Genomic DNA, 57,671 nt, shown 5'->3' with positions numbered 1-57,671 from the left:
CCTGAAACTGTTATCTCACGAATGATTTTTGCAAACAGACGTGCCCTCTTTGCATCTTGAGCTCCTTTGCGGTACATTATATTTTTAAATTGCGAATGTCCTGCCATTATCGGTGGGGAATATTTTTATAATTAATACGCCAAATGCCGTTTTTGTGCAATGGTATGCCGTGAATATTTAACCAAAACAACACTAAGGAAAAAAATTCTATGCCCGCAAAGCACCTTCATAAACAGTTTTCAAAAGCATTTCCTGGTCTTGTCCCTTGGGTCATTTGGGTTTTTGCTATTTTATTTTATATGTACCAAGTTATCTTGCGTATTAGCGCGAGTGTTTTTGCTGATGACTGGGTTACAACCTATGGAATAGGCATGAATGAGCTTGGAATGCTGAGCGGTGTTTTCTACTATGCCTATGGAGGAATGCAGATTTCATCAGGGCGCCTCATGGATAAATGGGGGGTGCGCAAGATGTTAACATTTGCCGCCCTCATGTGTGCATTTGGCAGCTATATTATGGCACTTGCGCCTACGTATACGATTGCCATGATTGGGCGATTTTGTGTTGGTGTAGGATCGTCATGTGGTTACCTGGGGTGCCTTAAGATTGCGACCCTTTGGTTTTCCCCGCGTCAAACAGGTCTAATTGTTGGGCTTTCATTCAGTTTTGGTATGATCGGAGGTGTTCTTGGAAACACTCCCTTAGCGTTGCTCAATCAACACATGCATTGGCAAGATATTCAGATGTATTTTGTGTGGGTCGGCATCGGTATTGCAGGACTTGTATGGGTTGGTATTCGTTCACCCAACAAACATGATCTTATTACGAAACTGCGTACTCGCACAGCACCTGCGCGAGCAACACCAACTAAAAAGAAGAACACGTCTCTGGTACACAGTTTGATGATCATTGCAAAGACACCGCAAGCATGGGTAATGGCTATTTGTGGGATGCTTATGTATGTACCCATTGCAGCCTTCACAGACTTATGGGGTATATCCTATTTTCAAACAACCCTCGGCATCAGTGAAACAGAGGCATCTGCTATTAATTCGCTCACCTTTTTGGGTATCGTGTGTTCAGGACCTATCTATGCCATGTTATCCAACCACTTGCGATCGCATAAAAAAACAATGCGTATCAGTGCTGTATGCCTCTGCTTTGCTTTTGGTGGTATTTTAATTGCACCTATTCTTCCCTCGACACTTGTCGGGTTTTTAAGTTTTCTTTTTGGGTTCTTTTTTGGTGGAGAAATCTTGTGTTACGTTGCTGTCGTCAGTCTTTTTTCCAGAAGCATCAGTGGACTAGCAAGTGGGTTCACGAATACCGTCGTAAATTTGAGTGGTATTATTTTCCAACCGCTTGTCGGGTATATTTTAGCCGCATTAATAGAGGGGAGTACCCCAACAAGTAGTACCTACCAAATCGCCCTTTTGCCTGTTTTTGGATGTATTGTTCTTTCAGTAGTGCTAACATTTTTTATGATTGAAACATTTCCCCCGAAAAAGAAAATTGCCGAATCCAGACATCATACGATTGCCGAAACACAAAATCCTGATAAGAGTAAATTATAGCGTTTAGTTTCAGACGAAAGTTCCTATATGCCCATTGCACAGGTACGCAAGCACATCACACAAAAATACCCACAGGTTATTCCTTGGGTTATTTGGATGTTTGCTGTTGTTTTCTATTTGTATCAGATGATCTTGCGGATCAGCTCAAGCGTTTTGGCTGATGATTGGATCACAAGTTTTCACATTTCAACAACAGAGCTTGGTCTTTTGAGTGGGGCCTATTATTATTCATATGGAGCTCTGCAAATTCCAGCAGGGATTGCCATGGATCGTTGGGGGCCACGCTCCACATTAACGATGGCATCTCTGATTTGCGCCCTCGGATGTGTGATTATGGCTACGGCATCCTCTTACGGTATGGCTTTTGGGGGACGCTTTATCGTTGGCGTCGGAGCTTCGTGCGGATTTTTAGGATGCCTAAAAATTGCATCTTTGTGGTTCCCTCATTCACAGATCGGTCTCGTCGCAGGTCTTACCACAAGCTTGGGCATGATTGGTGGGATTATTGGAAACGTCCCTTTTGCCGCCTTAAATGCCCTGCACACGTGGCGTGCCATCCAATGGGCCCTTGGCCTTATGGGTGTATTTATTGCACTTACAATCTGGATGGGAATCCGCAATCATCACCCTGGTAAAAGCACACATGTTCGTGAAAGCGCCGAGGGTGCGCCCTTGATTCCTGCGAATGAAACTATCAGAGACAGTCTTGGAAAAATTATACAACAGCCACAGTCATGGATCATGGCGTTGTTCGGGTTTTGTATGTACACACCCCTGGCGGCATTCACGGACCTCTGGGGAATTTCATTTTTCAAAGCAACATTGGGAATTTCTGAAAAAGACGCATCCTCGTTGAATTCCCTGACGTTTTTAGGGTTAATGATTGGAGGGCCTTTGTTTGCTATTTACGCCGATTATGTCCAGTCACACCGCCATGCGATGCGCACCAGTGCACTTTTATTCAGTCTTATGTTTGGTCTTTTGATTTTTTCTCCCTGGTTTCCCACACTTGTGGTTGCTAGCTTATGCCTTCTTTTTGGTGTGAGCTTTGGTGGAGAAGTCATCGCTTTTGTTGGGATTGCAAATACCATGCCACGAAAAATAAGTGGCTTATGCAGTGGATTTACCAATACCATTGTTGTGTTAAGTGGTGTTCTCTTCCAGCCTTTTGTTGGATGGTTATTGGGGGTTTTTAGCAGTGGCCAAAGTCCTGATAGGACCGCCTATATCTTGGCTTTTTTGCCTGCGTGGGTTTGTACGTGTTGTGCAATTGTGCTTACGTTTTTTATGATTGAAACACACCCAAACAAACGAAAACCACACACATCTCCCTAAGTAACCACTCGTTAATCTCGTAGCTTCACCCGGGCAGAAGATGTTTCCTCTATAAACCAGGCGTGTTTTTTATCATGCCTTACCACGGGTGTGGTCAGAGTAATGCGTGTCACATTTTTTCCCGCATCGATAATAACCCAGCCCTTCATCGCAAACGGCGCTTGAGTAAAAATCAACAAAACCATCCCCTTGTTTGGATCTTCTTTTTCCACAACACGCAAAACAACCTCGTTTCCTTCGCATGATGTTCCTGTGACCCTTACATTTGCCGAAAGACTGATGTGTTTGCTAAGAAAGAAAGCCGCAGGCGTCGCATCAATCGGAATGTTTGAGAGCTCCTGAAAGCGGGGGTTGACGTGTGTTACCCACTTATTATTGATATAAAGGTGCTCAATTTCAGGCGATTGGTAATCAATACGCAGCAACCCTGGACGTGTTACCCATATTATGCCTGTTTTCGGAAGTTCTCCGGTTTTTTCTTGGCGAAACGATGCTTGCCACTGCTTGTGTGTGTTTAAATACTGTTCGGCTTTTTCTACCCATTTCTGTGCGGAAACATCTTTGGCTGCCTTTGTTTTGGAGGGCGAAAAAACAAGAGTGAAGATAAGAAAAAGAACACTCTTCATCATGACCAAACTCCGAATTTTTCTTGATTTGCTTGTATTATATTTTCATCCAACCCAGCAATCAGGGTTTCAAATTCCTGATGCCAATTAAGAGAGGCTCTCAGTGTCATAAAAACACCACCCATTCCAACAGTTGCACGATCGAGAAAAACAAATTCATGCGGGGGAGAAACACCTCCTTGTGCCCGCAATTCCTGAAAAACAGCTGCTGCCAATGTCCGTCCTTTCGTACTTGTGTATTCTTCGTCAATAGGACGCACACGATCATCAAGAAGCGGTGCATACACATATCGCGACCACAAATTAAGTGTTTCAATCACTGCGGGTGATAGGCCCTTAAATCCCCATTGCTCATATGCCTCAGCACACGCGGCCTTGTCGTCATTCAGCAACGCACGGTACAGACGAATCACACCCATCACAAAGCGCGGCGTAAATCGCCTCACACAGCCAAAATCATAGATATTGAGCGTGTCTGTAGAAAGATCAACACTGTAGTTGCCTGTATGGGGATCGCCATGAATGACACCACAGGTATAAAAAGGAATATACCACGCCCGAAACAATGTTTGTGCACAGACGTTACGCCACTCCTGAGATTGGTCCATAACTGCGTACACAGGCGTTCCGGAACAGCGCATCATCGTCAAAAGTTTTTTGGTTGAATATTCAGCATACACCCGGGGCACACGCACATGCATACCACCACCCAACATAGCTGCAAAAATACGCGCGAAAAGATTCGTATTTTTTGCTTCAAGATCATAATCAAGTTCTTCGTAAAGGCGCTGTTCAAGCTCACTGACCACGTTTTGTACATCAAGAGCCGGCGTTTGTCCTTGATATACGCTGAGAAAGCGGTGGACGTGGGCGATATCTGCGCAAACCGTATTGTGCATGTCAGGATATTGGATTTTACACACAAGGTCTGTGCCATCACAATGTTTGGCATGGTGCACTTGACCGAGGGAGGCAGCCGCAAAAGGCTCAGAAGAAAATGACTGAAACATATCATGCGGCGAGCGCCCAAGTTCTGCCGTCATGCGGCGCAAGGCAAAATAGGCACTCATCGCCGGAGCATTGGTTTGTAACTCCCTAAAACTATCTCTGTATTCATCAGGAACAGCTCCTGGAATAGAAGCTAGCATTTGTGCAATTTTCATAATCGGACCCTTGAGAGACCCTAGAGCTTTTTTAATGGCTTCTGCATGGTGTATGTGGTTTGCGGGGATTCCTAGGTAGTTTTCTAAGAAGGCGCGCATGGCCAAATTTCCCAAAGAAGGCCCCAACGTTCCAAGACGATTCCATTTCCCTGTTATCGTCTTATCAGACATTTTTATCCTCTTGTTGCTAAAGCGAAAAAGAGTTTCCACACCCACATGATACTTCAGCGTTGGGGTTAATCACAACATATGCGGCCCCCATGAGATCTTCTTTATAATCAACAGTTGAACCCTGGAGAAGTGTAAAAGAAGAGGGATCTACATGAAGAGCAACCCCAAAAGAATCATTCGCAAAACACCTATCGTCCCCTTGTACGAGGGTATCAAAACGAAAACGGTACTGAAATCCAGAACAACCCCCACCCAACACCTCCAAGCGTAGAAATGATCCAGTAGGCTCATGGGTCAAGGATTTTTGAATTTCAGCAGCAGCACGGTCTGTGAGTGTTAGTGTGGGCATTGCTCCCCTTCTGATGCAACCATGTGTTTATCCAAATACCCAAGGAGCTGATCCAAGGCCCACTTTTGCGCCTGTGGGTCCGGTTGTAGACTGGCGCCATGACTGACGTGAGCTTGAAAATAGGTCATAAATTCATCCCATGGTTTGAAGTCATGAGAGATCTCTGCCTCCATATCATTTTTATGCACAGCATCAAGGGGTGCGAATCCACGCAGAGGGTTTTGTGTATCGATCAAAATTTGACCATGCTTGAATGTTTGTAGCTTATAGTAAGCATAATCACCAAACACCTTATCAGCAATAAAGCGACCCAGCGGATTAATAAGTCCTCGTCCCAATCCCTGGTATGCGGACCAGTTGTATAAGACCTGGGACCAATAACTCCAAAATGGGGTGAAATTAATGCGGTCAAAACTATGATGGGCACCCTTTGCCTCGACCACACGAACGTGGTGATGCTTTTGGCCAGGAAGTTTTTTCATACGCGCCACATAGTTATAAATATTGTGCGCCGGCGTATAGTCATCAGCGCCAGCAAGAATGAAAAAGAGCTTGCTTTTATGGATGGGAAGCATTTCTTGGACAACAATTTGTGGATAAAAACAGATTGCCGCATTGTATGACACGTGAGGCGCAACAGCATTAACGAAAGAGGCACGTGCGCTCATTTCAACAGCCATTCCCCCTAAAGACCACCCTATAACAAAAACATTCTTCTCATCAATATAGGGTTGTTTTTTCATGTAATCAACAACCCGCACGATATCCATGGCATTTGATTCAATGTGAAACGTTTTAATGTCCATGGGGTTGCATTGACGCCCCTTAGCGGCAAAGTGATCAATCACAGCAACAACATACCCACGCTGTGCCAAGATCTGCGCATACCATAGTTGCAGGTGTAGACTTCCACCACTGCCATGACTCAATACAGCCAGAGGATAGTGCGTAGAACCTGAGGTGTCGTACTTTGTTGGTGTTACCATAATCACAGGAACATGCGTGGGAGCCTTAAAAAACTCCTGCGTCTTAAGACTAAGCCACACCTTGGGAACCATCGCGCTTGGTGGCAGATGGTAGCTCGTCAAATGTAGCGTGTGCATCTCAAAAAAGTCCAGTCCGTCCACCTTCATCGATCGAGAGACTCCTGGATTAAAAGCATTTTTCTGTCCCGTATAGGGATCGGGAAGCGATTGTTGCGGAGCACTGTTTAGTTCTTTTGCTACAGCATACATAGCCTTAGCAACATCAGTGCGGTTCGTTTGATCGATAGGGGTTGCATTAAGGAGGTTGCTGGCGAAGAACCCAAGAATCACCATTCTTGCAAGAGTGTAGAATCGTTTCATCATCAATCTTTCTTTGTATAAGACAATAGCTTTACATACACGAGATCTTCTATTCTCGCAACATGCGTTCAAGACCTTCTCAGGCTATTTATAAGGTCATCCCTAGTGCCACATGGATTTTTTGACGCAATGAAAGGGGAACAAGCATAATAACTCTGTCTCCGGAACGCAGTATCGTAGCATCTGATGGATAAACGAACCCCTCAGCACGCAAAAGACACCCTATTCTTACCCCATACCCACGATGAATATCACCCACAGATTGGCCTATAAGTGCTGTTGATTCAGCAATACGCACCTCCAAAACTTCCCCTAAGTTTTCATTCAAGGAATAGACTTGGTTGATGGCCTCTCCTTTCAAGGCCTCCATAACCCGCGAAAGCGTTACAGCCCGAGGATTGATGACACCATCAATGCCAAGACGGGGCACAAGGGGAGCATAGGCTTCGTTATTGATGAGCGACAACACTTTGTGTGCGCCGTGGTTTTTTGCCAACAGCCCCGCCAGCGCATTGACACGATCATCTTGGGTAAGCGCAACAACAAGATCAGCCTGGGATGTTCCAGCCTCTTCTATTATCTCTGCATCCAGAGCATCGCCACAAATAACCGTAGCATCGGAAAGCTCTTCAGAAACATACTGTGCGCGAACCATATCTCTCTCGATGATTCGCACATCAACAAAGTTGGAATCTTTTTCCACAATACGGGCTAAATTATAACCAATCTGCCCCCCACCCAAAATAATAAGGCGCTGAGAGTCTTGGTTCTCAAGACCAAATGCACGCATCAAAAGGCTTGTTTGGCTGGCGGGAATGCAAACATATATATCGTCATCCTCAAGAATAACATCGTCACTCTTAGGAATGTGTGCCTGACCTTTACGTAAAATACCAAGAACAGTGGCGTCAAGTTGCGGAAACAAATGAATAATATGTGAAAGAGGCGTGTTCACAATGGGAGAATTTGCCCGACACCGGGCACCAATAATGTAGACTTGTCCTGAAGCCATTTTTTGTGCAGAAAATGAGCCCGGGATACGTAAACTTTCGTTAATGGACTCTGCGACCTCTAATTCAGGGGAAATAACATGATCAATCGAGAGGTTTCCTGCATCAAAAAGATGCGACCATCGAGGCATTAAATAGGCATGATTACGAATCCGTGCAACTTTCTTTTTGGGGGGGAACAAAGCATGAACAACCTCACAAATAGCCATGTTCATTTCATCAATCTGTGTTAGGGCCAAAATAACATCAGCAGATTCTGCACCAGCACGCACCAATACACTGGGGTGTGATGCACGCCCACATACCGCCTGAACATCCAATTCCTCAGAAATATCACGGATTATATCTGGATCACTGTCAATAACCGTTACAGCATAACCAGCCTTGGAGAGATAGCGCGTCAAGTAATATCCTACGCGGCCAGCACCGCAAATGATAAGAGACATAGACTATTCCCCTCCTGCGGCGAGACGAATCATATTTTCGCCACGCTGGATACGAAGATCAGTTACTTTTTGTGCAAGGCTTTTTTTTAACTGGCTAATCCCCGTAACTGATTTACCGTTGATCGTTAGAAGGACATCATGCACGCGAAAGCCTACACGGTGAGCGTGGCTGTGAGGCGCAATAGCAATAATAGCAACACCTTGAACCATGATATCACGATCTTGGGAAAAGTTAAGAGCTGGGGATAGTTCTTCAACTGTGGCCCCCTCAAGAAGAGGGTCATCAGTTATTGTATAAGGCTTCTGAGATGACTCGGGAGCTGATGTAAGTGTTACTTTTGTGGTATATGTTTTGTTATCGCGGATATATCCGTAAGCAAGTGTTGCGCGCGCATGATTGCGGAAAAGACAAAACTGATGGGACGCAGGCGTTTTCAGCGCGTGACCATCAATGTGCATAAGGATATCCCCACGGCGAATTCCCGCCTTTTCTGCGGGAGATCCTTTGTAGACTGCTTTTACTAACGCCCCCATCCGTGTGGGAAGCCCCATGGCTTTTTGCATTTCTGTGGTCACTGGTTGACCTGAAATACCATCAAACGGGTATGTAATTTTCCCATCATGATCCACAGCGCGCAAGATGTGCACGATGAGTTCCGCCGGTATCGCAAAACCAGCAGGGGCCGCAATACCATCGGCAAGGATAGCTGTATTAATACCGGCAAGCTTTCCCTCAAGCGTAATAAGGGCTCCGCCAGAGCTTCCTTGTGCCAAGGATAAGTCCGCTTGAATAAGATTGCGAAAGTCATTGGGGCGCACTTCCGTACGACCAAGGGCAGAAACAATGCCTGCTGTCACTGTGTGATTGAGACCGCGGGGATTCCCCACAGCCAAAACACCATCTCCCACACGCAAAGTATCAACGGGGGCAATTTCAAGATACGGATAAAGTTTCTTTGTTGATAGTTTCAGCTTGAGTGCCGCAAGATCAAAGCGCTCATCGGACACAACCAAATCAGCCTCTTGTTCTGTACCATCTTCAAAAACAACCATGATAGAGCCCGCATTTTTGACCACATGGGCATTCGTGATAATCGTGCCATTCGAGCGCACAATCACACCAGACCCTAATGAGCGCTGAATACCACGTACCCGTTGTTGCGGACCAAAAACTTCCCCAAAAAATCCAGAAAAAAGACCGGTGGTTTTTTCAACCACGCGCGTTGTATAGATGTTGACAACTGCTGGTGCTACTTTTTCAACTATCGGCGCATAACTAACAACCGTTAAGTTAGCCGCTAGCTGTGTAGTGAAAAATACACATGAAAAAAACCAACTACGCATGGATACAAACAAATGATATTCTTCTTGTATAGCAAAATATTTCACGCACCACCAGCCATAGCACCCTTGACCCCTCAGAGAGGAGCGCTTATATCTAACAATAGTGTGGGTGTCGGGCAACGGCGTATTGTGCAATACGAGGAAAGTCCGGGCTCCATGGAAAACGGTGCCGGGTAACACCCGGCGGGGGAAACTTCAGGGAAAGTGCCACAGAAAATATACCGCCACGCATGTGGTAAGGGTGAAATGGTGCGGTAAGAGCGCACCGCTGTCGTGGTAACATGACAGGCAGGGTAAACCCCACCGGGAGCAAGACCAAATAGGCTTTTTATGCCACGAAAGTGGCCAGTATTTCCGACTGATGAAAAGCGGGTAGGTTGCTAGAGGGGCATGGCAACATGTCTCGTAGATGAATCGTTGCCTCGCGTGCGTACGCACGTATGACAGAACCCGGCTTACAGACACCCGCATTATTTTGCTTTGGATTTGGCTTTTTTGCTTAGTATATTCTGGCATCGCACAACGGCGTCACAGTCCAGCATAGTTGCATAGAGATAGGGAGGGGGCTGCAAGCACCTGTGATAAGAGTCTTTCTCACGAAAATATTTCACAAACTTTCGATAGTAGTAGAGTCGATCGAGACACAAACAGACAAGTCTTAAAGCAGCAATCTCTTGAGAAACACCAACACATTCATAAAGATCCATTAACTCTCCCCGTAATGTGAGCCAACTTGCCTGCCCCACAAGCATAGCTCTCAGACCAACCTGGCAATCCTCACAGAGCGCAAGTGCATCAAACAACGCTCTATTAATCAGCAAATCCAACACTCGAATCTGTTTAATGAACGCACGTGAAAACATGTATTTTTTGCGCTGAGGCTTCAAAGAAAAGAGGGCTTTTGTTCGTGCAAGTGTATAGCCAGGAGATAAAGCATAGGAATCAGAATCAACCATATGTAAATCTGTATCTTGGATATTTTCCCAGTTACAGATTTTTTCTTCTATTTTTTTCAGGATTTCTCCAGGTGTTTTCAATGTTTGAATATGCGGCCAAAGCGCCTCTTTCCCATCACCAAGCCAATTCTGTACTAGGTCATTTGTAAATCGCAAAGCCTGCAGAAACGTTAGTTCCTCTATGATCGAATCTCCAACTAATGCATGTGTATTCCCCATGATCTGAGCATGTCCCGAACCAAGGGAACCAAGCTCGATCGCGTAAATTTCATCCACCCGCTTGGGTATGTAAGCTATCAATTTTTTCGACTGCTTTTGAAGCCTATCGTTAACATAGTGGTTTTGATTTTTAACAGCCTGGGGGTTTACATCTAGCTTGTCAGTAAGTTGTAAACATAGATCATGAATTTTTGTATGTTGTTTATCAACAGAATGTACCCCTGCACTTATCTCGCTCAGAAAGAGGAAGATAAGCGCAGGAATATAGTAAGTCAGCCGTAAGTTCATTATTATTCCGCCGTGCATTCCTTATAAATTTCAACAGCTTCTTCCCGAAGAGCGGAAGAAAGCCTACCCCAATTTTCATCGGTGATGGGCATGGGATCAATTCCCCACTGCTCACTGGGAATAAGATCAGAACTGGGGTCAAGATCTTCTCCAGCAAAGACAAACAGCTCGGCAAATCTACGTTTAATAAGCCCCGTAGATATGACCTTAGAACCACCTACTGTAACGCGTCGCCAGTGTCCAAAATACTCTCGTGCGGCATCACACCCCTTAGTGTTCACAGTTGTTAACACATCAGCCTTCCTAAAGTTTCCCAGTCCTATATTGAAACATAACGAAGTAAGCGCATCCTCGTGCCATGGATCAATTTTTACTTTAACTAATGGTTTTATATTAGCTCTGTCATGTATATCAGACACGAGAAGTCTCAATGCCTGAGGCTCTGATAACGTTTTACCTTCATAGGACTCTCCGCGTGTCACAAGGTGTCCATAGCCTATAGTAGGATTGCCGCCACTGTCTTTATATACACCAGGAGAAAAAGACTCAAAGCGTTGGATAAGTCTTACAGCTCCTCCAGGAACAGACCAATCTTCTGACAGTGCTGAGCTAGCAATGCATGGTGAAACAAAGAAAAGGATAGATAAATAAATAATTTTGATGTACTTGTATGATTTAAACATAATTACACTCCAATTTATTTGGTTACACAAAAAAAACGGCTGCGCATTAGAACTGTTACAGGTTTTTGACAAAATAGCAATATTTAATTGTCCATATTTTCTTATTATTCACTCTGCCCAATAAGCCTCATAGATAGCAACAGCATGCACGCGCAAATCTTTCCCCATCAGGGTCCAATTTTCGTCGGTGATCGGAATAGGAGGGCGTCCCCATTGCACACTCGGAGGGAAAGAAGACGCCGGATCGACCAATCGATGGGAAAAAATACACGCCTCAGCCAATCGCCGCATCATCAGACCCGGTAACGCAACCCCTCCAGAACGGCGCCAATGGCCAAAGAATGCACAAGCGCTCTCATAGTCCTGTGTATTTGTATGCTTGAGAACCATAGACTGGCTAAAGCGTTTCATCCCAATATTGAAGCACAACGAAGTGAGCGCATCTGATTGGTGGGAAGCCAAAGACCTTAATACATAGGGTTTGATATCTGCGCGCGTTGTTATGTCCGCGCGCAAAAGGGTGTGCGACTCTCGTTCTGTGAGCGTTGTTTTTTTCAAGCAAGACTCTGCTTGGGAAATGAGGTGACCGTAACCAATGGTTGGCAATCCAGCAGCGTCATTGTAGGCATTACACCGGAAACCTTCGCATGTTTTAATAAGATCAAGCAAGCGATCAGAAATGGTTGCACGTTCTGATGGATAAATCATGGTGGAATCCTTTTCCCAAACAATACGCACACCATACAAAAGGTATCTCTCTATCATTGAAAAAAACTTCGTTGATGTCAGAACAACAAAGGAGGGGGAACCTAACAACCGTCTGGATGCTTAAGAGAGAGTGCGCGCCTTTCACAAAGGCGGTGCGAGGATTATTTTTGTATTATTGCTCGTAAGGAAGGGATTGGAATTATCAACAGGTTTTTTTCCTATTATATATATTTAATAGAATAGTTATTGTAGTTGGCGCGTGTATAACTGTAATACACACTTGTGGATAATTAATTTTTGTCCCCAGGCGCCTACCAAACCATATTGTGTGTAATACGCATAACTTTTTATTCATGCCTATAACTATGATGCGATACACCGTCTGACTTGGGGATAATTATGGGGATGATTTCTGCATTTTTTTTATGCATTTTGTTATGAGCCTGTTATGAACCTGTGCAAAAAGCCTGTGTGATTGTATGCTGGCAGGGATAAGTTTTCTCTCTGCGGGTTATGCATCATGTTATCCCCACTATTCACAGGGAGGAAGGGAACAAAAAACACGTGGTCTGTGCTGGTGCTTGTTCGATACGTGTTATTTATTTGGAGTTTTGCTCCATAAGGAATTAGCGATTGTGCGCATGAATGCGTCATGATTGGCCGTGTCTGCTGGGCAGGGAGGAAACGTACGGGGTTCACGATAGGGGCGTGTGACCGTAAGGTTGGAGTCTGTGTCTGTCTTGTGTGAGCGTTGTAACTGCAGGTTAGGTTGTCGCCCTCCAATAAGCTCCAGATATACATCAGCAAGCAGGTATGAGTCCAAGAGGGCGCCATGTTTATCCCGCATGGCGTTATCTATGCCAAAGCGCTTGCACAAGGCATCAAGGCTTGCGGGGGATCCAGGAAATTTTTGGCGTGCGATGCGCAAGGTGTCAATAGCTCGTACCATCGGTATTTCAGGGAGGTTAAGCCACACAAGTTCTGCGTTCAGAAACTTCATATCAAATGCAGCATTATGGATCACAAGAGGGCTGTCCCCAATAAAAGTCAGAAAATCGTGAATTACTGACTCCATAAGAGGTTTGTCCTCTAAAAAAATATCCGTAATGCCATGGATGCGCGAGGCCTCTGAGGGCATAAAGCGCTGGGGATTGATATATTGGTGGTAGGTATTACCTGTTGGCAAGTGATTGAAAAGTTCAACGCACCCAATTTCAACAATGCGATGGCCGCTTTTCGGATCAAGCCCTGTAGTTTCGGTGTCGAGAATAATTTCGCGCATAGTCTGACAGTGTATTTCCAGAATTTTTTATATTTTTATGTGCCCTGGATAAAAATTTCAATCCTCTACTTGAATGATTGCTCAGGTTTTTCTATGATCTATTTTTTATTTCACGTGTAAGGATTAATTCGCATGGAACGTGTTCCCATGACACCTCAAGGTAAGATTGCCCTCGAAGATGAGTTGCGCGTACTCAAGACCATTGAGCGACCCGAGATTATTCAAGCCATCGCTGAGGCCCGGGCTCATGGAGATCTGTCAGAAAATGCTGAGTACCATGCGGCCAAAGAAAAACAAGGCTTTATTGAGGCTCGTATTCGCGACATCGAAGGCAAGATATCATGTGCAGAGGTCATCGATCCTGCCAAAATTCGCTCAACACGCGTGTGTTTTGGAGCCACCGTGACGGTCGTAGATGAGGAAACTGATGAAGAGGTAACCTATCAAATTGTTGGATTTGATGAGGCAGACCTAAAGACACAAAGGATTTCCAATACCTCACCTCTTGCGCGCGCCCTCATAGGAAAGTCCCAAGGAGAGAGTGTTGAGGTGCGCTCACCACGTGGTGTTAAGGGATACGAAATTCTCAAAATAGCTTACACATAGAAACTTATCTGTTTGATAGCGGGGGTTGCCCTGCGCCTTGGCCTATTTTCTCTACAAAAAACACAGGCCGATTGCGCTCAGTCCTTGTGAACTTCTCCCTTCTATTATGTTTGGGGCGTTAGAGTTGTAAGAAAAAATCCCAGAAAATGGCACAGGATTAGTCAGTACAATTGGGGCTCTAACCTCTTAATGAGAAAGACTATGCTCATGCAAACAAACCCTCAAGAGGATTATAATTCCTCTATGGTTTTGAGGTATGTTTGCGTGCAACCCCCGGGCTGAGGATATAAATCGTACATGCCACCATCAACCGCTTCTCAAGTGGATACTGCGCAATCTTTCCGAGTCCTTCGACGATGATATATCCGGGAGAAAACTCAGACATACCCGGAACAGAACTAGCTATATCCAAAAGCATCAATAAAGTGATGCAAACCAGTAGCCTCAAGAAAGTTGTGATAACCAGCAGCCATCGCACCTAACATGAGAAACATCCCGCCGAAGACAGTTTTTCCAAGCCACATAAAGGCCAAATTGCAGTTTAGGCACATTCCGATATAGATATAGGATTTATTTCTCCAGGGAGAGTAAATACGTGAGTCCATTATTTTTTCCAAGGTATGGGCATATTTTGCCGGATTTCTCACGACACTATTGCTTTGAACGAGGCTATACCGGTGATAGGAATAAACGCCAACAAAGAAAAAGTACACAAGCCACCCTGCTGTTGACCACGCAGTGTCCCCGGGATGGGGGCGCAGAATGACGAGTATCAAGGCGAGAGCAGGATGATTAAGTGTATAAAATAAATCCCACAGTAAAAGAGTATTTTTATATTTTTAGATTTCCTTTATTATCATGGGTATTATAAAAAATAATAAATACACAAATATAACATATAAAATTTCGGATTTATTTTTTTAAAAGCCGAAATTGTGTTGACGAAAGCAGAGGGCCTCAAGTATGTGGGATCGTGTCACATCCTCTGAATCGGCAAGATCTGCGATGGTACGACTTACCCGCATGACGCGGTGGTAACCTCGGGTTGAAAGGGCGTGAACATCGTTTGCTTTTTGAAGGGTTTCCATGGATTCAGCGGTAAATTTTCCGTGCGCCGATAAAAATTCATGAGGTAACCGGCTGTTCGCGATCGCCGTATCAGGGTTACGCCTGCGTTGTCTCTCCCAAGCAATATCTACGTTGGTGCGCGCATCACTACTGGATTCTGTGGGAGGCATATTATACGAAACGGGACTCACAGGCCTTACATTTACAAAGAGATCAAACCGATCCAAGAGTGGCCCCGATAGTTTATCAAGATATTTTCGCACACACACAGGCGCCTTCCCACAGGCTTGTGGCAATCCCGCATACCCACATTTACAGGGATTAAGAGCAGCAACAAGTTGAAAGTCAGCATGGAAAGTAGCCGTGTAGTTCGCACGAGATATATGGGCGCGTTGACTTTCAAGCGGCTCACGTAGGGCTTCGAGTGTTTTTCCTGAAAACTCAGCAAGCTCATCCAGGAACAAAATTCCATTGTGGGCAAGGGAAACTTCTCCGGGTTTTACATGAAGCCCTCCTCCCACAAGAGAGACTGCAGAAGACGTATGATGTGGGCTGCGAAAGGGACGTTCCCGCGGTGCGTATGATGCTGGCTCTTTGTGTATTGAAAAACTGTAATTAATGTGTGTTTCGATCACCTCATCAGGTGAAAGAGGGGGAAGAATGCCATGCAAGGCCTTTGCGAGAAGTGTTTTTCCTGACCCTGGCGATCCAATCATCACTAAATTATGACGTCCTGCTGCTGCGATAAGAAGGGCCCGCTTTGCCTGTTTTTGGCCATAAATACCAGCAAGATCCTGTTTGTGCGTCTGTGTCTTGTTTGTCGACGATGGTGGTTTTACCGAAAGGCAAGACTTGTTGTGTAGAAAATCAATAACATCTTGTACGTGCGTGGCTCCTTTTACATGGGGGACAGCCCAGGAAACTTCATGCGCATTTTCTTTTCCACAAATAAGAGTCGTTGCCCTGTTTTGTGCATGCAAGGCAGCTGGTAGGGTTCCCCATACAGGGTTAATGCTGCCATCAAGTGATAGCTCACCCATGAATATATACAGCGCCAGCCGTTCCGGATCCACAACACCCATGCCCCCTAAAATACCCAAACATATAGGAAGATCATAGTGTGTGCCCTCTTTTACCATATCAGCAGGTGATAAATTCACGGTTATACGTTTGGGGGGAAGTGTGTAACCTAGATAATCAAGAGAGGCATAAATGCGCTCCTTGGATTCATTAATTGCCTTATCACCAAGGCCAACAATCGTAAATATCGGGCGGCCTTGGGAAAGAGACACCTCTGCGTTGACGGGAACAACCTGTGGTCCCAGGAACGATACAGTCGGTACTTTCACAAACATGATGCAGATAACATAATAGGTCGACCAGTTATGCCACTATAATTGCGCGAGGTAAAAACAGGGACATAAAGTTGCCAACACTACAGGATTCATAAGGAAATTATGGCATATCTTTTTTATCAAATTTGGTATTTATACACCAGTAAAAGAGCCCTAGAGAGAATCCACAGAGGCCCTAAAAGTATTCATTGTTTGAAGCATTGTTGCGCCAATGTTTGCGGGTGAGGGTGTGACGATAACACCTGCGCCAGTAAGTGCATCCATTTTATTTTGTGCGGTTCCTCTTTCTCCGATAATGATTGCTCCCGCGTGTCCCATGCGTTGTCCTATAGGTGCTGACTGACCAGCAATAAAAGCTACCATAGGTTTGTGGATGCGTTCGTGTGTGGGGATACTATTAAGATATGTTGCTAACTCCTCTTCGGCATTACCGCCGATTTCTCCAATGATGATGATACCTTGTGTATGAGCGTCATGCAGCAAAACAGCGACAGCATCCACAAAGCTTGTTCCGATAATAGGATCACCCCCAATACCAATGCAAATGCGTTGACCGAGCCCCAGTTGGCTCAGTTGCCAAACAACCTCGTATGTTAGTGTTCCAGAGCGCGAAACTACAGCAATCGACCCAGCTGTGTGAATATTTCCCGGCATAATACCAATTTTGCATTTTTGTGGGACAATAATGCCAGGAGAGTTCGGACCTACGAGAATAGTCTTTCTTCCGCGAAGGGCGCTCTTTACACGCAACATGTCGTGTACAGGAATTCCTTCTGTAATGCAAACGACAAGACCGACATCAGCATCAGCCGCTTCCATAATCGCGTCAGCCGCTAGTGCTGCCGGAACATAGATAACGCTGGCATCAAAATCAAGATTTTTACGCGCCTCCGCAACTGTGTTAAAGACGGGAAGATCAATGTGTTTTGTGCATCCTTTTCCGGGCGTAACGCCTCCGACCATTTTTGTTCCATAATGGAGGGCGCTTTGCGTGTGAAATGTCCCGTGCTGTCCCGTAATGCCCTGACAGATAATCCGTGTGTTTTCATCAATCAGTAGGCTCATGTTCATGTTTTCCCCACAATTGCCTTCACGTGGTTTACGGCTTCTTCGAGTGTGTTAGCTGTTATAATATCAATGTTTGATTCTTGAAAAATGCGTCGGCCCTCTTCCACGTTTGTTCCCTGAATGCGCACAACGAGGGGAACAGAAATTCGTATATCATTGATAACATGTACGATGCCTTTTGCCAAAATATCGCAGCGGGTTATCCCGCCAAATATGTTGATGAGCACACAATCAATCTGTGGATCAGAAAGAATTAAGCGAAAGGCAGATGTAATGCGTTCTTGGGTTGCCCCCCCACCGATATCCAAAAAATTGGCTGCATTAATGCTATTTTGCTTTAGCAAATCCATCGTAGACAACGCAAGGCCAGCACCATTGACCATACACCCCACATTACCATCAAGCTTACAGTAACTGAAGCCAAGTTGTTCGGACTCGCTTTCAATTTCTGAGATATCCTCAACATCTTTGAGTTTCAAAAGATCAGGACGGCGATAAAGGGCGTTGTCATCAATGGATATTTTTGCATCCAGGGGAAATAACTTTGCATCAGTTGTGAGTACAAGCGGATTGATTTCTATCAACTCTGCGTCACATGCAACAAATGAACTGTAAATCTGGATGAGTGCCTGTTGCAATGGTTGGATCATATTGTAAGACAAATGAAATCCATAGCTAATTTGACGAATATGATGCGGCCAAAGACCAATGAGCGGATCAATATAAATTGTTTGCATCGTTTCGGGGGAAGACAAGCTTGTTTCTGTGATGTTGATTCCCCCCTTAGGAGAAATCATCAGGCGTATTTTTGCACGCATTCGGTCAACAGTGAGAGATAAATAGAATTCTTCTTTGATTGCGCAGGCTTCTTCAATGTAGACTTTGCGAACAAGAACGCCTCCACGGGGTGTTTGCGGTGTTTCAAGCTTTGATCCAATAAGGCTTTCAACGACATCCCTTAGCTCCTGTTTGGAGGATACAAACTGGATTCCTCCTGCTTTTGCCCGTCCACCAGCATGAATCTGTGCCTTCACAACCCACTTGGGCGAATGCAGAAGGTGTACCTTGCTCACAGCTTCATCAGGGGTGTACGCAATATAACCCGGTAACACATCAATCCCATTGTTACGAAGTATTTGCTTTGCTTGATATTCATGCAAGTTCATTGCGGTTTTCCCCCTCTCTAGCCTAACTGGATTGTAGGGAATTTTTACGCAAGGTAAAGGGGTATTCAGCTCTTGTGGGTGCCTAGAGACAAAGTTTGCCAGTATGGTACAAAGGGCTTGAAAGGTTTTGTCAAAGAAGTAATGTATAAGATATTTTTAGGGGGGATATAATGAGAACTTCAGTCAAACACGCCCACAACCACACCTATTCCGATGATGCACTGCATGCCTTCACTGGCAAATCTTTGCGCAAGAATATTACACAAAACACCCATCGTTTAACCCCTGCGCTTATGAAACGCTTTCACGTAAGGATATTTCAGGAAAAATCTGATGGTATGCATGTCCAGTTTAATGAGGACGCATCTCCAGAAGCAATATTTGGTTTATACGCTCATTTAGGAGGAAAGGTACCTCTTCATGTCGGGGGAGGAAGACAACAGTCTTCTGGTGTTACCTTAGGAACCACGGTGTGCATGGATCAAAACAATACAGTGTGCGCTTTTACCCCACAGGCCCTTGAGGCAATTCCTGGTAATTTTGATGATGTTCTTTTGCTGGCTATTCATCGTGGGGCAACGGATTTGCATTTTAATCCCTATGAAACAGAAACAACAGTCAGCAGTCGCATTGATGGGGTTGTTAGTGACTTAGGAATATTGCCGGGTGATATATGGGCATCATTGCGTGTTCAGATGAAAATGCGTGCACATCTTGATATTGCAGAAACACGTCGGCCACAGTCCGGGTGTTTTTCCTATCATAAGGAAGGGGTTTTTCTGGATATACGGGTTTCAACACATCCATGTATTCATGGAGAACGCATTGTTTTGCGTTTTTTGGGAATGGATGCCCGGGAAAAAAGTCTTTCCGATTTGGGTTTTTCTGACAGCAGGATTCATGCCATTCGCATGACGTTAAAAAAATCCCAGGGTGTTTTTCTTGTAACAGGTCCAACGGGATCAGGAAAAACAACCACACTTTACTCTCTTGTGCACATGTTGTATGCGCGTGGTGTGCGTTCGATTATGACGCTTGAGGATCCGGTTGAGTATCGACGATCGTACATGGTTCAGTCGAACATTAATCCGGCATTGGATTTTTCCTATGCACAGGGGTTGCGGTCTCTTTTGCGCCAAGATCCGGAGGTTATTTTGTTAGGAGAAATTCGCGATGAAGAAACAGCACGCATGGCGTATAGAGCTGCAATGACAGGAACACTTATTCTTGCAACCGTGCACGCTGGTAATATTCAAGGTGTTATTGCTCGTCTTATAGATTTTGGTGTGGGAGTCGGTGATATCGCTTCTCAAACAATGGGTGTATTAAACCAAAGACTGATTCGAACCCGATGTGTTTGTGGGCACAAAACGTGTGTGGTATGTGCCGAAGGGGGACTGCGCGGACGAACAGTGCTTGATGAATATGTGCGCATGCCGAGCTACTGTGGTAACGGACACACCCTTGAGACACGGCATGACCTCATGCGTTGGCTTGCAGAATCTCAGGAAGAAAGCATTCTCTCCAGGGTATGGGATCTTTTACGGGATGGGCGTACAACGTTTGCAGAAATAGAACGCGCCCTAGGCCCAGTGACGACTCTTTTACAGGAAAGTAGCCATGAAGCTGTACCTTGGCATTGATGAAACGGGCGCACTTTTTCAAGGTGGATTTACGCGCTCTTCCCAATGGGCGCGGATGACACTGCGGCAATTGGGTTGCTTCTATCTTTGCCGTCTTCCTTGTATGCGGAGGCAGAATTTATCTTGCGTGAGGAAACTCAAACCAATGTTTGATGCGCTGGGTGATTTGTTGCAAGCAGGCGTTCCTTTGGCGGTAGCCTTGGACTGTCTCTCCCAGGAAAAATCCTATGGAGGCTATCGCTTGCTTCTACAGGAAATAAAATACTCCCTGTGTCATGATGGTCTTTCACTGGGTCAAGCCCTGGAGAAACAACCATTACTTTTTGGGCCACACACTGTTTCCTTTGTGAAGCTAGCCGAACACATGGGTGATTATGTGCATTCTTGCCAGTTTATTAGTCATCTTTTTGAAAAACAAATGGCACGCGATGCATTGATGGCGCGTATCAAAGGACAATTGCGTATTATTACAACATTTATGATTATCATGTTTGTTGCTCTGTTAGTAATTCTTGTTCCGCAGCTTCATTCATTTTTTCAAGAAAATAGTATGGATACGGGTATTTCTACACAGTTTGTAATCGCTTTAAGTGAAGGAATTGCTCATGTTTCAGCCCCTATATACCTAGGGTTTTGTCTATGCCTGATAGCGAGCAAAACGCTGGGGGGAATCTTGTATGATCGTTTAATGCTATGGTCGTTTTTTGGAATTTTTAAAGAATACACACACCGAATTTTTCTGCGCATTCCTTTTTATCGACAGTATATGCGAGCAACTCTATGGTTTTATATGACCTGTCTTGTTGGGCGAGGGATAAAATTCACTGATGCACTGGAAGCGTGTGCGCATATTTTTCCAAACAATACAGTAAAGAAACATCTTCACTCTCTTTACCAACAAATGGAAAAAGGAAGGGCAATTACTTGTGTTTTGGAGGTGTCTTTTTTGTGTTCGCATCACACAAAAGAATACATTGCGAGTCTTTCTTCCGGGAATACAATTGGGAAAATCATCAAAACAATCGCGACTCTTGAGCAGGATCGACTGACGCGTTCCACAGAGCGTCTTCAGAACATGATTTACCCCACAGGTATTGTGGTGCTAGCTAGTGTGATTGTGTGGATTATTTATGCAGTGTTTTTTCCCATCTACCATAATATAGGTATTCAGCTGTGAGTTCGCGTGTTTCTTTTTGTTCTTTCTCTTCTCCTGTAAAGGAATCCGCGCATGCCCTTTTTGCAACGAAAAGTCTTCTATACAAAAATGTGCTTTTTTTCCCCTATGCAGGTCCTCTCGAGGGGCGGGTCTATAGTCTTGGAGGTGTATCTGCGTGGGGTCGTTGGTTTTGGAAGCGTGTGTGGAGACAAGATCATCAGATAGGTTTTTATCAATGGAGCCACTTACAGAAGAGAAGGTGGGCATCCTATTTGTGGAGTGTGTGTGAACCTGAACATGGGATATTAGAGGCTAGTGTCTGTTCTGCCCAATACGCTCACAAGCAGATTCGTATGATCGCACCACTACAAACAGGTATCGTTACGTTTCTTGCGCAACACCACCACATACTCGATCATGAAAAATGGCTGTGTGTCTATCAAATGGACTCACACACACGGATGGTTGCGTCTCAAGGGGGGTCTATTGTTGATGATAGGCCCTTTTCGGTTGCGGATGATTTTTGGCACAAGCATCGGGGGGTTGGTCCAATTTTGGTTGATTCTTCTTTGAAAAAAATCAACATTCCCGTGCGTTCTGTATGGAAGAGCGTGGATATTCCCCATGAAAACATGACGGCGATATTGCCACACATTACACCCTGTTTGCGAATGAGTTTTATGACACCTAACCCTAAAGTTTTACAGGTTTTTCGCTTGCATAGGGCTCTTAAATGGGTGGAAAAAATAAGTATACTCTTCCTTATTGTGGGTAGTGTTTTTGGTGTTTCCTTAGGCATAGATTGTTATACAAAAAGATGCCTTAGTAGCATCAACATTTCCCCACCCTTGAGAAAAACAAAATATTCACCAATGCGCAACAAAACGCACGAAACACTGGGGCAGAAACTGAGAAAGTTTCACAGAAATCCTCATAGAAAGGTTTTTACTCATGATTTTTGATAAAATATTTTGGAGACATACGCTGCGAACACCCGTATGTGTGGCAGCACTATGTTTATGGATGGGTCTTGCATCTGTTTATTTGTTTTGTGTGGGGGACACCAAGCATGTTTCCTGTTTGATGGATCCCCAAAAAATTACTTGTCCAAAAATGAGGGTTTTTCTCACAAAAAGTGCCCGTCTTTACGGTATGTGCGTACAGCGCGTAACAGCCCAGTGCTTGTCTTCCTCCCAGGGTTCATTACCGCGGATACTACTGACGATGGGAGGAACGTTGGAAGAATCACCTTTGATCAATGAGTACATCGCAGATATACAGCGTGACTATCCCATGGTACTTGCGCTGCAATCTATACGGCTGAGCCGTGGTAAAAAACGCACGGGATTTATCATTAAGCTGGAAAGTCGTCAATGTATATGAAGTCATTAATAATTTCTCCTGTTACCAATACAAAGTCTATGCATGTCTTTAAGGGGGAGGAAAAGCATTTAAAAAATCACAGAGAACTCACCCATGAAGGACTCTTATTGCGTGCACATAAATCCTTGTCTATGGGATTTTGGAGATCCTGCCGTGTACCTATGATTGCTTACTTTTTAAGTGCTAATATCCATGCGGGTAGCTTGGGGAATTATTGTATTGACGGTTTTTATGTCAAAAGTATTGTGTATGAAAGCCCTCTACAGTGGACGGTGATTATTAATGGATCCACTTACATTCCTACACGCAAGCGTCAAGGTAGTCTTTCTTTGCTGCGCGTTTCGTCGGATGCTATTGTGATTAGCATTGATGGTGCCCATGTGCCTTTAAAAGCTCACGAAAGTTATGATTGTGTACGTAAAAAAGTCATTTCAGGAAAGTGTATGTTCCAGCCGATAAAAAAACATCCAGGACCGGCGTGAAAATCAATGGTCTGGGGGATCAGAAATTCCTTGCACAAAAGGGACAAGACCAATGTGTCGCCACCGCTTCATCCGTTCTGCATGAACAATATTGACAGCCGCTTGAATGGCGTCAGCAAGAATAGTGTTGATAATGATATAGTCGTATTCTATCCAGTGACTCATCTCTTGAGCTGCCCGCTGCATGCGCCTGCTTATTACAGAAGCAGAATCTTGGCCCCGCGATATGAGCCGCTGTTGAAGAGCTTTCTTGTTAGGAGGCAAAATAAAAATACTGACAACATCTTGATTTTTATGTTGCTTGATTTGCTGGAATCCTTGCCAGTCAATATCAAAAACAAGGTCACCACCCTGTTGCAATCTATCCAACACGGGGGCTTTTGGTGTTCCGTAATAATTACCAAACACGTACGCATGCTCCAAGAAATGACCACCACTCACCATACTATTAAATGTTTCCTGGTCGACAAAATGGTAGTCTTTCCCATCAACCTCCCCCGGACGGATTGGACGTGTGGTATAGGAAACAGAATGCGAAAGAGCCTCTACGGATGCGATTAATCCACGGGCGATACTTGTTTTTCCTGCACCTGAGGGTGAGGAAAGTGCGAAAAGAATCCCTCTTCTTGAGATGGGGGGAGTCATTATTTTCCTTGCATCATTCTTTCTGAACAATCCACACTATAAAATTTATTCGGTTGCATGTTCAAGATAATTTTTCAGATCTTTAATTTTAGTATTGATATCTTTTTCTTGGGGTTTCAGGAACTGAATTGCCCGCTCAAGCTGCTTTTTTGCTTCTGGGATATTACCAATTAAATACGAACGCTCTGCGAGGGCCCATGACATTGCTCCCATACGTTTCATTTTCCCAAGAGCAAAAGCATACAAGCGCCAAAATTCAGGATTTTCTTTTTCTGTCTCACGCATCTCTTCAAGAATTTTAAGGGCAGATTCTGGGCTTGCATTTTTTCCAATAAGTAAGCTCCACGCATAAGAAAGACGGACAAGATTTCCCTTGGGATTTAAGGATACAGCGGTGCGATAGGAGGCGCGTGCTTCTTCATGTTTTCCTGAAACAAACAAAACCTGTCCTTTCGTTTCTTGGTAATAAGGGTTCTTAGGATCATTTGCAATGAGCGTGTTGAGTAATTCCAGAGATTGTGGATGTTTGCCTAATTTGTGGTAACCCACCGATCGTGCGTACAAAGAGTGCTTGTCTTTTTTTCCCTGTGTTTTTCGGAGTGTTACAGCCCCTGGTTCAATGAAACCCCTCAGTTTGGCTTGTAGTTGTAGATACCGTTGGTTCAAATCTTTCGGAAAGGTTGCGGAAGATGCCGCAGATGTTTTTTTGGATAAAATGACATCCGCGCGGTCTTTTGGATCAGGGTGGGTAAGTACGTAAGGGTCAGGCTTTAATGAGGAAAGATTTTCGCGGCGATGGAGCATTAATAAAAACGATGTGAGTCCCTCAATAGGCCAATTAAGTTTTGTCAGAATTTCTGTTGCTGTTCGGTCTGCTGCCGCTTCTTTACCTCTATTCCATCGAAAAAACCCCCGCCGCACAATTTCTGATCCCCCTAAAGCCACTGCTAGGCCAGCACCTGGATTGGCTATCATAATACCAGCCCCTAATAGCGTAGTACCAAGTGCTAAGAGCTGACGTTCTTTGATGGTGATCATGAGAAGCTCCACATGGCGAGCATAAATGTGGCCTGTTTCGTGGGCAATAACCCCCGCCATTTGCTCGGCGGTTGCCGTGAGAAGGATTCCTGTATGTAGGATCATAATTGGCCCCACAGAAGCAGCCGCATTAATTTCGGGATCTACAACGACATAGTGTCGAACTTTGCCAGATGGAATCCCCACAGTTTTATAAATAGGATCAGAAAGAGCCTGAATAACATCGGTGAGCTCCTGATCTTGGATTGATGTTCCTCTCTTGAAGTCATAAAGCGCCTGCGTGGGCATTGTCAGGCTGATCAGCATAAAAAAAAGGGAAAATATGCTGTGGGAAAATTTTTGTTGCACGCTGCTATTGTGTACGAAAGATCGCCTATTGGAACAGTCTATTGTATCAGTAGATTGTTTGGGCATTATCACAGTGATCTCCGTTGACGCTATTTTGTTTGGCGCATGCGGGCGATTATAACTCTATCTCTTGAAGTTTTACACTACTTTATCTTTTTCAGTAGATTCCAGGGATTCTGTGGATCAGTGCTGTATGCACCAACTTCCCAATCAACGACCTCCGCTTTATTCCAAAGATTTTGACAGGCAAAAATAGGAGGAGAGTCTCCTGCTGAGGCCACCCGACAACGTCCGCATACGGCTTTCATCATGCATTGCATGGGAGCAAGCGTGAGGATAATTGTCTTATCGTCATGGCGTTTTGTTTCATGTGTGGCAATAACGGGCGCGCTGTCAGGAACGTTAAGACCATTTACGGAGGCGTGTGTGGAAACAATGCGCACACTGGGATGATATTGGCGAACCATCGCTAAAAGCTTTTCACTTATTTGACTTGTGTCGATATGAATAGTTGCCTGTGACATGCATGAAGCAATCTGTGCAATTTGCGCAAGCCAACGAGAGTCTGTCACAAAATGTGTGTGGGGTTTATTATCAAGAAAGTTTCCAACCGGTCCCATGAGATGGACGGTATCTCCGATGCGCATATTCGCAAAGTTTTCTGCAGAGTGAGACGATGAATAAATCAAAAATGAGACGGTGTTGCTCTCTTTGGAAATGTGTATGGGCAGTAATGCGAGAGATTTCTCCAGAAAGTCACCGCCTGCGGATACAACGTTTAGCCGATAAAAATGCCCTGGCTTATATGTTTTTACAGCAGCGGGCGCATGAATGACGACATGATAACCGGGTGTAAATCCACAGGGAAAAACTTGTGTAATAGTTGCCTGATAAAAGCAAGAGAAGTTTTTAATGATGCGTGAAGGGTCTTGTGTGGGTTCTTTTTTGATCAAGGATGCATGAATGGACCGTGCTCCTTTTTTTGCGCTTGCTAAGGCTTTGACAACGCTGCCCGAATAATCCGGGTGTACGTCTCCGTGCTGGGAAACAGTGATAGGGGTATTGGTTGTGTGTTGGATAAAAAATGATGATTGATCTGCTGTTTTCTGAAAGAGGGATTCTTCGTTAACAACTATACGCGCATCTTCTCCCATATGTGTATTGGGATGAATACCAGTAGCGACCAAAAGTGTCCGTGCGGAAATTTCTGTTCGGGTTTCACCGTTCTGCAAGACAAGCGTCTCTAATCTTCCTTCTTCATCAGTACACGCGTGATGAATGGTTGTATTCTCGATAAATGTCACTCCCTGATCTAAGGCGTTCTGAATCTCATGCTTGTTTGTTGTGTAGGCGGGAGAGCTCTTGAAACGTCCGCGATAAATAATAGTGACTCCTCCTGTGGCATGTAAGAAAGATGAGAAGCTTTTGTGATGGTCGCGATGAATGTTCTCAAGGAGTTGGAGATGGGCATCAATCTTTTTGAGGTGGGGGTAAGCTTCTAAAAGGGTCTTTTGTTCATAGTTGCTGAGAGCACTCCAAGCGTGTGCAAATTTTTCCAACTGACGCCTATAGTAGACCAGGGCTTCTGTTGCTGCATCGCAGGCCGTTAAACCGCCTCCTACAACGACAAGAGGAAAGTCAATCCATAGATCGCTGGGGAGATCTTTGTGATAAGCACCATGATTAAGGTGCATCAAAAAATCAGACGCTACATGAACACCATATTTGACGTGACGGATGGCCGGCAAATCTTTGGGGCGACCTGTTCCCACACACACAGCTACATGGGAAACACCATGATCAAAAAGATCTGCGAGTTGCACCTGGCTGCCCAAGCGCAAACCATCGAAAAGATTATACTGAGGGTTGCGTGATAAAATAATGCGCACCAACTGCAAATAGTTTTTATCCCAACGTGCTGTAATTCCATACTCTGCAACACCACCAAATCCATCAGGAATGCGTGTATCAAGATCGTGCCAAATATCTTGTATATGGGCAATCGGCTTAGTGATATAGGCAGAGTTAATCGGTTTTATCCTGAGGGCATCAATAGCAATTACTGTGTGCCCCATGTGCATCAAATGATGGGCAAGCCCGAAACCAGCAGGTCCCTGACCTGCAACAAGAATGGTATGTCCAGATAACGCCTGGGGAAGAGGTGAACGAATACTCAAGGGGTTCCAATGGGTAAGAAGTGCATAGATTTCTACGCCATATTTTTGCTCAAGAACGGTGTCAAGGATGTGTGTTTCAATGCTTGGGACATCAATAGGTGTATGGGCATGAAGGATGCAGCTGTTTGTGCAATCACTGCAAATACGCCTTCCAGTAACAGCGACAAGAGGATTATCAACGACAATTGTTGCTAAGGCACTCAGGGGCATTCCATCCTGAAAAATATGGATCATCTCGGATATTTTTTGGTCGAGGGGGCACCCGATCATTGGGGCACCATCATGATTTATACGCGGCGAGTGGTGGTCCAATTTTATACCAGTGCGACATGTATCCTTTGCCCGGGGATGACAAATAAGGCAGCTGTTCTCATGTAGGCCGATATAACCAGTGTCGGGTTTTTGATCACAGAGGTTAAAATTCTCACGGATTTTTGTTGGTTCTTGTGCAAAACCAATCATCCCATTTTTTAGGGGTGTACCCATAGGATCTATGGAATTGGAAAAAAGCAAAGAGCCCCGGTTGGCATCATTCCCTTCGGGGGTGTAACATGCCCAAAGAGCATATTGAATAAGTATATCAACAGCGGAAGCATCTTGTTTCTCTAGCGCCTCATTCACGGCATGCGCAAAAGCCACATCTGTAACAACCCCACCACACAGGTTAAATACTGCGCGTTGAAGGATACTGTGGTTGAGCTGCGAAAGATTGTTTTTGCGCGTGTCGTGATGAACGATGCGCCGAATAAACGTTTGTTTGCATGCATGCAGTATTTTTCCATTATCATTGATATTTTTGGCTGAAACATTAAAATTGTGACTATCGAATTTGTCCCGCAAAAAACTTTCTAAAAAAGGACTTAAGGCAATAATAAGGCTGCTTTCTTGCAGAGGGGTGATGCGATCGGGGTGGTTTCGGGCTTCTTCAAGGCGTGTTTTCAAAATATCGGGTAAGTGGCGTACAAAAAGACGATCAAGTTTTTGTAACGAAGACTGAGAGAAAAAGCTCTCAAAGGGATATGGAAAATTTTGAAAATTTGTCATTTTCGTTCGCAAAATAGTAGACTATGATCGTATAGCGTTTAAATCTAGAGACTTATGCGATATCTGTCTAGCTGTGACACCACAAGCCTTGAGGGAAAAACAGCCGTTGTACGTGTAGATTTGAACCTTCCAGTCATCGATGGGCGTGTATTCGATGATAGCCGTATTCATGCTATAAAGCCAACTATTGAATTTTTGCGCACCCATGGATGTGGCGTTCGGTTGTTGGCACACATGGGTCGCCCTCAAGGGAAACCAGTTCCGGCTTTTTCATTGGAGTCCCTTATTCCAACACTTGAGGCTGTGCTGGGCATCCCGGTTGTTTTTTCACTCGACTATGCACCATCAGATGCTCCTGTTGTGCTTTATGAGAACCTCCGGTTTTTTCCTGGTGAGGAGTTGAACAATCCTCTTTTTGCTCATGAGCTTGCGAAGTTGGGACACTTTTTCGTCAATGACGCTTTTTCTGTGTCACATCGCGCTCATGCTTCAACAGTGGGTATTACTAACCACCTGGAGGCGTATGCGGGCATTACACTCAGTCACGAGATTGACGGTCTGCAGGCTCTTTTGACAACACCCAAGCGACCCTTGATTGCGATAATTGGAGGGGCAAAAATTGCAACCAAAATTCATCTCGTAGAAAACCTTTTAAAAACCTGTGACCATGTTTATCTGGGCGGTGGTCTTGCCACGACATTTTTGAAGGCGCAAGGGTTTAATCTTGGGCGCTCGCTGGTTGAAGAAAAATTACTGGACTGGGCGCAAGGAATTCTTCAAACACATAAAAATCTTCACTTGCCTATTGACGCTGTGGTTTCAACAGCCCTTGCAGCAGGAGCCAGTGCGCACACCATGACGACTGTTGATGTGGCAAATGATGCAATGATGGTCGACATTGGTCCTTTTTCACGGAGTCAGTTATGTGATTTATGTGCCAAAGGGGGCACCGTTGTTTGGAATGGTCCTGTGGGGGCCTTTGAGTATCCTCCTTTTCATGAGGGAACTGTGGCAGGATTACGGTACTTAGCGACGGAAACACGTCTTGGTAATCTTGTGAGTATTATTGGTGGTGGTGAGACGGTGGCTGCTGCAAAAATGGCTGGCTGTATGGGGGACTTTAGTTTTGTTTCCACGGCAGGCGGAGCCTTTCTTGAGTGGCTTGAGGGACGTGAGCTCCCGGGGATCAAAGCTCTTGGCTATGAATATACCCCCAAGGGAAATCATTCATGATAAATGCACGCAAAACAAAAATAATAGCCACGCTAGGACCTGCGTCATCATCATTGGAAACAATTGAACGGTTGACATTGGAGGGCGTGAATGTTTTTCGGTTAAACTTCTCCCATGGGACCCATGAAGATCATTTGCATTGCATTACATGCATTCGCAAAATAAGCAAAAAATGCGGCAAAACAAGTGCCATCTTGGCTGATCTTCAAGGTCCTAAGTTGCGTGTGGGGACTTTTGTGAAAACACGGGAAACGCTTCAGCAAGGTGCAGAATTTTCTCTCCATCTTAAAACTGTTGATGGAACAATTAATCACGTACAGCTTCCACACGAGGAGATTTTTTCAGCAATACGTCCGGGTGACCAGATTCTGATCAACGATGGCCGTATTGTTCTTGAGGCATTGCATGCGGGGGGTGGTGTTATCAAGACACTGGTGCGTCGTGGCGGTGAGATTTCCGATCACAAAGGTGTTAATGTTCCAGGCATAAATCTTGATATTTCAGCGATTACAACGAAGGATCTTACCGATTTAACATTTGCTTTATCTCATGAGGTGGACTGGGTGGCGCTTTCATTTGTGCAGTCAGCGCAAGATGTAAAAAATGCGAAGCATTACATCCAAGGGCGAGCACGGATTCTCTCGAAAATTGAAAAACCTCAGGCGTTGAATGATCTTACCAATATTATTTTTGAATCCGATGCTGTGATGGTTGCGCGTGGTGATTTGGGTGTTGAGCTTGATGTTGAAGATGTACCTCCTGTACAACATCGTATTATTGACATGTGCCGCAAAATGCGAACCCCGGTTGTTGTTGCGACGCAAATGCTAGAGTCAATGATTGTGTGTGAGACACCTACGCGTGCAGAGGTCACAGATGTGGCTGAGGCCGTATACGCAGGGGTAGATGCTGTCATGCTTTCGGCAGAATCTGCTTCGGGAAAGTATCCCATAGAAAGCGTTCAGATGATGAATCGTATTATTGTGCGTGTGGAAAAAGATCCTCAATACACAGAAAGGATTTATAGGTTTTCACACACTATGCCACTTGCGGATGGTCATAGTGCATTTGTCCAGGCTGCAACGAATGTGACCCAGGGTCTATCAGTAAAAGCAATTGTATGTTTTAGCACAAGTGGTGCTACGGCTCTTGCATCAGCTGTTAGCCGTCCGCGTGTGCCTATTTTATGCCTTACACCCAGTATTAAGACAGCAAATTATGTAAATCTTGTATGGGGCGTACATGGCCATATAGCCCGAAATGTTATGACTATGCCGAACATGGTGGAGGAAGCGTGTGCGCATGTTGTGACTCATGGCTATGGTCGTGAAGGAGATAGTATTTTGATTACCGCTGGCCTTCCGTTTGGTGTTTCTGGTCCTCCGAATGTGTTGAGACTTGTGGAGATTGGCAATACGTGTACCTATGAGTGAGGATAAGGGATAACGTGTGCTTTGCTCCCACCTCTTTGCCTTTGTTTTGAGGAATTATCTGTTATCTCCTATAGGGTTGAGGTATACTGTATTTTGGGAAGAAAGCATCAATCAAATCTTAAGCGCATTTAAGAAATCGTGATGCAAATGGGGAGATTTTAACAAGTGAATCGCGCAAAACTATCTATTCAAATTGCTGTTGCTGGGCTTTTGGCATGCATCATTCTTCCAGAGATTCTTCCTTTGAATCTACTGACTCCTTTTTTTCTACCAGACATAGAGCGCACCCTTGGTCGTAAAATACATGTGAATGGTTTGATTAAACTGCGCGTATTTCCTTATATTCGACTTGTGGCTAATGACATTCATCTTGAGAATGTTCAAGGAGCAAAGCACAAAGATATGATCGCGATTAAGTCTCTTGTGGCGAATGTGGGCTTTATGCCTCTTTTGCGCAAAAAAGTGGTTCTTTCGGGGCGTGTCGTGCGGCCGATGGTTAATCTTGAACAGCTTTCCGAGAAACAGGATAATTGGACTTTCGTTAGTGAAGAAACCACCGAAGAAAAAGGAGCAAAAGCAGAAACAGAAAAGAACGAAACGCAACCTAAGGGTTCACCCTGGGTAATCTCCCTTGAGGATTTCAAAGTAAGTGGCGGACAGGTTGAGTACCGCACACCAGGGGGGACAAAAAATATTCACCTGACAACCGCTTCTTTCGGTGTAACCACAGCGGATCAAGGACCGTATTTTGCCCACCTGCGTCTTGTCTATGAGGGAAGCTCTTACGATGTTTCGGTGCGCACGCTTTCACCTTTGAGTGACCCTGATGTTGGTATCGTCACAAAGTTTGAGGCTGGCGATGGCCGTTTTTATTCAGGATTTACAGGAAAGTTTTCGCTTGCGCAAAAAACTATTTCTGGAAAGTTTTCGGCTAAAGGTAGTATTCAAAAGCTGGGTTTGAATGATATTTTGCTGCGTCATAAAGCGACGCATCCCAAAATGTACGCTACTTTTAATACCCAGCTAAAGGCAACAGAAGCGATGGTTGATCTCAAACAAACGCAGCTTGATGTTCCTATGACCCGCATTACTGGCGATGCAAACGTCAAACTTGGTGCGCGTATGGTGTTTGATGTGCTTTTTCAAACCCTTGATAAAGAATCATTCTTGCGTGTCAAAACACACACAAAGGATTCTGCTCTGGTTCATGGGGTGCATCTTAAGGTGGATCAGATAAAGGGCTTACTTGCCCGATATGATTTTACCTCTCCTCTTGAGCCGCAAGCACCCCTTGAGGTTCGTGGCAATGTGCTACAAAAAGGGAACTCTTATGATCTGAGTGATGCAGTGATTCGTTTACAGGATGCCGAAATTGCGGGGGGATTCTCATATCAAACGGTAGCAGGGCTCATGCGCGCTTCTGCAAATGTTCACTTAAAAACGTTGCGCAAATGGTGGCAAGTCGTTGATGCTGACTACATGCCAGGTCTGGATTGGGTGAAGGTGACGGCCTCGGCCCGTGAATCATCAAAAAATGTCCTTACGTTTGATACGATGATTGATATGGAGGGCGAGGGTGCTGTCAACATTAAGGGGACACGTACCGACGGTACTGTAAAGGCTCATTGCAATCTTCATTACGCCGAAGCGCAGCACTTAGCCCATCATCTGACGGGAGATAAATCCTATAAAATGGGACCGTTCCAAATTGCTACAGATGTTATGAGTCAAGGAAGTAAAACCCTCTTGGACAATATCATTTTTCACTCACGTCCTATTCGCGGAAAAGGATCGCTGCACGTAGAGTCGCGCGGCAAAGAAACCCATATCAGCACAAGCCTCAATCTTCAGGATTTGAATGTAACAACCCTTCTTGAGTTCTTGGATGATGATGATGACGACGGAAGTGTAGAGCGCCACATACCACAAAAAATCAAAGACCTGGCCTCGCGTAATCCTGTGACGGCAAAAGTTATAGATCCTGGTTGGTCAAAGAAAAAGCTTTTGTGGCCTCAGGATTTGTTTGTAAAAGCGGAAATTAATATTGGAAATGTGGTGTTGGTTCAGCCATTAATTACCAATAGCTCTCTTCGTGTGAATATGGGGGAAACCCTTCATGCTGATTTTAAAGGAAAGTCTGCTTTAACGGATAAACCCTGTCATGTGATCGCCCATGTGAAACCCCAGGGCGGGATACACCATATCAAGCTGGATATGGGATTTAACGAAATTCCTTTTAACTCAATTATGGGGACAGTTACAAATGTACTCAGTTTTGGAGGATCTTTAACAACAGTTGCGCAGCTGGCGACTTCAGGTTCATCCCTTGACGGACTGATGAGGGGGCTTGATGGTCATATCAAAATTAAGGCGAACAAAGCTTTTATTGATGGTGTTAATTTGATCAAGCTGAGCCGTAAACCGGAGAGTATTTTGGGATTGGCCATGAAGATTCTTTTTAAAGAGGCAGATAAAGGTCTTCAAAAAGCGCTGGGATTTTTCAATCTTGCATCTGGGAAAAATAAAGAGCGCACTGAAATTTTTAAATTACGCAGCCATATACCTATTACAAAAGGAAAGCTGGCATTTATTGATACTATTCTGAGGGCAGAGGGACTGGAAGGTGATATCAACGGATATGTGGATCTGGCGAGCCGCTTTGCAGATACAAGCGGCCGCTTTATTTTACCTGAAATCAAGCTCAAGGATATGCCGCCGATTACATTTACGGCAAAAGGTCCCTTTGCCAATCTTGTCGTGGAAAATACGGCGGATAAACTAAAAGATTATTTTTTGAACAATGTTGTGGGAAGTCTTGCGGGCAAAGCTGTCACACAAGGTCTTTTGAGTGTTTTCCTGCCCGGGGTAGGAACGTTGATAGGGGCTGTTGCGAGTAAGGCGATCGATAGTGTTCACGATGCCTCTGTTGATGCTGAAATTGCCAAAGAACGGCAGGATCGAGCAGAAAAGGAACGCCAAAAAGCTTCTTCAAAAAAGAAACCTGTTGTTTCTGTCTCCTCACACATCAATCCTGAAAAACCTGATCCTAAGAAATCTGAGGCCTCGTCTACAAAGAATGGTTCCTCCAAACCCCTCAAAAGCCTAGAGAAGGAACTTAAGAAGGGCATTAGGGGACTTTTCGGTTAAGGGAAATGCTTTGCTATCCTGCGTTGTCAGAGGGCACGTTTCCATGATAAGGTCCTGAAAATTTTTCTCCTGTTTTGCTATGTGGCGTGGATTACTCTTCTCCTTTTTGCTTGTTTTTCTTTTGATTGGTATTGGTGTTACAATTGCGTATACCCACAACCATCCCCTTGCTTACAATTATGTAAGTGGTTATCTTTTTAACACTAAGAGAAGGGCGTCTACAGAGCTTGCAAAACACCTGACACATGAAGTTCTCCAAAGCTATATGATACACCGGGATTATCGCTGGATGCGCGATCAGATTCATGGGGATATTCGTGGTCATAATACTTTTTCGCAAAAATCTATCGCTGATGTTTTTGCGCAAGCATCTGTGCCTCATAACAAGCTTGTGCGTATTCGTATCAAAAACAACAATGTCTATATCAAAAAACCCTATGCACATGTGATGAAGTCGGGAATACGAATGCAGAGGAGTATCTTAGTCATCCTCAATGTGCTTGAAGACATGTGCGCGCGGGGGCTTCTTCCTGATGTAGATTTCATCCTTTCGTGCCAAGATCGCCCTGAAAAAACAGATTGTATGGAGGGTAGTGGGTACCCAATTTTTGCTTTTTCAAAAGACACACAGGACTCCTTTGAAAAAGGTCTCATACTCTTTCCTGATTTTGAAAACATTGTGATGGCTTATGCAAAAATGCCTGCCTTGTATGCCTCGTATGGAAATGTTCAGACCTTTGAGAAGAAGGTTCCGGTCCTTCTTTTTCGTGGTGCTGACAGTGATGTCACAGGGTATCGCCATCGTCTTGTTTCGTACGCTGCAGATAAAAGCTTTATTGATGCTGAGATTGTGACGCATAATCACAATCGGGGGAAGTCGATGGAGATTCCCCAACAGGTTAGATACAAATACAATATTTCTGTGGATGGTGTAACCGCCACGTGGACGCGAGTGGTATGGTTATTGGCGACAGATACATTGATGCTGAAACACCGGTCTTCCCGCTACCAATGGTTTTATGGAGGGCTAAAACCGAACACACACTATGTTGAGATTAGTGACCACCCGAATGATTTGCCGAACACGTTTGCCTGGTTGGAGGCCCATCCCCTTGAGGTAAAGGCCTGTGTGGAGAATGGGCGCGCCTTTTATAAAAAGAATCTACAAATGCAAGGGATTTATGGTTATATTTACGTACTTATGCACGCTTATCATAGCAAGCAGCGTTCACAGGAATTATTCACGTTAGATAAAGATGATCATCTTTATGGGTTATGGAAACGAAAAGAGTATAAGAAAAAATCTGCCGAACCATCTATTATTTATAAAATCCTCACCCAAAAAGAGTGGAGACAGTTTCAAAAAAGAGGAATCTTTCAAGGGAGTGCGTTTGATAAAGCATCAGGTTTTATGCACTGCAGCACCAAAGAGCAAATCGCTCAAGTTCGGGAGAAATTTTTTACCCAAAATGAGAAGCTTGTTCTTGTTCACCTTGATGTCTCTCGTATTTCTCGGGATCGAATGAAGTTTGAATCTAATAAACCGGGGGGTATGCGTTATCCCCATGTCTATGAGAATCTCTTACTATCAACAGTGGTGAACAGTGAATCCCTTCGATAAAAACCGATCAAAGAGATAGTGGATTTAGAGGGCAATCAGCTGTGTTTTGATCGTGAGCATATCTTTCCAGGCTTTTGCTTTTTGTCCCGGCGATCGCAGCAGATAAGAGGGGTGGTAGATAGGCATGACACGAAAGGATTTGCGTTCAAAGAGTGTTTGGTAGGTTTGTACTTTACCTCGAATGCGTGCAATTCCCCCACCCGCACTGAGAACTGCTTGAATAGCGGTTGCCCCCGCTAGGATTAAGAATTGAGGGTTTACTAATTCAATATGGCGCGCGATTATCGGGGTGAATAGCTGTATCTCCTCATCCGTAGGGGTGCGATTCCCAGGTGGACGCCAGGGAATAACATTTGTAATATACGTGTTTGTAGCGCGGGTAAGACTAATGCTTGCCAAAATACGATCCAGTAACTGGCCACTTTTCCCCACGAAAGGTTTGCCTTGAATATCCTCATCGGCACCTGGCGCTTCACCAATAACCATTGCCACCGGCTGTGTGGATACACCATCACCAAACACAAGCTGTGTCGCGGTTTCCTTGAGGCGCACATAAGAGAATGTTTCGCTGTACGCGCGCAACGCCTCTAGTTCAGAAAGAGGGCCCACATCATGCATGATAGAAGCTACTTTTTCATTTAGAGATAGTGTTTTTATCGGGGGAGGCACTCTTCCTTCTCCTGGTTGTGTTGGTGAAGATTGGGTGTTTGGCACACATGGGGATGGAATCGTGTGTGTTACAAACTCAGGCATCTTCGGAGATAAAGGCGCGCGTGCATCGAAGCGTTCATGGAAAATACCTCCGGGTGTTTCTTCCAGGGCAACAGATGAGCCCCACTGCAGCGTATAAATATGATTAGGCGTCGTCTTCATCGTCGGGGTCTTGGCCATAAGTTCCCCCAAGATACTGATTAATGGCTGTGTAAATTTTTTCAACTGTAACACCTGGCTCATCATGGGAGCATTCAATATGAATATCGGCCTCTTGGTAATGTTGCCCATACTGATCAAAAAGCCCAGAAAGTGTTTCGCGCGGATCAGCATTCTCCAATTGTGGGCGATGACTACGGCGAGATACCCGTGCGATGATGCTGTCAATTGTTGCATCCAGCCACACAGAAACAGTTTGCTGTTTAATAAGCGTTCGATTCACCTCATCCGCAAAGGCACCAACGCCGGTTGAGAGGACATGAGGGGGCTCATTCAAAAGTCGCTTGATCACACGACGCTCTGCATCACGAAAAGCAGACTCCCCATATAATTCATAAATATCAGAAATTGTACACCCTGCAGCAAGTTCAACCTCTTGATCAGAGTCGTAAAAGGGAATGTTCAATTTTTTGGAAATGCGGCGCCCAATGCTGGTTTTGCCTACACCCATCATGCCAACAAGAACAATCGATTGATTTGGTCGAAAAACAAATTTCATAAAGCCCTATTTACCCATTACTCACAGTTTGATAGATACTAAGTATGTAACTTCTACCACGAAAATCAATTCAATCAAGGTATTTCATATGCGTGCAATGTGGTCAATCCTCTTTATTATTTTTATAGGTTCGCTGGTTTTCCTTTGGTTATGGGGAATTCCGAGCCCTTCCACTGAGGTAGTAAAGCAAATTCCCAATGATGTTTTATTAAAAATATAGTGCTCATGAAAGTATATCCCTCCCTCATGGCGGCAGATTTTGGGAATTTGGCCGCATGTGTTTCCGTGTTGGATACACTTGCTGATGTGGGTGGCTATCATCTTGATGTTATGGACAATCACTTTGTGCCTAACTTCACCTTTGGACCCTTGGTTGCTGGCGCCTTACAAAAATATGTTACAAAGCCTTTCGAGGCCCACCTTATGGTACAGAATCCTCTCCAGCATTTTGATCAGTGTGCGCAAAATGGTGTTGCACATGTTTTTACACACATTGAAAATACGCCAGATATTTCTGATGCGTGTGCAAAAGCGCGTGGGTGTGGGATGGGTTATGGGCTTGTGATCAATCCAGAAACACCTTTTGGCCAAGCTCGTGAGTACCTGTGCGCTATTGATTCTCTTCTGGTGATGACAGTGAACCCAGGTTTTTGTGGTCAGATTTTTATGAATGAACTATTACCTAAGATTGATGAGGCTTTGTATTATAGGAGCACACGAAACCCGCTCCTGCGCATTGTTGTAGATGGTGGTGTTAATGCAGAAACTGCTCCTGCGTTGCACAAACGGGGTGTTGAGGAGGTTGTTGTAGGTAGTTATATGTTTAAAGACATTTCCCTACCCGATGCCCACAGGTATAAGGCCCGCATTCGCTCCTTGTACTCCTAACTTGAGGATTTTTTTATGCACAAACTACCCATATCCAACACGCTAACGGGAATGTTTTTTATTGCGGTGGGTATATTTTTGTACTCGCTCATCAATTTGGTAGTGAAGGACTTGGTTTGCCAATATTCCTTAGGGCAGATTGCTCTTTTTCGTATGGGGTTTGCTCTTTTGCCGGCTCTTTATATGTTGCGCCAAACGGAACCAAAGCGAATGTTTGCGACGACCACACTCCCTCGGTTGATGGTCATTGCTTTTACAAACTTTGTGGCGATTATTCTGATTTTTAAAGCGTTTTCTCTTTTACCCTTGGCTGAGGCCCAAACACTCTGCTTTACATCAATTATTTTTGCCACACTCATGGCCCTCTTTGTTTTGGGTGAGAAAGTAAACCTTCTTTCCGCAACAGCTGTTTTTATAGGGTTTTTGGGCATTTTAGCTGTGGTTCAACCACACACAGGCTTGACAAACATGTATGGGGTCTGTGCAGCCCTTGGCTTTGCTTTTTTGGATGCTGTTACGCTTGTGAATTTGCGGATTTTGAGTCGTGATAATTCTGGTTACAAAGTGGCCTTCTATCTTATGTTTTTTGGCACAAGTTATCTTCTGATTGTGTTTATATTAAAGCCCTATCTTCCAGAAATAATAACCACGCTTCTTTCTGTGGAGTGGGTTCCTCTTGGACAGAAAGACTTTTTCAGGATGGCATTTGTGGGTTTGGTTGGGGGAATGGGACAAATTTGCGTAAGTGTTGCCTATAAATATGCGAAAGCGGTTACAATATCACCGGTGATTTATACAGGGGTTATTTGGGGAATTTTGTTTGACATCTTTTTATTTGGGCGTTCCCTTACGCCTCTTCTCGTGATTGGCGCCCTTCTTGTGATCGGGAGCGGTCTGCTTATTGTCTATAATGAGCATATATTAGCAAAAAATACCCATAAGACGAAATTTCCTTACACATGATAAAAAACTATGGTAACTATGAATAACAAGGGCGGCCACATTTTGTTTTAGGGAGGAAGCCTTGGTAGTGACCGCGAGTATTTCTTGCGGTCACTGTTTATTAAAATTTTGTTAGGGTCGTCGATACTTCTGTTTTATTCAGCATAGTGCTGTCATATCATTGGCATTATTTTTGCTGTACCAGGCGCTTGAAAAAATATTAGAGTCCTGAGTGAATCCACCCACCACCAATAACACGGTCATTTTCATAAAATACACAGGCCTGTCCGGGGGATACTCCGTATTCGGGCTTGTGGAGTGTTGCTGTTGCGCGACCGTCATCATGCACGGTCAAAAAAGCTGGTAGTGGCTCTTGTGTTGAGCGAATTTTCACGTGAACAGGCTGTGGGGTATGCGTTGTCAGGCCCCCAAGGTTATTGAATTCTTGGATAGGGATGTGGTGCGTGGCAAGAGACTCTTTTGGTCCCACGATGACTCGATTGTTTGTTGCATCTATTTTTACGACAAAAAGAGGCTCACCAAAACTGACACCTAGCCCTCGTCGCTGACCGATCGTGTAGTGCACAATGCCTTTATGTTGGCCTAATATACGACCATCTTCATGGATAATTTCACCGGGCTTCAGGGCTTCGGGGCGCATATTGATAACCACTTGGGCATAGTCACCGTTAGGAACAAAACAAATATCTTGACTGTCTGGTTTGTCTGCGACGGTAAGACCAAAGCGTGTGGCGTGTGCCCGTACAGTGGTTTTAGGCATCTCCCCCAACGGAAAGCGCACATAATTAAGTTGATTTTGGGTGGTGGCGAACAAAAAATAACTTTGATCACGTGAGTAGTCACATGCACGATGGAGTTCAGATCCGTGGGTCCCTTCGAGGCGGCGAACATAATGCCCCGTTGCCATAACCTTCCCACCCAGTTCATGTGACATTTTCAGAAGATCTTGGAATTTCACCCTTTGATTGCACCGCACACAAGGAATAGGGGTGTATCCTGCCATATAAGTATCAGCAAAATCATCAATGACCGCTTGCTTGAAAACACTTTCATAGTCAAGCACATAGTGGGCAAACCCGAGGCGATCAGCAACTTGTCGTGCATCGTAGATATCCTGACCTGCACAGCAGGCCCCTTTCTTACCCATAATGGCGCCCGTGTCATAGAGTTGCATGGTCAGGCCCACAACATCGTACCCGGCTTCAACTAAGAGGGCCGCTGTGACCGAACTATCAACACCGCCCGACATAGCAACAACAACACGTGACCCTTTAGGAATTCCCAGATTCATTTTTTGCTTCACTATTTATTCTATTTATATAATGAATATGTCAGCAATGTTCAATGGATCACAAAAAATTTGGAATATTTATCGCACATAAATAATCCCGTTAAAAACTCAGGGGACACAGTGGTATTTAAGGGGGTTGTGCACGTAGTTTCTCTTGCGGTATCTACCCTTGCCCATGTGAAACCCGTTGTTCTCTATGGCGAGGATGGTTTCACTATTTTATATAAACGAGAGAACTATCACCAAATTCAGGATGCATTTATTGCGTTTATGCGTCGAGAAGCAGAAAAAACGTTACCGCATGAAATTCGCACTCTTTCGCAGCAAGTGAACCTCCCTTTTAATCGGCTGACTATACGTCAGACAAAAACCCGCTGGGGGAGTTGTTCGTCGCAAAAAAATATTAATCTCAATTGGCAGCTTATTCGTGTGGATGATCGCTTGCGCACCTATGTCATGATTCATGAGCTGTGTCATCTTGTGCACATGGATCACAGCCCCGATTTTTGGAAGCTTGTTGCCCACCACTGCCCAGAATATCGTACATTACGGACACACATGAAAAAAGTTAACCCCCACTGGATTGATGCTATGTATCAAGGGAGTTTTTGGCGCCAGTTATTCATGAGGCGTGTGTGACAATAAAGTAAAGTATATGGGGGTTTTTGAGATTTTTTTATGAAAAGTATTCCCCCAATGAGACCATGTGAGGCCCTTGTGGGGCGGTATGAACTATGCTAGTATTCATCTGGTTTTCAATATAAAAAGGTTTTCGTATGAAAAATTGGGCGTTATTAGGTACAGTGATGGCTTTTCTTGGGGGATGTGGTGACAGCAAACCTCAGCCAGGTGCACAAGATACCGAAAAAACAGAAGCTGCAGCTCTTGCATCACAAGCTGATGATAGTAAGGGTTCTGATGATAATAAGGGTGAAGAAAAAGCTGCTGCTGCCGCGGATTTGACAACGCCGGCGCCGGCTTCTGATGCAAAAGATAAAGATGCAGATGATGAAGACGACGAAGATGACGAGTAAATCGATCGTTTTTTAGCTATTTGCGAAGCCCCATTATATGGGGCTTTTTTTATAGATAAATTATTAACCTAGGTAGAATACAATCATAGTGATTATTTGAGAGAAGTATATCTACCAATGAAAAAAATCCCCCACTTTCTTATGGCGACCCTTTTTTTGATGAATCTATCAGCAAGTACAAATAATGGTAGTTTTTTATCCAATGTTATTGATCAAAAATCCCAAGAAAGACTGCAAGAAGCAGCCGGAAATAAGTTATTGGGTTTTTTGGGACTTTCTAATCATTCACCCGAAAAATCCTCAATGCCTTCGACGCAGGTAATTCAAGGAGAAAAACAACCAGATGAAACCTCCGAACGAGTCTTGTATGACACAGAATTTGCGGCAAGACTCATCATGAAACCAGGAGAGACTCATGGCTCTTTGGGTGTGGTTACGAAAGTAGGGCCACATCCATTTATGAAAGATGCGGGTGGGATATGTGTGAGCTTTGATGCAGTCGTTGATAGAGCAGGACGCAAGATCCTTCCGGTGAATCTTAGGGATGGAATGGTTGTTTATGGCTATTTAATCTTTGATCCAAAAGAGCAATATCCTCGTCAATTGGAGTTAAGGCCAGATACACAAAAAACATTGGCGGGATTGCAAAACAAAAATGTATGTAGATTTGGTGTTTCTGCTGCTTTCACCGCCATTGGTGGCAATGATGTTCATGCGGTTAGGTTTGAGTAATGCGCTTTTTTCTACTGAGCGTCTTTTTGTTCAGCAGTCTTTTAAATCCTGTGGAGGGTTTTTTTGAGTATACATTTGATAAACTTGAAGAATTAAGGCCTCATAAAAAAAGTGGTGCACAAGTGCACCTTTCTCAATCAGAAACAAAAACTCTTTATGCAAAGAAAGTCTGTCCGCCCCCCCCACTGTGTACACCATGTGAAGATAAACCCAGGGGTGATAGTGGTCTAAAGGAGAATACAAGAAAGGCGATCCCGTCAACTGTGCATCAACCTACTCTTCGCGAGTTTTCGCAAAAAACTGTTCCTAAAGATGACACCCAAGAGCCCAGCAACGATGAAGATGGCGATGATGAAGGCACCAATGATGATCAGGGGGATGATCAGGAGGATGACACCCAAGAGCCCGGCAACGATGAAGATGACCATGATGAAGGCACCGATGATGATCAGGAGGATGACACCCAAGAGCCCGGCAACGATGAAGGTGGGGATGATGAAGGCACCAATGATGATCAGGAGGATGATCAGGAAGTGTAAAGCTTTTCTTTTGATCATGTGTCATGTAGGTTGATCCTAAGAACAAATAAAAGTTATCTGTAATGAAACGTGCTCTTCTCATCTGTGATGCAGGTAAGGTTGGTACGCGCAAGCAGGCGGAAGTTCTCGCCCTTGGCCTTGGTTGTGCGATCACTTTCCAGGAGGTCACTTCGCCATTTTCCTGGATATGGGGACGCTTTCTTGCAGAAAAAATTGTCACAAAGCGGCTGTGTGGTTTCCCCTGGGATTATATTATTAGCGCGGGGCGGCGCTCTGCCCCGGTTGCGGTGGCAATGAAAAAAATATTATCCCCCCATACTCCCTTGTTTTTCCATATTATGGATCCTGGCTGGTGGTATCGGGATTCTTTTGATGCGCTTATTATTCCGACGCATGACGGATTAAAGGGAGATAATTGTATTTCTGTTCCGGGTGCCTTAGCCATGCGTGTGCAGCCCTCAAAAGAGGTAGAGAGTGCCTATAAAAACCACATCAATCCAAAATTACCAACAGTGGTGATGTTGATTGGGGGAAACACATCGTCCTACACTTTTACAGCGCAGACAGTCTCATTCTGGTGCGCGTGCATGAGCAAACAGCTAGCCGCCACTCCGATGAATGTTCTGATTTCGTTTTCACGGCGCACTACTCCCGATATTCGTGAGAAAATCATCTGTGAAAGCCAGAAGTGGGGTGCCTGGGTGTGGGATGAAACACCCCCTAATCCTTATCCATTTTTGTTGAATGTTGCTGATATTTTTCTGATTTCTCAAGATTCAATCTCGATGGTATCGGAGGCAGCTTTGATGGGTAAGGCTTTATACCTTCTTTCCTTAGAGGGGAAAAAAAGAAAATTTGATCATTTCTATCATGACATTATCGACAAAGGATATGCTCATTGGTTTGCGGGTGATGTGCGTATGGTCCCCTTCTCTAAACCTCTGAACTCTCTTCAAGTAGTTCTTGATTCTTTGAAGGCGCGGGGTATGATTGCCTAGGTAGTCTCTGAATTGGCTAGTGACATTCACCCAAATATGGTAATTTGGACCATTCAGGGAGGGGCGAGAATGATACTGTTTTTTGCGGGAGCGGTGTTGGCTGGTATATGTGCAAGTACACTGTATTATCACCTCTACTGGCCCCACCATAAGGCGCCGCGCTACATCAACCACCTGTTAAATTTATCCCCGCTTCCTCAAGCTCTTGTGAACTCTCAAGGAGAAATAATAACCATCAACAAGGCCTTTGAGGCCCTGTTTCCAGAAGGTGCCCCTCGAACAATGAAAGATATCGGGGAAGAGCTCAACTCTTTGGAACGTGAGCGTTTCTATGCATTTTTGAAAACGGCATACAGCGAAAAGGTAACAATCGAAGATTTTTCCAAAGATCCAGATGATGCGTGGGTGCGTCTGCGTATTCAGCCAATCACTGGTTATGGTAGTTTGTATGCCATGACATATGAAGAGCGCTCATTAAATAGCAATCAGCGCACACCTGCTGAGCAAGAGGTTATTAAGCTTTTGTTTGATCGCGCATTGACGGCTATTTTAATTATGGACTCTCAGGGAAATGTAAAAACATGGAACCCTTCATTTGAGTCTCTTGCGGGTGAAGGACTTGCGCGCAATGTTTCTTTTGCCTCTCTGTTGGCTGAAGAGGAAACGTCTGAATTTGAGTCTACGCTTAATGGATTTTGGCAAAAATCTTATGACCGTAAGGAAATAGACATCCTTTTTGCTAACCGCGCGAGCCCTGTTTCTGGGTATATCCAGCGCTTACCAACCGATAATATCAGCCTACATATTTTTGATCAATCAGAGCAAAAAAATCTACAGTTGCGTTTATTGCAGTCCCAGAAATTGCATGCGATGGGGCAGTTGGCGGGTGGTATTGCTCATGACTTCAATAATTTGCTCACGGCGATGGCGGGTTTTTGCGATCTTTTGTTGAGTCGGCATTCTCCTGGTGATCAATCCTTCACAGATATTATGCAGATTAAGCAAAACACGGATCGTGCGGCGAATCTCGTGAGGCAGCTTCTGGCCTTTTCTCGGCAGCAAACGCTTCAACCAAAGGTGATTGATCTGGGGGAGACTCTCTCAGAGTTAACAGCTCTTTTGCAACGATTGATTGGAACATCAAATGACTTAAAAGTCCATCACGGGCAAGGTCTGGGCCTCGTGAAAATAGACCATGGTTACTTTGAGCAGGTAGTTATTAATATGGTTGTTAATGCTCGCGACGCCATGCCTAAGGGGGGATTGATACAAATTAAAACCTATAACAAAATATTTAATCGCCGCACAATTATTGGCACCGAAGCAATCCCCCAAGGCTCGTATGTAGTCCTTGAGGTTACAGATACAGGAACTGGCATTGATGAAGAGAATCTTTCGCGTATCTTTGATCCTTTTTTCTCAACAAAAGAAAGTGGTGCCGGGACAGGGCTTGGGCTTTCAACGGTTTATGGTATTGTGAAGCAAATGGATGGATTTATTGGGGTTGAAACGGAAGTCAATATAGGTACAACCTTTAAAGTATTTCTTCCACGATTTATTCCCAATAAGGCAGTAAATATAAGCCGAAAAACTGAAGAAATAGAAGACCGCCAAAAAAGCTTGAGCGGCTCTGGGCGTATCTTGTTGGTGGAGGATGAAAAAGCCGTGCGCTTGTTTGCTACGCGGGCCTTGCGAGACAAAGGCTATGATGTTGTCGAGGCTCAGGATGGGCGGGAGGGCATCAATATTTTTAAAAATGCTGTTACTCTTGACCAACCGTTTGATATTATTGTTACTGATGTTGTAATGCCTAATATGGATGGCCCAAGCCTTGCAAAGGAAATTCAAGAAATAAGCCCTAAGGCAGCGATTATTTTTATATCGGGTTATGCAGAAACATCATTTCGGGATCAATTGAGTCACGATGAATCCATCCACTTTTTGCCAAAGCCATTTAGTTTGCATGATCTTGCGGCAAAGGTGAAGGAGGTGATGGCTGTAATTCAGCGTACACCTGTTGATAACAAAGTTATTGCTAACTTTCGACCAGATATTCAGTCATAATTTATTTATGACATGTATTGACTTATGTTAATACTGACAATATATAAATACAAACAATAATATGATGGATATACAATGAGCAGCATAAAGTTCTTTTTTATCATCTTTTTTACGGCCTTTCATATATGTGCTTCAAGCAGCCGTGATGAACAAGAGGGTATTGGCACAAATCCAGATGAAATTCGCTCAGCAATTCGTGAAACCATTGCTTTTATCGAAGGTAGAGTCGTCGCTGTTAGGGCTGCAGCCGATTTTCTTCGAGACGGAGAACTGGAGCTGGCTGAGGCTGCGTATGGACAGCAGTTGAATCATGATATGGTGGATACGCTATCCCACCAAGCTTCACTCTGGTCGAGTCATGTGAGGGAAGTTGCTCTTAATTTGGAGAATTATAATAGTTTTCAACGTTTGACAGAAGATGATAAGCGTATCAACGCTCCTGGTCTTTTTGCGCGGCAAATGGTAGGTTATTTTTACCGCAAAGCTTCGCAATACCATAATCTGTATAATAGAAACCGGAGGTTTCTGCCAACATATCCTGAGCTTATTTCTTTAGAATCGTTTATTATGAAGAGGGAGTTGCAAATCGATAAAGACTCAATCTATTATGCAGATCTCCGATCATACCTTTTTTTGCGATCATACTATGCCTACATGAGTCCGCGTGACTGTAGACAAAACATGAATTTTCCCTTGGGTGAAACAGTGTCAATAGAGTTTGCAACCCCCTCAGATTCCCTCGTGATGCCCTCCCATGTAAGATCTGCGACTGTTCTCAGCGTACAGAACGCCATGCGTGTCTCTCTCAATGAACATCTAGCCGCGAACAAGGCATTCTCTGATTATATTCAAGGAAAAACAAATAGGATTCCTGGTCCTCGTGAATTCACAATTATAGGCAAGGATGAGTCTGGAAGGGCGCTTCCCCATCTCCAGATAACCCCTGAGCTAGAGGCGGCTATTTTATGGATATCTGGATATTCAAAACTTCCCGCCACAGACAAGTTGGCTTACTCGGCGTGGGGAACTGTGATGGCTGATTGGGTGCAGGCATCAACAAAGCGAAAAAAAGCATTTAAAGAAGCTTTAGTAAGTGTGGAAAGGAATGGTAACCATTCGCCTATGGGTATCGCGACAAATAAGCTTGTTAATGCATCTTTTCAAGCGCGTCGTCCTTCCAAGGAAGCTGTTGCGCGTGCACGTCGTATTCTGCGTGGCGAACCTGCGGATGTTGGTTCTGGGGTTGGTGCTGGTGGGGGATCAAAGCCAGAAGCGGCAGCGGCGTCTCCTTCTAAGACCAAAGGTCGTCGGAAAAAAGGATCTAACAAAAAGCGATCAGCGGCTCCTCAACGCCCAGAGATAGCTGTTGCACGTGCACCACTTGCATCCGCGGAGCCTTCTGTTGCGGCACAAAATCAGGCGAAACTTCTTGAAGAAGAAGCACGTCTACAGAAAGAGCGCGATGCGGCTGACGCTGAAAATGAGCGCCAATGGGGAATCATTCATGCTGTGAATCAGGCTCTTTCTCATCGCCGCCAGGTGTTACGTTCTGGTGATTCAAGCGCATCGGCTCCGCAAGCCGCTAGTCAAGCCGTTAGTGTTGATGATAGGGCTGAAGCAGCCAGCGTTTCTCCTGGAGTATTTCGTTCACAAGAGCTTCCTGTTGCGCGTGTTTTGTTGAGTAATCTCGGTGCTAATAATGGGCTGCGTCGTTTTGCTGATCTGTTGAATACGCCTGGTGGTTCTATGATCAATGGCTTTGCTATTCGTCAGGGTCTTGAGGCTTTACAGAGAATTTTTCCGGATAGTTTTGTTCTTGGGGAAATGGAAGGATCGCGTGTGCGTGTTCGGCATCCGAACCTTCCGTATCCACTGACGCTTCATCTGCATTCGGGTATGATATCGCAGGATGCGCGCAGCACACGAAGCGCTTATCGTGTCTTGTTAGACCATCTTGTTGTGGATGATATCGATGGTGAGTTGGTTGCAACGGGTTCTGGTGGTGGTGAATAAGATCAGAGGTTTTGCAAGAGGCCACTAGAGGAACCCCATCATAGAAACACAAGCCATGGAAAAACCTTAATCCGAAAGTTTTCGGCCACTTTTTGCCAAAGCCATTTACTTTGCATGATCGTGCGGCAAAGGTGAAGGAGGTGATGGCTGTAATTCAGCGTACGCCTGTTGATCACAAAGTTATTGCTAACTTTCGACCAGATATTCAGTCATAATTTATTTATGACATGTATTGACTTATATTAATACTTATAATATATGAATACAAACAATAATATGATAGACGTACAATGCGCAGCATAAAGTTCTTTTTTATCATCTTTTTTACGGCCTTTCATATATGTGCTTCAAGCAGCCGTGATGAACAAGAGGGTATTGGCACAAATCCAGATGAAATTCGCTCAGCAATGCGTGAAACCATTGCTTTTATGGGAGGTAGAGCAATTGCTATTAAGGCTGCATCTGATTTTTTTGGGGAGGGAAAACAGAAGCTGGCTGAAGCTGCGTATGGAGAGCGGTTGAATCACGGTATGCTGGGGGATCTAGCTGAGCATGCTTCAAATTGGTTGAATAATGTGACTGTAGTTGATTCTCATTTCCACGAGTATAATAGTTTTCAACGTTTGACAGAAGATAAGAAGCGTAGTATTGCCCCTCGCCTTTTTGCACAAAAAATAAGCAGGTTTTTGTACTCACATGCTTTTAAATATCACAAAATACACACTATAGGCGGTCGTTTTTCGGCATACAATCCTCAGGTTATACTTTTAGAATCACTGCTTATGAATACGGATGTGAAGCTCCTTAGGGAGGTCGAATACTATACAGAGCTCCCCCACTTTCTTTTATTGCGAACATTCTATGCCTACATGAGTCCGCGTGATTGTAAGAAAAGTTTGCTTGTTCTCCTGGGTACCCATGTCAACCTTTCAGGCCAGAGGCCTTCCCGTACAGAGTCTTTGGGCTTTTTCAGTGCAAAGAACGCCATGCGTGCCTCTCTTAATGAACACCTAGCCGCGAACAAGGCATTCTCTGATTATATGCAAGGAAAAACAAATAGGATTCCTAGTCCTTGTGAATTCACAATTATAGGCAAGGATGAGTCTGGAAGGGCCCTTCCCCATCTCCAGATAACCCCTGAGCTAGAAGCGGCGGCTTTATGGCGATATGGGACCCATAGAATTGCCTCAGACAGGTTGAATGGTCCGCCGAGCCAGCAACATTTGCCGGAACCAAAGATTGAGGCGTGGGACACTGTGATGGTTGACTGGGTGTTTGCATCCAAAAAACGAAAAAAAGTGTTTGAAGGAGTTTTAGCAACCATAGAAAAAATTAATGGACCCTATTTAGAGGGTGAGCTTTTGGTTCAGGAAAGCATTAATGCATCTCTTCAAGCGCGTCGTCCTTCCAAGGAAGCTGTTGCGCGTGCACGTCGTATTCTGCGTGGCGAACCTGCGGATGTTGGTTCTGGGGTTGGTGCTGGTGGGGGATCAAAGCCAGAAGCGGCAGCGGCGTCTCCTTCTAAGACCAAAGGTCGTCGGAAAAAAGGATCTAACAAAAAGCGATCAGCGGCTCCTCAACGCCCAGAGATAGCTGTTGCACGTGCACCACTTGCATCCGCGGAGCCTTCTGTTGCGGCACAAAATCAGGCGAAACTTCTTGAAGAAGAAGCACGTCTACAGAAAGAGCGCGATGCGGCTGACGCTGAAAATGAGCGCCAATGGGGAATCATTCATGCTGTGAATCAGGCTCTTTCTCATCGCCGCCAGGTGTTACGTTCTGGTGATTCAAGCGCATCGGCTCCGCAAGCCGCTAGTCAAGCCGTTAGTGTTGATGATAGGGCTGAAGCAGCCAGCGTTTCTCCTGGAGTATTTCGTTCACAAGAGCTTCCTGTTGCGCGTGTTTTGTTGAGTAATCTCGGTGCTAATAATGGGCTGCGTCGTTTTGCTGATCTGTTGAATACGCCTGGTGGTTCTATGATCAATGGCTTTGCTATTCGTCAGGGTCTTGAGGCTTTACAGAGAATTTTTCCGGATAGTTTTGTTCTTGGGGAAATGGAAGGATCGCGTGTGCGTGTTCGGCATCCGAACCTTCCGTATCCACTGACGCTTCATCTGCATTCGGGTATGATATCGCAGGATGCGCGCAGCACACGAAGCGCTTATCGTGTCTTGTTAGACCATCTTGTTGTGGATGATATCGATGGTGAGTTGGCTGCAACGGGTTCTGGTGGTGGTGAATAAGATCAGAGGTTTTGCAAGAGGCCACCAGAAGCACCCCATCATAGAAACACAAGCCATGGAAAAACCTTAATCCAAGCATTCTTTGTTTACACAACAAGGGTGATTATATATTTTGTGCATGTTCCTTCATCACGTTCTTGATTTGAGCCAACAAGGCTGTACGGTGGAATACGCCCACCAATAAGGATCAATCGTGTGAAAAAACCGTCAATAAAACCAAGCCTTGCTCTTATTGAACCCGAAATTCCCCAAAACACAGGAACATTGATGCGCCTATCGGCGTGCTTTGGCACGCATCTGCATGTGGTTGAACCGTGTGGTTTTGTGTGGCGCGATAGGAATTTATTACGGGCCGGAATGGATTATATGGATATGGCTTCGGTAAGCAGATATGATAGCTGGGAACACTTTAGAAGTATCCATGAAGGAAGGCGCATGGTCCGTATCAGCCCGGAGGCTGAAACATCTTTTCTGGACTTTGTGTTTTTCCCTGATGATATTTTATTGCTTGGCCGCGAGAGTTGTGGGTTTTCGAGAGCTGTCACGGAGCAAACACCTCTTGCAGTAAAGATTCCTATGGTTGCGCATGCACGCTCTTTGAATGTAGCGATTGCGGGCGCCTGTGTTATTAGTGAGGCCCTCCGTCAGGGCCGATATTTTGACGAAGAGAATAAGCATTCTGTACATGATACGCTCTTGTAGAAAGTACCCAGAGGAGTGAAAAAATATTTCTTACTCGTCTTGCATTTCACGGGTTAAAAAGGTTACACAGGTTATGTAATAATACTATAGAAATATATAAATGTTTAAGAAGTACACATCATACCTCACACTTTTTTCTTTTGTATTCCAGTTAATCTTTCCTGTTTACGCAACCCTCAATTCTGTGAATGATGCCAGAATAGAAGAATATGAAAGAGTTTTTGGCCCTTACCCTATTCCCGCTGCACGCTACCTGCAGGTGAGCGAAAATACGGCAGCAGGTGTCATGCTTGTTGCGCGCCATGAGGGACGGTCTCTTGTGCTTATGGGCCTGCGGGATGATTGCGATGCGTGGTGTACGATGGGTGGTGGGGCTGAACAGGACAAGCATGCGTCTCTTTTAGATACCGCAAGGGATGAATGTGCGGAAGAAACGGCTGGTATGTATGCTTTTCATCGTGAAGATTTGTGCGACAGTCCTTGCCATACACTCATACGTACTGGGGAATCTCCTAGTTTTTCCACATATATAAAGGAAGTACCTTTTCGGTCTGCTTCAGACATTGCTCGGTTGGTGGCCAAAGCTGAGGATTCACATAAGCGAGAGTATCGACGCTTTGCGTGGGTAGATGTGGAAAACCTCGTGTGTAGCGGGGGAAGTACTGGTAGTGGCGCCCAAGCATCTATTCCGGGTAGTGCTGTTTTTGATAGTGCGGGGGTTGATGAATCCCCAGACCCAGTAAGCGGGGATAGCAACCCGTTGAACAAAGAAAACGTGGTTTTATTCGAATCGATGAGTGACCTTTTGGCTGAACGAATGATTGGGGCTCATCTTATGCATTTTTGTGCCGGAAACAATCTTTATCCTGTGTGTACCATACGTCGCCAAGAACTAGCCGAGCCTGATGTTGCTAAGGATGAGGATGGTAACCCTTACAAAACATTAGCCCTTAGAGGATTCCATGTGGCATGGCAGGAAGGTGATTCGCGCCTTATTGGGCTAAAAAAGGGGACAGGTGTGCTTGAGGACATGGGACATTCGTTTTCACGTAACCGGGTATTGCAAAAATCCTTTGCCTCAACTGTTGTGGATAAAATGCGTTTGGTGAGAAATTTTCAGCGAGAACGAGAAGCCCTTGCTTGGGTTAAGCCTGCCCCCCTGCCACACTCAGAATCTTCAGAAGAAATCGCCGTACCATCTTTTTCGCATTCGAGAGCCACCCCTATCCTCTCATCTGCTGAAGTCGTAAAAGAAGGGATGTTATCTTCGTCTGATCCTGTTCACCCCACGTGTATCGTCCCAGCAGATCTTGGTCCTGAGTGCCCCAGTATTCGACTCTTGCGCAAAACACTGAACCATCATTTTATCGAAGGAAATCTTCATGAAAACATCAAAAACTATCTTTTGTTCTTTAAGATGCGCGGAGAGTTGGATTATGAAGTAGAAGACATAGCATTTTTCGCGCGACGTATAACCACAGAACAGAAGTGTTGGGAGCAAGGCCAAATATCCCTTTACCATGGGGCATCAGGTAATATCGGTGAATTGTATCCAGTTTTTTCCATGATTTTTTCTATGCTTGAGGGATCCCAGGAATACAGCCCGGATGGACGTGAGGGTATGAAACTAACACACGTACGTGGTAACAACGTCTCATTTGGACCCTTGATGAGAGCGTTAAAGGAAGACTCCACCGAACGCCTGCCTGTTGAGGCCATTCAAGAAATTTTTAGCACGTGTCATGATTATGACCCACAGCTTGTGGAAACCCGCTTGTGTGTGAATTGGGCGCTACCAGCAGGCCCCGGCGTTTCTCTATCAACGTCCTCAACGCCTAAATATTTTTTGAAAGCGCATAGTGTTTTGGCGGCCAGCGCGGAGAGAATATGCAGCCTTGCCATGCGATTGCTGGGAGTAGATGTTTCCTATGATTCCTTGCGTTCACCTTTTTTGCGGGCATACGGTCCTGATTCTGATACCAATGGTGTTCTTATTCAGGTTGTTCTTCCTCCAGAGATTGTGACATCATATGCGCATGCGGCACATGTCTTACCCGGTGATTCACAAAAAATAGCAAAGCACTTTGCTGATCTTTATACTGATTCAACAGCTAATGGTCAAACTTCTGGAAGTGAGCCTTCTGCGCATTCTAGGAAAGAATTACAGCTCACGAAAACTTCTTTAGTGCCAGAAGCTTGGTTTTACCCGCTTCCTGGTGTCATGGGAGAGCATCCAGAAACACGCCTGTATCGCAAAAAAGAAATCCCACACGAAGCACTTGCCCAGTTGTATAGTGACTTGCAGAGAACAGTTCGCCACACTCTTGTGGATTTAGTGGCTTCTGGCCATGGTTTGATACCCGGAGCATTTCATGGGCACAAAAAAGATCGGGGCGTCCAACAAGATGATCCACGCCTTTTAAAGCTCGCGCGCTTGGCCACTGAGATTGTTTATGGGGTATCCCCAAAACGTGAGACCCCAGAATTTGCATTGAAAAGCGTTATTTTGAGTGGAGAGCCAGGGGATTTTTTGCATTTGGTGAATTCCTGGGACTATTTTGAAAAAATGCTTGCTGAAAATCCTCGGGAATACTTTGATCTCGCACTGTCAACGAAATCTTTAAGACTTCCTCAAGCAATTCTTGAAAGGTGGTTTCCTGGTTACTCTTTGTATCATAGAGATCCAGAGCGAAGTATGCTGAACAAAAATGAAATATCCAATTATCTAGATAGGGTTTTCTGTGAGGGGTCTCCTTCGATTTCCCAGATGGAGGAGATTTTTCGTAGCATAGATACTGAGGATCTTTGCGATAGTGGTTCTGCTATAGATCCTTCAGATTTTATGGAGGACTTTCCAACAGCGTGTTGTGTGCTACGGTTTTGGGGAAAATATGCAGTTGAGCCCTTTTTGTATTGTCTTCCCGAACTTATAAAGGGTGATGATTATGGTGGTAAGGTTCCTGATGTAGACGAGGCTATGCGAGAGAACATAGATTTAAGTAGGTATTTTGCAGACCCTACTTTACGGGAGAAGTTTCGGTTGACAGAACTGTTACTGGCATACCCCTCATCAGGATGGGCGAGATTGTTTCTCGCCCTCGGCGTTGATCCTACAATTGATATAAATGGTTACCCACTTGGTTACTATTTTTTGGTTTCGCCACGCTCCGGTGACTCTTTGAACTTAGATAATCCAGAACTTCTCCGGGACCACTCTTTTATGGAGGCAATATCTGCAGGAGCGCGCGATGATTTCGTTCCTCAATATATTTCCTTTAGAGTTTGTAATGGCTTCCCTTTATACACTTTGAGTAAAGACCGTGACAGTGATACATCCTTTTTTAATCAACGTGAGGCTGGGTTATTCGATTATTTCGCGGGCGTTTTTAAAGATTTCAGCTTTCGCTCCTTTCAACCGCCCGAACGCAAGTCTTTAAGGAGGTTTATTGAGGTAGTCACCAGAAAATATGACCACGACCATCAACCAGCAGAAATGATGGAGGCTTCTCTCGATCTCATCAATACGTTACGACTAACAAAGTTCCCCTGTGTAAGCCCAATTAGTGAAGATAGTCCACAAATTCTTGACGCATTGCGACCATGGGTACAGGGATTGGAGGCCATGCATGAGGCAGTAAAGCATAAGGATTTTGATGCGATCATAAGTCGCCTTTCTGGTGTTGATCATAACACGCAAGTAAGAACATTCGTGTGGGCCCTACGGGGTGATTGTCCCCTACCAATCCTTGAGAGGATGGTTGTAGAGTGCTCAGAAGCCCTCCAGGGGTATTTTAAAAAAGATTTTCTGGTAGAAAGTTTTCCACAACATAAAGGTGAGGTAATCCAGTGGTTATATAGGGATACTCTGTTTGCTGAAGAGAATGTGTTAAATCGCTTTTTACGTGTTGTGACCCCGGATATTTTTGAAAGCATCGCACGGAACAATTCTTATTACATTGATCCGCACAAGATTCACCAAGATACCTTAGGAATTCTCTATGAGAATGCTGTGCGCGGACAATCAGAGCATGCGCTGGAAAGGCTCTTAGGGTTTGCTGTGGAAAGTAAGGATTGGACGTGGGCTAAAAATTATCCTGATTTTTTAGAACAGAAGTGGCCACTTTCTATTTCTGGTACAAGGATTGGTATTTTTTGTGGGATGATGGGTTTGTTGGCCAATAACATTGGGGCGGAAGAAATCCTGAGAAAAAGTTTTCAAATATTAAGTGGCCAAGATACGAATCACAAGAAGCTATGTGCCCAAATTACAAATTTTAGATATTGGTGTCAGGAAGCATACAAAACCGCTGAGACGGTTTTGTGTTCAATAAATAGTGATGAGTTCAAGCCTATTTTTGATGATGCGTGCAGATATGATCACCTTAGACATGAGGATATCAACAAATGGAGAGATGAGCCATCCTTAGAGTATGAACCAGTTGATTGGGGTGCAGGTGAAAGGCCGGATAAGGAGCTTCATGATCTCAATATAACACTGCTAATGCTGCAAACAGGTGCCAACGAAGAGGAGGCCTTGGAAACAATACGCACCAGGAAAGAACAAGAAGCGTCTAAAGTCATTCGCCGTTGGGTGTCTCGTTACCTAAGACAGGCACGTATGCCCTCTGTATCATAAGAGTCCATCGCAAAACAAAGAAGGTAGGTTTAGATATTTCTCACAAGCCTAAGGTGATTGCGCATTATTTGTGGTATATTCATACTGATACGAAGATCAGCGGAGTTATACATGACCACGAAAATCCCAAAGTCACTTCAAGCCCCCGTCCCCTTGTTTGATCGATTAGTGGATAACAATCCTCGTTCTGACGAGGAGCCCACTCCCTTGCGTCGCTACAACCGGGACCAATTAAAAGAATCAATGCATCATGAAATAGAGATGCTTCTCAATACACGTCCTGGCCATTTACGTCTTCAGGAACTGGATGAACCAGACGAAAGTGTTGCAGGAACAACTCTCTTTTATGGTGCCCATTATTTTGGTGATCACGACGTAACATCGACGGAGGGCAAGGCTAATATCAAGCACCTTCTTGCACAGACAATTGCTCGCTTCGAGCCGCGCCTGGAGGATATCAAGGTTGAGATCAATGCATTTGATCGTGTGAAGCAGCGGTTGTCGGTGATTATTGACGGAACGCTAGTATCGGGCAATATTCGGGAACAATGGTCTTTTCCTGTGAGTATTTCTGACGTAGAAATTACCAAGAATGAATCGCTAGCAAGCTGACTCTTGTGATACAAAAAAATCGTCCCTCATTGATCATCGTTGCAGGTCCTACAGCTAGTGGAAAGTCTGCGTACGCGATGGCACTCGCCAAGCAATGTAACGGAGTTATTATTAACGCGGATAGTTTGCAGGTATATGCTGGGTTACCTTTACTGACGGCCCAACCCACGGAGGAGGATAAGAGGGAAACACCCCACCGTATGTACGGCCATGTGTTGTGTACACATGCGTATAATGTGCGGCAATGGTTGCATGCTTTAGAAGAGGAGCTCCTACAAATCTCTCCCAAACAAACACCCATTCTTGTGGGGGGGACGGGGTTTTATCTTTATAGTTTTTGTCATGGACTTTCTGAAATTCCTAATGTTCCACGTGAAACAAATGAGCAATGCACGCAAACTTTTCATGATATAGGGGGAGAGGCCTTCCGTGAGCAATTGATGCAATGTGATCCGGTAACCGCCAAGCGCTTGCATCATAATGACAGACAGCGTCTGGTGCGGGCTATGAGTGTATTCGTTGCAACGGGAAAATCTCTGAGCGATTGGCAGAACGTTTCATCCGCCCGTATTATGGGGGATGCCTATGCCATTCAGTCGCATATTCTCCTGCCACCCCGTGACGTATTGCGCGCCCGCGCGGCCCAACGCTTTCAGAACATACTCGATCGTGGAGGGGTGGACGAGGTGTCTGCGATGGTGGATATGCACAGCTTTGATACGCTCTCTCCTACACTTGCGAGGGCTATTGGAGTTGTTCCTATTATGCAGTTTTTAAAAGGTGATATCACACAAACAGAGATGATGCGCATCAGTATCGATCAAACCAATCAGTACATTAAACGACAAACAACATGGCTGCGCCATCACCGGATGCCAGCCCCCAAGGTTGTTGATGGTTTTTTCTAGGGGGGCATTTTGATGATTTTCGTCCTTTTTGCAAACACTGTTTATTGAGAGGCTAATTCTTTTTAACAGTTACAACTCTTCAGAAGAGGGAGAGCTTTCCAGGTCTTTTGTGAGGTCAATATTGCGTATACCAACAGTTGAAACGCTCCTTGACGATAGTGCTGCCCTATCCATTCCTTGAATAGGCTCAAGAATACCGAGAGGATACCTTTCTGAAATTACAAATACGGTTGATTCTTGGATGCGAATACGCCCCTCACGGACTGCTTTCAATACGATTTCAAATTTTCCAAGGGGATTCAGAAACGCATCGTGAGTGGGTGTGTCTTGAGATTTTATCCACATCCGTAGGGTTTCGATAGAGGGAGATAATCCAACTTCCTCCTTGAATCTGGGGATATCCAAGGGATTCACAAAACGATGGATAGAACCAGGAGTTGTTACATAATTCCATGTAAAAATAAGGGATATCCGGTGAGCTGTTTCGTCTTCTGTTTGGGGGCGCG

At 44.7% G+C, this 57,671-nt stretch carries 49 protein-coding genes and 1 other RNA gene (2 of these 50 only partly in view); 27 read left to right on the top strand and 23 right to left on the bottom strand.

Translation table 11 applies throughout. The features are described 5' to 3' along the window. Positions 1–107, bottom strand: partial view of a YebC/PmpR family DNA-binding transcriptional regulator gene (locus H6849_02045; protein ID USO01802.1) — the beginning only. The gene continues 649 nt to the left of window position 1, outside the view; 107 of the gene's 756 nt are visible here — the first part of the coding sequence; the start codon lies at positions 105–107; its stop codon lies off the left edge, out of view. Between the two features lie 102 nt (positions 108–209). Between H6849_02045 and H6849_02040 the strand changes: the two genes are divergently transcribed. Next, positions 210–1,574: an MFS transporter gene (locus tag H6849_02040; GenBank protein USO01801.1), complete on the top strand. Its 1,365-nt coding sequence runs from the start codon at positions 210–212 to the stop codon at positions 1,572–1,574. Between the two features lie 27 nt (positions 1,575–1,601). Then, a complete protein-coding gene (locus H6849_02035; GenBank protein USO01800.1) occupies positions 1,602–2,909 on the top strand; it encodes an MFS transporter in 1,308 nt (435 codons plus the stop codon). A gap of 11 nt (positions 2,910–2,920) precedes the next feature. Here the strand turns inward: H6849_02035 and H6849_02030 are convergent, their stop codons facing one another. The 6 genes from H6849_02030 to H6849_02005 all read right to left on the bottom strand — a co-directional run bounded on the left by H6849_02030 (position 2,921) and on the right by H6849_02005 (position 9,364). Next, a complete protein-coding gene (locus tag H6849_02030; protein USO01799.1) occupies positions 2,921–3,538 on the bottom strand; it encodes an outer membrane lipoprotein carrier protein LolA in 618 nt (205 codons plus the stop codon). Then, entirely contained in the window at positions 3,535–4,869 is a 1,335-nt protein-coding gene (locus H6849_02025; GenBank protein USO01798.1) for an AarF/ABC1/UbiB kinase family protein, read from the bottom strand. The genes H6849_02030 and H6849_02025 overlap by 4 nt, the downstream gene beginning before the upstream one ends. A gap of 16 nt (positions 4,870–4,885) precedes the next feature. Next, entirely contained in the window at positions 4,886–5,218 is a 333-nt protein-coding gene (locus H6849_02020; GenBank protein USO01797.1) for an iron-sulfur cluster assembly accessory protein, read from the bottom strand. Beyond that, positions 5,206–6,567, bottom strand: coding sequence for a prolyl oligopeptidase family serine peptidase (locus H6849_02015; protein USO01796.1), 1,362 nt, complete (start codon positions 6,565–6,567; stop codon positions 5,206–5,208). Before H6849_02015 ends, H6849_02020 begins: the two co-directional genes overlap by 13 nt. A gap of 85 nt (positions 6,568–6,652) precedes the next feature. Further along, complete coding sequence (gene trkA / locus H6849_02010) at positions 6,653–8,020, bottom strand: Trk system potassium transporter TrkA (GenBank protein USO01795.1); 1,368 nt, start codon at positions 8,018–8,020, stop codon at positions 6,653–6,655. Positions 8,021–8,023: 3 nt separating this feature from the next. After that, positions 8,024–9,364, bottom strand: coding sequence for a trypsin-like peptidase domain-containing protein (locus H6849_02005; protein ID USO01794.1), 1,341 nt, complete (start codon positions 9,362–9,364; stop codon positions 8,024–8,026). Between the two features lie 104 nt (positions 9,365–9,468). Between H6849_02005 and rnpB the strand changes: the two genes are divergently transcribed. Further along, positions 9,469–9,838, top strand: an RNA gene (gene rnpB, locus H6849_02000) — RNase P RNA component class A. Here the strand turns inward: rnpB and H6849_01995 are convergent. The 4 genes from H6849_01995 to dnaQ form a co-directional block, all read right to left on the bottom strand. Then, entirely contained in the window at positions 9,835–10,827 is a 993-nt protein-coding gene (locus H6849_01995) for a hypothetical protein (protein ID USO01793.1), read from the bottom strand. The genes rnpB and H6849_01995 overlap by 4 nt on opposite strands. A 2-nt stretch (positions 10,828–10,829) precedes the next feature. Continuing rightward, positions 10,830–11,510: a lysozyme gene (locus H6849_01990; protein ID USO01792.1), complete on the bottom strand. Its 681-nt coding sequence runs from the start codon at positions 11,508–11,510 to the stop codon at positions 10,830–10,832. A gap of 108 nt (positions 11,511–11,618) precedes the next feature. Beyond that, positions 11,619–12,275: a lysozyme gene (locus H6849_01985; protein ID USO01791.1), complete on the bottom strand. Its 657-nt coding sequence runs from the start codon at positions 12,273–12,275 to the stop codon at positions 11,619–11,621. A gap of 538 nt (positions 12,276–12,813) precedes the next feature. Then, entirely contained in the window at positions 12,814–13,500 is a 687-nt protein-coding gene (dnaQ, locus tag H6849_01980; protein USO01790.1) for a DNA polymerase III subunit epsilon, read from the bottom strand. A gap of 132 nt (positions 13,501–13,632) precedes the next feature. Between dnaQ and greA the strand changes: the two genes are divergently transcribed. After that, positions 13,633–14,106: a transcription elongation factor GreA gene (gene greA, locus H6849_01975; protein ID USO01789.1), complete on the top strand. Its 474-nt coding sequence runs from the start codon at positions 13,633–13,635 to the stop codon at positions 14,104–14,106. 241 nt (positions 14,107–14,347) lie between these two features. Here greA and H6849_01970 read toward each other — a convergent pair whose 3' ends face one another. From H6849_01970 to sucC, 5 genes are all read right to left on the bottom strand, one after another. Beyond that, positions 14,348–14,524: a hypothetical protein gene (locus H6849_01970; GenBank protein ID USO01788.1), complete on the bottom strand. Its 177-nt coding sequence runs from the start codon at positions 14,522–14,524 to the stop codon at positions 14,348–14,350. Continuing rightward, positions 14,505–14,882: a hypothetical protein gene (locus H6849_01965; GenBank protein ID USO01787.1), complete on the bottom strand. Its 378-nt coding sequence runs from the start codon at positions 14,880–14,882 to the stop codon at positions 14,505–14,507. The genes H6849_01970 and H6849_01965 overlap by 20 nt, the downstream gene beginning before the upstream one ends. 144 nt (positions 14,883–15,026) lie before the next feature. After that, entirely contained in the window at positions 15,027–16,529 is a 1,503-nt protein-coding gene (locus H6849_01960) for a YifB family Mg chelatase-like AAA ATPase (protein ID USO01786.1), read from the bottom strand. A 153-nt stretch (positions 16,530–16,682) separates the two neighbouring features. Next, positions 16,683–17,594: a succinate--CoA ligase subunit alpha gene (sucD, locus tag H6849_01955; protein USO01903.1), complete on the bottom strand. Its 912-nt coding sequence runs from the start codon at positions 17,592–17,594 to the stop codon at positions 16,683–16,685. A 2-nt stretch (positions 17,595–17,596) separates the two neighbouring features. Continuing rightward, the gene (sucC, locus tag H6849_01950; GenBank protein ID USO01785.1) at positions 17,597–18,763 is read right to left on the bottom strand and encodes an ADP-forming succinate--CoA ligase subunit beta; all 1,167 of its coding nucleotides are present in this window, start codon (positions 18,761–18,763) and stop codon (positions 17,597–17,599) included. 170 nt (positions 18,764–18,933) lie between these two features. Here sucC and tadA point away from each other — a divergent pair, with 170 nt between their 5' ends. The 5 genes from tadA to H6849_01925 all read left to right on the top strand — a co-directional run bounded on the left by tadA (position 18,934) and on the right by H6849_01925 (position 23,427). After that, positions 18,934–20,406: a Flp pilus assembly complex ATPase component TadA gene (gene tadA / locus H6849_01945; GenBank protein ID USO01784.1), complete on the top strand. Its 1,473-nt coding sequence runs from the start codon at positions 18,934–18,936 to the stop codon at positions 20,404–20,406. Beyond that, on the top strand, positions 20,384–21,583 hold the full coding sequence (locus H6849_01940; GenBank protein USO01783.1) for a type II secretion system F family protein: 1,200 nt from the start codon (positions 20,384–20,386) through the stop codon (positions 21,581–21,583). The genes tadA and H6849_01940 overlap by 23 nt, the downstream gene beginning before the upstream one ends. A gap of 332 nt (positions 21,584–21,915) precedes the next feature. Continuing rightward, entirely contained in the window at positions 21,916–22,524 is a 609-nt protein-coding gene (locus tag H6849_01935) for a hypothetical protein (GenBank protein ID USO01782.1), read from the top strand. After that, on the top strand, positions 22,514–22,945 hold the full coding sequence (locus H6849_01930) for a hypothetical protein (GenBank protein USO01781.1): 432 nt from the start codon (positions 22,514–22,516) through the stop codon (positions 22,943–22,945). The genes H6849_01935 and H6849_01930 overlap by 11 nt, the downstream gene beginning before the upstream one ends. Beyond that, a complete protein-coding gene (locus H6849_01925; protein USO01780.1) occupies positions 22,942–23,427 on the top strand; it encodes a hypothetical protein in 486 nt (161 codons plus the stop codon). Before H6849_01930 ends, H6849_01925 begins: the two co-directional genes overlap by 4 nt. A gap of 3 nt (positions 23,428–23,430) precedes the next feature. Here H6849_01925 and gmk read toward each other — a convergent pair whose 3' ends face one another. From gmk to H6849_01910, 3 genes are all read right to left on the bottom strand, one after another. Then, positions 23,431–24,072, bottom strand: coding sequence for a guanylate kinase (gene gmk / locus H6849_01920; GenBank protein USO01779.1), 642 nt, complete (start codon positions 24,070–24,072; stop codon positions 23,431–23,433). Between the two features lie 45 nt (positions 24,073–24,117). Further along, a complete protein-coding gene (locus tag H6849_01915) occupies positions 24,118–25,416 on the bottom strand; it encodes a M48 family metalloprotease (protein ID USO01778.1) in 1,299 nt (432 codons plus the stop codon). 185 nt (positions 25,417–25,601) lie between these two features. Then, positions 25,602–28,679, bottom strand: coding sequence for an FAD-dependent oxidoreductase (locus tag H6849_01910; GenBank protein USO01777.1), 3,078 nt, complete (start codon positions 28,677–28,679; stop codon positions 25,602–25,604). 54 nt (positions 28,680–28,733) lie between these two features. Between H6849_01910 and H6849_01905 the strand changes: the two genes are divergently transcribed. The 4 genes from H6849_01905 (at position 28,734) to H6849_01890 (ending at position 36,113) form a co-directional block, all read left to right on the top strand. After that, positions 28,734–29,912 carry a phosphoglycerate kinase gene (locus tag H6849_01905; GenBank protein USO01776.1) on the top strand — a complete coding sequence of 393 codons (1,179 nt, stop codon included), beginning with the start codon at positions 28,734–28,736 and terminating at the stop codon, positions 29,910–29,912. Further along, positions 29,909–31,345, top strand: a complete 1,437-nt coding sequence (gene pyk, locus H6849_01900) for a pyruvate kinase (GenBank protein ID USO01775.1) — start codon at positions 29,909–29,911, stop codon at positions 31,343–31,345. Before H6849_01905 ends, pyk begins: the two co-directional genes overlap by 4 nt. 165 nt (positions 31,346–31,510) lie before the next feature. Continuing rightward, positions 31,511–34,492: an AsmA family protein gene (locus H6849_01895; protein ID USO01774.1), complete on the top strand. Its 2,982-nt coding sequence runs from the start codon at positions 31,511–31,513 to the stop codon at positions 34,490–34,492. A 106-nt stretch (positions 34,493–34,598) separates the two neighbouring features. Next, positions 34,599–36,113: a DUF952 domain-containing protein gene (locus tag H6849_01890; protein ID USO01773.1), complete on the top strand. Its 1,515-nt coding sequence runs from the start codon at positions 34,599–34,601 to the stop codon at positions 36,111–36,113. A gap of 24 nt (positions 36,114–36,137) precedes the next feature. On the opposite strand, the gene H6849_01885 is transcribed toward H6849_01890, so the two are convergent. Together H6849_01885 and H6849_01880 are read right to left on the bottom strand one after the other, a co-directional pair. After that, the gene (locus tag H6849_01885) at positions 36,138–37,049 is read right to left on the bottom strand and encodes a uracil-DNA glycosylase (GenBank protein ID USO01772.1); all 912 of its coding nucleotides are present in this window, start codon (positions 37,047–37,049) and stop codon (positions 36,138–36,140) included. Continuing rightward, entirely contained in the window at positions 36,970–37,542 is a 573-nt protein-coding gene (locus H6849_01880) for a shikimate kinase (protein USO01771.1), read from the bottom strand. Before H6849_01880 ends, H6849_01885 begins: the two co-directional genes overlap by 80 nt. A 225-nt stretch (positions 37,543–37,767) precedes the next feature. Here H6849_01880 and H6849_01875 point away from each other — a divergent pair, with 225 nt between their 5' ends. Continuing rightward, entirely contained in the window at positions 37,768–38,430 is a 663-nt protein-coding gene (locus tag H6849_01875; protein USO01770.1) for a ribulose-phosphate 3-epimerase, read from the top strand. 15 nt (positions 38,431–38,445) lie between these two features. Next, complete coding sequence (locus tag H6849_01870; GenBank protein USO01769.1) at positions 38,446–39,393, top strand: DMT family transporter; 948 nt, start codon at positions 38,446–38,448, stop codon at positions 39,391–39,393. A 199-nt stretch (positions 39,394–39,592) separates the two neighbouring features. Here H6849_01870 and mnmA read toward each other — a convergent pair whose 3' ends face one another. Then, complete coding sequence (mnmA, locus tag H6849_01865; protein USO01902.1) at positions 39,593–40,684, bottom strand: tRNA 2-thiouridine(34) synthase MnmA; 1,092 nt, start codon at positions 40,682–40,684, stop codon at positions 39,593–39,595. A 3-nt stretch (positions 40,685–40,687) separates the two neighbouring features. Here mnmA and H6849_01860 point away from each other — a divergent pair, with 3 nt between their 5' ends. The 12 genes from H6849_01860 to miaA all read left to right on the top strand — a co-directional run bounded on the left by H6849_01860 (position 40,688) and on the right by miaA (position 57,165). Continuing rightward, positions 40,688–41,323 (top strand): M48 family metallopeptidase, encoded by a 636-nt coding sequence (locus tag H6849_01860; GenBank protein ID USO01768.1) that lies wholly within the window; start codon positions 40,688–40,690, stop codon positions 41,321–41,323. Between the two features lie 137 nt (positions 41,324–41,460). Continuing rightward, positions 41,461–41,718: a hypothetical protein gene (locus tag H6849_01855; GenBank protein USO01767.1), complete on the top strand. Its 258-nt coding sequence runs from the start codon at positions 41,461–41,463 to the stop codon at positions 41,716–41,718. A gap of 117 nt (positions 41,719–41,835) precedes the next feature. Further along, positions 41,836–42,450 (top strand): hypothetical protein, encoded by a 615-nt coding sequence (locus H6849_01850; protein USO01766.1) that lies wholly within the window; start codon positions 41,836–41,838, stop codon positions 42,448–42,450. Then, positions 42,450–42,989 carry a hypothetical protein gene (locus H6849_01845; protein ID USO01765.1) on the top strand — a complete coding sequence of 180 codons (540 nt, stop codon included), beginning with the start codon at positions 42,450–42,452 and terminating at the stop codon, positions 42,987–42,989. The genes H6849_01850 and H6849_01845 overlap by 1 nt, the downstream gene beginning before the upstream one ends. A gap of 62 nt (positions 42,990–43,051) precedes the next feature. Beyond that, entirely contained in the window at positions 43,052–43,987 is a 936-nt protein-coding gene (locus H6849_01840) for a mitochondrial fission ELM1 family protein (GenBank protein USO01764.1), read from the top strand. Between the two features lie 69 nt (positions 43,988–44,056). Then, positions 44,057–46,051 carry a response regulator gene (locus H6849_01835; GenBank protein USO01763.1) on the top strand — a complete coding sequence of 665 codons (1,995 nt, stop codon included), beginning with the start codon at positions 44,057–44,059 and terminating at the stop codon, positions 46,049–46,051. Between the two features lie 75 nt (positions 46,052–46,126). Further along, positions 46,127–48,064 carry a hypothetical protein gene (locus H6849_01830; GenBank protein ID USO01762.1) on the top strand — a complete coding sequence of 646 codons (1,938 nt, stop codon included), beginning with the start codon at positions 46,127–46,129 and terminating at the stop codon, positions 48,062–48,064. Positions 48,065–48,354: 290 nt separating this feature from the next. Then, complete coding sequence (locus H6849_01825; GenBank protein ID USO01761.1) at positions 48,355–50,307, top strand: hypothetical protein; 1,953 nt, start codon at positions 48,355–48,357, stop codon at positions 50,305–50,307. Positions 50,308–50,574: 267 nt separating this feature from the next. Continuing rightward, entirely contained in the window at positions 50,575–51,009 is a 435-nt protein-coding gene (locus H6849_01820) for a tRNA methyltransferase (protein USO01901.1), read from the top strand. 100 nt (positions 51,010–51,109) lie between these two features. Continuing rightward, positions 51,110–55,645 (top strand): hypothetical protein, encoded by a 4,536-nt coding sequence (locus H6849_01815; GenBank protein USO01760.1) that lies wholly within the window; start codon positions 51,110–51,112, stop codon positions 55,643–55,645. Between the two features lie 111 nt (positions 55,646–55,756). Beyond that, positions 55,757–56,257 (top strand): type VI secretion system baseplate subunit TssE, encoded by a 501-nt coding sequence (tssE, locus tag H6849_01810; GenBank protein USO01759.1) that lies wholly within the window; start codon positions 55,757–55,759, stop codon positions 56,255–56,257. A 5-nt stretch (positions 56,258–56,262) separates the two neighbouring features. Further along, complete coding sequence (gene miaA, locus H6849_01805) at positions 56,263–57,165, top strand: tRNA (adenosine(37)-N6)-dimethylallyltransferase MiaA (GenBank protein USO01758.1); 903 nt, start codon at positions 56,263–56,265, stop codon at positions 57,163–57,165. Positions 57,166–57,234: 69 nt separating this feature from the next. Here the strand turns inward: miaA and H6849_01800 are convergent, their stop codons facing one another. Further along, positions 57,235–57,671 carry the 3' portion of a hypothetical protein gene (locus H6849_01800; protein USO01757.1) on the bottom strand. 175 nt of this gene lie beyond the right edge of the window, so 437 of the gene's 612 nt are visible here — the last part of the coding sequence; its start codon lies off the right edge, out of view — the gene reads right to left on this strand; its stop codon occupies positions 57,235–57,237.

It is taken from the genome of Alphaproteobacteria bacterium, assembly GCA_023898725.1.
In the GTDB taxonomy this organism is placed as follows: Bacteria; Pseudomonadota; Alphaproteobacteria; order JAUHZC01; family JAUHZC01.
This window is presented reverse-complemented; position numbering and strand designations above follow the sequence as displayed.

What these genes read in the sequence shown, in the direction of transcription:
- H6849_01815 (USO01760.1), top strand. Translation starts at nt 51,110, where the DNA reads ATGTTTAAGAAGTACACATCATACCTCACACTTTTTTCTTTTGTATTC.
- H6849_01960 (USO01786.1), bottom strand. Translation starts at nt 16,529, where the DNA reads ATGTTTGTGAAAGTACCGACTGTATCGTTCCTGGGACCACAGGTTGTT.
- sucC (USO01785.1), bottom strand. Translation starts at nt 18,763, where the DNA reads ATGAACTTGCATGAATATCAAGCAAAGCAAATACTTCGTAACAATGGG.
- H6849_01875 (USO01770.1), top strand. Translation starts at nt 37,768, where the DNA reads ATGAAAGTATATCCCTCCCTCATGGCGGCAGATTTTGGGAATTTGGCC.
- gmk (USO01779.1), bottom strand. Translation starts at nt 24,072, where the DNA reads ATGACTCCCCCCATCTCAAGAAGAGGGATTCTTTTCGCACTTTCCTCA.
- H6849_01910 (USO01777.1), bottom strand. Translation starts at nt 28,679, where the DNA reads ATGACAAATTTTCAAAATTTTCCATATCCCTTTGAGAGCTTTTTCTCT.
- H6849_01825 (USO01761.1), top strand. Translation starts at nt 48,355, where the DNA reads ATGCGCAGCATAAAGTTCTTTTTTATCATCTTTTTTACGGCCTTTCAT.
- H6849_01855 (USO01767.1), top strand. Translation starts at nt 41,461, where the DNA reads ATGAAAAATTGGGCGTTATTAGGTACAGTGATGGCTTTTCTTGGGGGA.
- H6849_01985 (USO01791.1), bottom strand. Translation starts at nt 12,275, where the DNA reads ATGATAGAGAGATACCTTTTGTATGGTGTGCGTATTGTTTGGGAAAAG.
- H6849_01870 (USO01769.1), top strand. Translation starts at nt 38,446, where the DNA reads ATGCACAAACTACCCATATCCAACACGCTAACGGGAATGTTTTTTATT.
- H6849_01835 (USO01763.1), top strand. Translation starts at nt 44,057, where the DNA reads ATGATACTGTTTTTTGCGGGAGCGGTGTTGGCTGGTATATGTGCAAGT.
- H6849_01845 (USO01765.1), top strand. Translation starts at nt 42,450, where the DNA reads ATGCGCTTTTTTCTACTGAGCGTCTTTTTGTTCAGCAGTCTTTTAAAT.
- H6849_01970 (USO01788.1), bottom strand. Translation starts at nt 14,524, where the DNA reads ATGCTTTTGGATATAGCTAGTTCTGTTCCGGGTATGTCTGAGTTTTCT.
- H6849_02030 (USO01799.1), bottom strand. Translation starts at nt 3,538, where the DNA reads ATGATGAAGAGTGTTCTTTTTCTTATCTTCACTCTTGTTTTTTCGCCC.
- pyk (USO01775.1), top strand. Translation starts at nt 29,909, where the DNA reads ATGATAAATGCACGCAAAACAAAAATAATAGCCACGCTAGGACCTGCG.
- greA (USO01789.1), top strand. Translation starts at nt 13,633, where the DNA reads ATGGAACGTGTTCCCATGACACCTCAAGGTAAGATTGCCCTCGAAGAT.
- H6849_01925 (USO01780.1), top strand. Translation starts at nt 22,942, where the DNA reads ATGAAGTCATTAATAATTTCTCCTGTTACCAATACAAAGTCTATGCAT.
- H6849_01935 (USO01782.1), top strand. Translation starts at nt 21,916, where the DNA reads ATGATCGCACCACTACAAACAGGTATCGTTACGTTTCTTGCGCAACAC.
- H6849_01840 (USO01764.1), top strand. Translation starts at nt 43,052, where the DNA reads ATGAAACGTGCTCTTCTCATCTGTGATGCAGGTAAGGTTGGTACGCGC.
- sucD (USO01903.1), bottom strand. Translation starts at nt 17,594, where the DNA reads ATGAGCCTACTGATTGATGAAAACACACGGATTATCTGTCAGGGCATT.
- H6849_01905 (USO01776.1), top strand. Translation starts at nt 28,734, where the DNA reads ATGCGATATCTGTCTAGCTGTGACACCACAAGCCTTGAGGGAAAAACA.
- tssE (USO01759.1), top strand. Translation starts at nt 55,757, where the DNA reads ATGACCACGAAAATCCCAAAGTCACTTCAAGCCCCCGTCCCCTTGTTT.
- H6849_01995 (USO01793.1), bottom strand. Translation starts at nt 10,827, where the DNA reads ATGAACTTACGGCTGACTTACTATATTCCTGCGCTTATCTTCCTCTTT.
- mnmA (USO01902.1), bottom strand. Translation starts at nt 40,684, where the DNA reads ATGAATCTGGGAATTCCTAAAGGGTCACGTGTTGTTGTTGCTATGTCG.
- H6849_02005 (USO01794.1), bottom strand. Translation starts at nt 9,364, where the DNA reads ATGCGTAGTTGGTTTTTTTCATGTGTATTTTTCACTACACAGCTAGCG.
- H6849_01990 (USO01792.1), bottom strand. Translation starts at nt 11,510, where the DNA reads ATGTTTAAATCATACAAGTACATCAAAATTATTTATTTATCTATCCTT.
- H6849_02035 (USO01800.1), top strand. Translation starts at nt 1,602, where the DNA reads ATGCCCATTGCACAGGTACGCAAGCACATCACACAAAAATACCCACAG.
- H6849_01830 (USO01762.1), top strand. Translation starts at nt 46,127, where the DNA reads ATGAGCAGCATAAAGTTCTTTTTTATCATCTTTTTTACGGCCTTTCAT.
- H6849_01850 (USO01766.1), top strand. Translation starts at nt 41,836, where the DNA reads ATGAAAAAAATCCCCCACTTTCTTATGGCGACCCTTTTTTTGATGAAT.
- H6849_02025 (USO01798.1), bottom strand. Translation starts at nt 4,869, where the DNA reads ATGTCTGATAAGACGATAACAGGGAAATGGAATCGTCTTGGAACGTTG.
- tadA (USO01784.1), top strand. Translation starts at nt 18,934, where the DNA reads ATGAGAACTTCAGTCAAACACGCCCACAACCACACCTATTCCGATGAT.
- H6849_01915 (USO01778.1), bottom strand. Translation starts at nt 25,416, where the DNA reads ATGCTGATCAGCCTGACAATGCCCACGCAGGCGCTTTATGACTTCAAG.
- H6849_01940 (USO01783.1), top strand. Translation starts at nt 20,384, where the DNA reads ATGAAGCTGTACCTTGGCATTGATGAAACGGGCGCACTTTTTCAAGGT.
- H6849_02015 (USO01796.1), bottom strand. Translation starts at nt 6,567, where the DNA reads ATGATGAAACGATTCTACACTCTTGCAAGAATGGTGATTCTTGGGTTC.
- H6849_01880 (USO01771.1), bottom strand. Translation starts at nt 37,542, where the DNA reads ATGAAATTTGTTTTTCGACCAAATCAATCGATTGTTCTTGTTGGCATG.
- trkA (USO01795.1), bottom strand. Translation starts at nt 8,020, where the DNA reads ATGTCTCTTATCATTTGCGGTGCTGGCCGCGTAGGATATTACTTGACG.
- H6849_02040 (USO01801.1), top strand. Translation starts at nt 210, where the DNA reads ATGCCCGCAAAGCACCTTCATAAACAGTTTTCAAAAGCATTTCCTGGT.
- H6849_02020 (USO01797.1), bottom strand. Translation starts at nt 5,218, where the DNA reads ATGCCCACACTAACACTCACAGACCGTGCTGCTGCTGAAATTCAAAAA.
- dnaQ (USO01790.1), bottom strand. Translation starts at nt 13,500, where the DNA reads ATGCGCGAAATTATTCTCGACACCGAAACTACAGGGCTTGATCCGAAA.
- H6849_01820 (USO01901.1), top strand. Translation starts at nt 50,575, where the DNA reads ATGCGCCTATCGGCGTGCTTTGGCACGCATCTGCATGTGGTTGAACCG.
- H6849_01930 (USO01781.1), top strand. Translation starts at nt 22,514, where the DNA reads ATGATTTTTGATAAAATATTTTGGAGACATACGCTGCGAACACCCGTA.